Origin of the sequence: Stenotrophomonas sp. GD03654 (assembly GCF_029845105.1) — a bacterium.
Taxonomy (GTDB): Bacteria; Pseudomonadota; Gammaproteobacteria; order Xanthomonadales; family Xanthomonadaceae; genus Stenotrophomonas; species Stenotrophomonas africana.
Genome location: NZ_JAOCLC010000015.1, coordinates 1 through 55,250, shown reverse-complemented (window position 1 = coordinate 55,250; position 55,250 = coordinate 1). Strand labels below are relative to the sequence as shown.

Genomic DNA, 55,250 nt, shown 5'->3' with positions numbered 1-55,250 from the left:
GGCGCAAGGGATTGCCGAATTTCACTACATTTGGCGTTGACGGACCCCTTTACCCCCACTATCTTGTGGCCGTCGGTCGCAGCAACCCCAATTCCAGGGGTTGCCCGGGGTTCCCATCCGCGGTCGTCAACGGCAGTGGCAGGCGCAGGGTCTCATCCCCTGCGACGCCGTCCTGCCATCCTGGGCCGTCATGTCCCGGGCTGCGTCACCCCGATGCATCGAGCACCCCCAAATCACGCCAAGAGGACATACGCCGTGAGCACCGAATCCAGCGCCACCATCGAGAAGGAAAGCGAATTCCTGTTGACGTCGCCGCCGACGGCCAACGCGATGAGTGTGACCAAGCGCAACGGGACCACCGAACTGGTTGACCTGAACAAGATCGTGCGCGCGGTGCAGCGTTCCTCCGAAGGCCTGCACGCCGTCGATCCGATGCGCGTGGCCACCCGCACCATTTCCGGCCTGTACAACGGCGCCACCACCCGCGAGCTGGACGAACTGTCCATCCGCACCGCCGCCCTGCTGATCGGTGAAGAGCCCGAGTACGGCCGCCTCGCCGCGCGCCTGCTGGCCAACTACATCGCCAAGGAAGTCTCCGGCCAGGAAATCTATGCCTTCTCGCAGTCGGTCAGCCGTGGCCATGAGGTCGGCCTGATCAACGACCGCCTGCTGAACTTCGTGCAGACCAACGCACGCAAGCTCAACGATGCCATCGACATCTCGCTGGACCTGAACTTCGATTACTTCGGCCTGCGTACCCTGTACGACCGCTACCTGCTGCGCCACCCGCACACCCGCAAGGTGATCGAGACCCCGCAGCAGTTCTTCCTGCGCATCGCCAGCGCGCTGAGCGAGGACGTGTCCGAGACCCTGGCGCTGTACAAGCGCATGGGCAACCTGGACTACCTGCCGTCCAGCCCGACCCTGTTCAACTCCGGCACCACCCACGAGCAGCTGTCCTCGTGCTTCCTGCTGGATTCGCCGCAGGATTCGCTGGAGTCGATCTATTCCAAGTACGGCGACATCGCCCAGCTGTCGAAGTTCTCCGGCGGTATCGGCGTCAGCTACACCCGCGTGCGTTCGCGTGGCTCGCTCATCAAGTCGACCAACGGCCACTCCAACGGCATCGTGCCGTGGCTGAAGACCATGGATTCGTCCGTGGCCGCGGTGAACCAGGGCGGCAAGCGCAAGGGCGCGGCCTGCGTGTACCTGGAAACCTGGCACGCCGACATCGAGGACTTCCTCGAGCTGCGCGACAACACTGGTGACGAAGCCCGCCGTGCGCACAACCTGAACCTGGCCAACTGGGTGCCGGACCTGTTCATGAAGCGTGTCGAGGCCGACCAGGAATGGTCGCTGTTCGATCCGCGCGTCGTGCCGGAGTTCACCGACCTGTTCGGCGAAGCCTTCGAGGCCGCCTACCTGCAGGCCGAAGCCCAGGGCAAGGCCAACCGCACCATCTCCGCCCGCAAGCTTTACGCCCGCATGATGCGTACGCTGGCCGAGACCGGCAACGGCTGGATGACCTTCAAGGACAAGTGCAACCGCGCCAGCAACCAGACCCTGCGTCCGGGCAACGTGATCCACCTGTCCAACCTGTGCACGGAAATCCTGGAAGTCACCTCCAACGATGAAACCGCGGTGTGCAACCTGGGTTCGATCAACCTGGGCAACCACTTCGACGAGCACAACGAGTTCGACTTCGACAAGTTGGCCGAGACCGTGCGCCTGGCCGTGCGCCAGCTCGACCGCGTCATCGACCTGAACTTCTACCCGATCGAAACCGCCCGCCGCGCCAACCTGCGCTGGCGTCCGGTCGGCCTGGGCTGCATGGGCCTGCAGGACGTGTTCTTCCGCAAGCGCCTGCCGTTCGACAGCGCCGAGGCCCGCGCCCTGTCGAAGAAGATCGCCGAAGCGATCTACTTCCACGCGCTGGAAACCTCCTGCGAGCTGGCCCAGGAACGCGGCAAGCACCCGTCGTTCAACGACACCCGTGCCGCCAGCGGTGAACTGCAGTTCGACGCCTGGAACGTGGTGCCGGAAGACACTGCACGCTGGGATGCCCTGCGCGCCCGCATCAAGGAACACGGCCTGCGCAACTCGCTGATGATCGCGATTGCACCGACCGCGACCATCGCCTCGATCGCCGGTTGCTACGAGTGCGTCGAGCCGCAGGTGTCCAACCTGTTCAAGCGCGAGACCCTGTCCGGTGACTTCCTGCAGGTCAACCGTTACCTGGTGAACGAGCTGAAGAAGCTGGGCCTGTGGACTGCCGACATGCGCGACGCCATCAAGCTGGCCGAAGGTTCCATCGCCGGCGTGGCGCAGATTCCGGAAACGCTGCGCGAGGTCTACCGCACCGCGTGGGAGCTGCCGATGCGTTCGCTGATCGACATGGCCGCCGAGCGCGGCGCCTTCATCGACCAGTCGGCCTCGCTCAACCTGTTCATGGAAAGCCCGAACATCGGCGCGATGTCCTCCATGTACATGTACGCCTGGAAGCAGGGCATCAAGACCACCTACTACCTGCGTTCGCGCCCGGCCACCAAGATCGCCAAGACCACGGTGAGCGCTGCCGCGCCGGCCAAGGTGTTCAGCCCGGACGAAGCCATCGCCTGCTCGCTGGAAAACCCGGAAGCCTGCGAGGCCTGCCAGTAAGACACCGCGCGGTGGGTGCCGACCGTTGGTCGGCACTCGAACACCTCGCACCTGTAGAGCCGAGCCATGCTCGGCTGCGGAAAAACACCCACGGTAGCGCCGGGCCATGCCCGGCGGCTCACCCAGGAATTCAAGGAAACACCCATGGCCGACAAGCCCAAGCAGATGCTGCTCGATCCCGGTTTTGAACTGACCCTGCGCCCGATGCGCTACCCGCAGTTCTATGACATGTACCGGAACGCGATCAAGAACACCTGGACGGTGGAAGAGATCAACTTCCAGATCGACATCACCGACCTGCACAGCAAGATGTCGCCGGGTGAGCGTCACCTGATCCACCGCCTGGTCGCGTTCTTCGCCACCGGCGACTCGATCGTGTCCAACAACCTGGTGCTGAACCTGTACCAGCACTTGAACGCGCCCGAAGCGCGCATGTACCTGTCGCGCCAGCTGTATGAAGAAGCGCTGCACGTGCAGTTCTACCTGACCCTGCTCGACAACTACCTGCCGGATCCGGAAGAGCGCGTCAAAGCCTTCGCCGCGGTAGAGAACATCGACTCGATCAAGAAGAAGGCCGATTTCTGCTTCAAGTGGATCGACTCGATCCAGGACCTGAAGCGCATCGAGACCCGTGCCGAGCGTCGCCAGTTCCTGCTCAACCAGATCTGCTTTGCCGCCTGCATCGAAGGCCTGTTCTTCTTCGCGGCGTTTGCCTACGTGTACTACTTCCGTTCGCGCGGCCTGCTGCCGGGCCTGGCCTCGGGCACCAACTGGGTGTTCCGCGACGAGAGCGCGCACATGGAGTTCGCGTTCGAATCGGTGCGCGTGGTGCGTGAGGAAGAGCCGGACCTGTTCGATGACGAGATGAAGCAGCAGGTCTACGACATGCTGGCCGAAGCCATCGAATGCGAAGTGCAGTTCGCCGAGGACGTTCTGTCCGGCGGCGTGGCCGGCATCTCGACCCGCGACATGCGCCAGTACCTGCAGCATTGCGCCGACCAGCACTTCGCCAAGCTGGGCATGGAAAAGAAGTACAACGTGCGCAACCCGCTGCCGTTCATGGAACTGCAGGACGTGCAGGAACTGACCAACTTCTTCGAACGCCGCGTCTCGGCCTATCAGGTCGGCGTGCAGGGCGAAGTCGCCTTCGACATGAACTTCTGATCGAACCGGTCAGGCCTGTCGCAACGAAAAACCCCGGCCAACGCCGGGGTTTTTTGTTGCTAGCGCCGGGTCATGCCCGGCGGAGCCTGCCTGGTGCTACCGGCCGTCATGCTGCACGCGGGCCTTTGTAGCGTCGAGCTTGCTCGACTGCCGTTCGCGCAAAGCAGTCGAGCAAGCTCGACGCTACGATCAGCGCCGCCCTTCCACCGCCATGCGCACTGCCAGCCCGGCCAGCACCGTGCCCATCAACCAGCGCTGCACCATCTGCCAGGTGGGGCGCACGGCCAGGAAGCCGGCGATGCTGCCGGCGGTCAGCGCGATCACGCCGTTCACGCTGACACTGACCAGAATCTGGGTGGAGCCCAGCACGATCGATTGCATCAGCACGCTGCCTTCGCTGTCCGGGTGCAGGAACTGCGGCAGCAGCGACAGGTACATCACCGCCACTTTCGGGTTCAGCAGATTGGTCAGGAAGCCCATGGTGAACAACTTGCGCGGGCTGTCCTGCGGCAGGTCACGCACTGCAAACGGCGAACGGCCGCCGGGCTTGAGTGCCTGCCAGGCCAGGTACAGCAGGTACAGCGCGCCACCGATGCGCAGCGCGTCGTAGGCGAACGGCACAGTCATCAGCAGGGCGGTGATGCCCAGTGCCGCACACAGCATGTAGAACACGAAGCCCAGCGCCACTCCGCCCAGCGAGATCAGGCCGGCCATCGGCCCCTGGCAGATCGAGCGCGAGATGACGTAGATCATGTTCGGCCCAGGGGTGAGCACCATGGCCAGCGAAACCAGCGCAAAGGCCAGCAGGTCGGAAGTGGCGGGCATGGGCGGTCCTGGCAGTGGGCGTGGCGCAGTGTAACGCCTGCCGCAGGCGCGGCCTGCGCGGGCACCGCTGCCGGGTGACCGTTGCACGTGCATTCCGATGGCCATCACGCCGGTCGCTTAGAATCCGCAGCACCCCACACCGAAGCACCCCCATGACCCCGATCGCCGAGACCGTGCCGCCCACCGAAGTGCGCATGGCCGAAATCGTCTTTCCCAATCACACCAACCACCTTGGCACCCTGTTCGGTGGCCAGGCGCTGGCCTGGATGGACAAGGCCGCCTTCCTGGCCGCCGCCCGTTACTCGCGCCGTACCGTGGTGACCGCGCGCAGCGACCAGGTCGACTTCAAGCTGCCGATCCGCATCGGCCAGATGGTGGAAACCATCGGCCGCATCGTCGAAGTCGGCCGCAGCTCGATGAAGGTCGAGGTGGAACTGATCGCCGAAGACCTGCACAGCGGCGAGCGCAAGCTGTGCACCCGCGGCCACTTCGTGATGATCGCGCTGGACGAGGAAGGCCACCCGATCGCGGTGCCGCCGCTGCCGGCGGCCTGATCCGCCGGCTGAACCTGCGCTTGCGGGGGCACGGCCGCGCCCCCATCTGGCAGCCATGACCCCGCCACTGACCGACTTCATCGACCGCGCCCAGCGCCTGTTCGTGCTGACCGGCGCCGGCTGCAGCACCGCCTCGGGCATTCCCGATTACCGCGATACCGACGGTCAGTGGAAACGCACGCCGCCGGTGACCTACCAGGCCTTCATGGGCGAGGCGGCCACCCGCCAGCGCTACTGGGCGCGCAGCCTGCTGGGCTGGCCGCGCTTCGGCCTGGCCCGGCCCAACGGCACCCACCAGGCCCTGGCCGCCCTGGAACGCCGCGGCAAGCTGCAGGTGCTGCTGACCCAGAATGTGGATGGCCTGCACCAGCGCGCCGGCAGCCACAACGTGATCGACCTGCATGGCCGCCTGGACCTGGTGCGCTGCATGGGCTGCGAGCGCCGCAGTGGTCGCGAGGAGTTCCAGCAGCGCCTGCTGGACGCCAATCCCGGCTGGGACGCGCTGCAGGCCGGCGTCGCCCCGGATGGCGACGCCGACCTGGAGACCGATTTCTCCACGTTCGTGGTGCCCGACTGCCCGCATTGCGGCGGCGTGCTGAAGCCGGACGTGGTGTTTTTCGGCGAGAACGTGCCGCGCGAACGCGTGGCGGCGGTGCATGAGCACCTGCAGCAGGCCGACGCCGTGCTGGTGGTGGGCTCGTCGCTGATGGTCTATTCCGGTTTCCGCTTCGTGCAGGCGGCCGCGAAGGCAGGGTTGCCGGTGGCGGCGCTGAATCGTGGCCGTACCCGTGCCGACGACCTGCTGCAGTTCAAGGACGAGCGGGACTGCGCCGAGGCGTTGGCCGGTTGGGTGGCGGGCTGAGCCGAGCGCGGGCTCGGCTCTACAAGGGGTTGTTGGTTTCTGTAGAGCCGAGCCCACGCTCGGCTTCAGCAGGCCGCGCGAAACAGCGATCCATCCAGACGGTTGATCCAGGAGCCGCGCAGCGGTGCAATACGCACCCCCTACGTCGTTCATCACCGCCGTGACCCAGCTGTTTTCGCCGATCTCGTTCGGCCCCCTGACCCTGTCCAACCGCATCGTCATCGCGCCGATGTGCCAGTACTCCGCCGAAGACGGCCGTGCCAGCGACTGGCACGCCATGCATCTGGGCAACCTGGCGCAGTCCGGTGCCGGCCTGCTGATCCTTGAAGCCACCGCCGTCGAACCGCGCGGCCGCATCAGCTGGGCCGACCTGGGCCTGTGGGACGACGGTACCGAAGCCGCACTGGCACAGGTGCTGGCCAGCGTCCGCCGCTGGTCGCCGATGCCGCTGGGCATCCAGCTGGGCCATGCCGGCCGCAAGGCCTCTGTGAACCGCCCGTGGGACGGTGGTGGCCAGCTGCCGGCCGATGACGCGCGTGGCTGGGCCACCGTGGCGCCGTCGCCGCTGCCGTTCCATGCCGCCGACCCGGCACCGCAGGAACTGGATGAGGCCGGCATCGCCGAGGTCATCGCCGCCTTCGCCGCCAGCGCGGTGCGCGCCGAGCGCCTGGGCTTCGAGCTGATCGAGCTGCATGCCGCGCACGGTTATCTGCTGCACCAGTTCCTGTCGCCGCTGAGCAACCACCGCACCGATGGCTACGGTGGCTCGCTGCCGAACCGCCTGCGCCTGCTGGTGGAAGTGTTCGATGCGGTGCGTGCGGCGGTGTCCGACAAGGTCGCGGTGGGCGTGCGTATTTCCGCCAGCGACTGGGTCGATGGCGGTTGGGATCTGGTGCAGAGCGAAGCGCTGGCCCAGGTGCTGGACGCGCGCGGCTGCAATTTCCTGCATGTCTCCAGCGGCGGCCTGGACGAGCGCCAGAAGATCACCGTCGGTCCGGGCTACCAGGTACCGTTCGCAGCAGCGATCAAGGCCAAGGTGCGCATGCCGGTCATCGCCGTGGGCATGATCACCGAGCCCGAGCAGGCCGAATCGATCCTGCGCCATCGCCACGCCGATGCTGTGGCCTTGGCGCGCGGCATTCTCTACGACCCGCGCTGGCCGTGGCATGCCGCCGCCGCGCTGCGCGACAGCGTGGAACCGGCGCCGCAGTACCTGCGCTGCGAGCCGCGCGATGCGCGCGGCGTGTTCAAGACGCGCTGAGGTTCACACCCGCCAGGCCGGCGCCATGCCGGCCTGCAGGTGCTCGAACAGCGCGCGGATCTTGGCGGTGAAATCGCGGCGGTCGCTGACGCAGAAATAGACCTCCATCGGCTCCGGGCGCCATCCAGTGTCGGCGCCGAACACCGCCTGCAGGCGACCATCGCGCAGGTACGGCTCGGCCACGAAGGCGGCCAGCCGGGTGATGCCGGCACCGGCCGCGGCCAGCGTTGCCAGTGCATCGATGTCATCGCAGACCATGCTCGGCGGCAGCGCGGCGTCCACGCGCTGTCCATCCTTCAGCAGGCCCCAGCGCAGCGGCCGGCCATCGGTGGGGAAGCGGTGCAGCAGCCCGCGATGACCGCTCAGCTCGGAGGGCTGCTTCGGCGTGCCGTGTGCCTTCAGGTAGGCCGGTGAGGCACAGAACACGAAGGGCACGCGTGCCAGCTGCCGTGCGACAACGCCGTCCTCCAGCTGCGCCCCGATGCGGATGCTGGCGTCCACCGCCTCAGGACCATGCTGCACGGCGCGGTCGGTCAGGCGCAGCTCCAGCTGCAGCTGCGGGTAGCGTTGCTGCAGCGAAGGCAGCAACGGTGCCAGCACGTGGCGACCGAAGGCGCTGCTGCCGGCGATGCGCAGCGGCCCCGCCGGTTCGATGTCACCGGAGGTGACCATCGCCTGCGCGCGCGCCAGGTCGGCTTCGATGTGGCGCACCTGCGCCAGGTACAGCGCGCCGGCCTCGCTGAGGGCCAGCTGCCGCGTACTTCGGTTCAGCAACCGTACGCCCAGGTGGGCCTCCAGACGGTTGATGTTCTGACCGACTGCGGTGGCGCTGATGCCAAGGATGCGGGCCGCGGCGGCAATGCTGCCGGTCTCTGCGGTGCGGGTGAAGCTGCGGATCAGTTGCAACAGGTTCATGACCGACCAGCTTGCCACGGGGAGTCCAAAGTATCGCTTGGGACTGAACCAAGCAGGTCGGTTGCATCCGTGATCATCCGGCCGCTGGGCAGGGCGCTGCCCTACACTGTGGCGATGCGCCCCGATTCCATTCTTACCCTGTCCTGCCCCGACCGCACCGGCATCGTCTACCGCGTGTCCGGCATGCTGTTCGACCACGGCTGCAACATCCTCGACGCCCAGCAGTTCGGTGATGAGGAAAGTGGCCGCTTCTTCCTGCGCGTGCACTTCGACCGCGATGCCGGCCTGCCGCTGGAGACCGTGCACGCGGCCATGGCCACGCTCGCCGAGGGCTTCGGCATGGATTGGCAGCTGCACGATGGCCGACGCCGCGCGCGCCTGCTGGTGCTGGTCAGCAAGCAGGGCCACTGCCTCAACGATCTGCTGTTCCGCGCCCACAGTGGCCAGCTGAAGGTGGACATCGCGGCGGTGGCGTCCAACCACGCCGACTTCGCGCCGCTGGCGGCGTCCTACCATGTGCCGTTCCACCACCTGCCGGTGACCGCCGATACACGCGCGGTGCAGGAGCAGCAGATCATCGACCTGGTCGAGCGCGAACGCATCGACCTGGTGGTGCTGGCGCGCTACATGCAGATCCTGTCACCCACGCTGTGCCGCGCGCTGGCTGGACGCGCGATCAACATCCACCACAGCTTCCTGCCCAGCTTCAAGGGCGCGCAGCCGTACCACCAGGCACACGCGCGCGGGGTCAAGATCATCGGCGCCACCGCGCACTACGTCACCGAAGACCTGGACGAAGGCCCGATCATCGAACAGGATGTGGCCCGCGTGGACCACGCGATGGCGCCGCGCGAGCTGGTGCGGCTGGGCAGCGATACCGAATCGCTGGTGCTGGCACGCGCGGTTCGCCGCCACGTGGAGCACCGCATTCTGCTCAACGGGCATCGCACCGTCGTATTCCGGTAGGTGCCTTTCTGTAGAGCCGAGCCATGCTCGGCTGCAGTTCGGCCCAATGCCGTGAATCTGACGGATGAGCCGAGCATGGCTCGGCTCTACAGGGCAACTCAGATGATCGCGATCCCCGCCTTGCCCAGCGCCTCGCGCACCATCGCGTCGTTGGCCTCGGTCACCGGCCGGGTCAGCTCCCACAGGAACTTCACCCGGAATCCGGACTTCACCGCGTCCTGCGCGCTCCACAGCACGCAGTAGTCACGGGCCAGGCCGCATACGTGCACTTCGCGAATGCGGCGTTCGTGCAGCCAGCCGGCCAGGCCGGTGGCCGGGCGCTCCCCGTCAGGGCCATGGTTCTCGCGGAAGGCGCTGTATGAATCCACCTGTTGGCGCGTGCCCTTGCGCAGGATCAGGTCGGCCACGGTCCAGTCCACGTCCGGATGCAGGGCGGCACCGGCGCTGCCCTGCACGCAGTGGTCCGGCCACAGGGTCTGCGGCTGCGCATGCAGCAGGATGGTCTCGAAGGGGCGTTGGCCGGGGTGCTGGCTGGCGAACGAGGCGTGGTCGGCCGGGTGCCAGTCCTGTGTTGCCACCACGGTGCGGTAGCGGCGCTGCGCCAGCAGATCGGCAATCGGTGCCACCAGCGCATCGCCCTGGTCGCAGGCCAGCGCACCGCCGGGCATGAAGTCCGGCTGCAGGTCGATCACCAGCAGGGCGACATCGGCGGGCAGGGCGGTCATGGCAGTTCCGGTACAACAGAAGGGGCGACCAGCGTGGCCGCCCCATGCCTGCACGTCAATCGCCCTGCGGCGTCTCAGCGTCCTGCCCGTAGTACAGCAGGCCGATCTTGATCCGTTCGCGCCCGTTCTCGCGGCGGTGGCGGTTGGCATCGCGCAGTGAATACACGCAGCCGCAGTACTCCTGCTGGTAGAACTGCTCGCGCTTGCTGATCTCGATCATGCGGCTGGCACCGCCGCCCTTGCGCCAGTTGTAGTCCCAATACTGCAGGCCTTCATAGCGCGAGGCGGCGCGGATGCCGCAATCGTTGATCTGCGCCATGTTCTTCCAGCGCGAGATGCCCAGCGAAGAACTGATGGTGTCGTAGCCGTGCTCGTGCGCGTACAGCGCAGTGCGCTCGAAACGCATGTCGAAGCACATCGTGCAGCGGATGCCGCGTTCGGGCTCGTTTTCCATGCCGCGGGCACGGCTGAACCAGTTGTCGGTGTCGTAGTCGCAGTCGATGAAGGGAATGCCATGCTGTTCGGCGAAGCGGATGTTTTCCTGCTTTCGCAGTTCGTATTCCTTCACCGGATGGATGTTGGGGTTGTAGAAGAAGATCGCGTAGTCGATCCCGGAGGCGGTGATCGCCTCCATTACTTCGCCCGAACAGGGCGCGCAGCACGAATGCAGCAGCAGGCGCTTGCCGTCGGCGGGCAGGGTCAGGGTGGGGCGTTGGAGCTCGGTCATCGTCAGGTACCGCATGGACCGCCGGCAACGGCGGTGGCCCATGCATCAGCGCGTGGGTGAACAGGTCTGGCCGGATACCGTGAACAGGACGCGCGCGGCCGCGCGGCCTGCACGCGCAGGACGACGACGGCCCCGGCAACCTCCCCGCGGAGATTCCAGGTCGAGTCAGGGAACGGTCGTGTCCCCCGGCCGGGGCCGGTATTCGGGCTGATGGACACGGGCCGCAGCCCACCTACTACCTGCCGCTTCCCAGGCGCGAGCCCAGTGCTGTTGGCAGGATTCGTTTCCATTCACCGCTGCGGGGCAGCTCCGGAATGGGCGCGCGAGGCGCCTTCACCGGATTCCCGTTTAAATCCCTCCCCGCGCCGGAGCGATGAGAGGGATACCTTCGGCGTGTGCAAAGTGGACCTGTTGGTGGCGCGGGTCAAGAGCGCAGGGGGCAGAGCCCGCTGCGCTGCAACGGGATCCGACCCCGGAAACACCTTCAATGCCCTGCGGCAGCCCGCGTGCGGATATCGTCCAGCCGCTGGTCGTGCAGCAGGCGGCCGTTCTCCCACACGGTCACCATTGCGTCTTCGAAGCCGTCCGGCAGGGTGTCGTCGCCGCTGGCCGGCAGTGGCACCGTATGCAGGCTGCCATCGTCCAGGCGGCGCAGCAGGCGCATGCGGCCGCGCTTGCTGGTCTTGCCAGCATCGGTGACCGGATCCTTGTAGACGTCGATCCACTCACCCTCGACCCTCGCCGCCGAGCACTTCAGTGCGAACTTCTGCGTATCGCGGTCCAGCCGCTGCAGCAGCGCACCGCCCATGCCGAAGGCTACGTTGTCGGCGGCGTAGCCGTCGTCGGTGATGCGTTGCAGGATGGCGCGGATGGTATCCGGGTTGATGCCATCGCCCTGGATCACCCGCACGTGGTTGAGCACGCGGTAGCCCTTGCTGTTGAGGGTGTGGCCGAAGGCTTCATCCAGCCGGCGCAGGCTTTCGGCAACCACCTCCACCGGGTCGCCCGAGTCGGGGCGGATGACCAGGGTGGCACCGGAGGCGATCACTTCATCGCGCAGGGTGGTACCCCAGTGCTCGCTGATGGCGCGGTAGATGTCATAGCTGTCCGACACCACCGCTACGATCGCACCGGGCTTGCCGAACTGGCGCAGCATGTTGCGGTAGGCGTCCACCTCGCGCTCGCGGCCCCAGCTGGTGATCGTGCTGTGCTCGGCGGCGGGAATCGAATAGCCGGCCATCGGCGCGTGATAGTGCGCGCGCGCCAGGCACAGCGCCGAGACCGTATCGGTGCCGAGGAAGTTGACCAGGTGCGCGGCACCGCCCAGCGCGGCCGATTCCAGGCTCGAGACACCGCGCGCGCCGAAGTCGTGCAGCTTGAACGGCAGCTGCCCCTGCGGATCGTCGCTGGTCTGCTGCAGGAACGCGGCAATGGTCTGCCGTGCATGCCAGCTGATGGTGGCCACGGTGACCGGGTACCACACGCGCAGCAGCAGCGTTTCCAGGTACGACGGCACCCAGAATGCGGCCGGATCGGTCGATTCGATGGTCATCAGTGCCTGGTGGGTGGGCACCACGCTGCCCTCGGGCACGGCGCGGATGCGTACCGGCAGATGGCCGCCGAGACGGTCGACGATATCGCGCCAGCCGGCCTCGTTGAACGGTTCGCCATGCGCGGCGAACACCGCAGCGGCATCGTCGATATCGGCGTGGGTGACCGGCCGTGCCAGCGCGTCCTTGAGGATCGCCTGCAGGCCGAAGAACACCGTGCGATCGTGCAGGCCGCCACGTGATTCGACGTAGAAAAACGTGGCATCGGTACCCGGCGGGTACTGCAGCCAGTGGCTGGCCTTGTAGCTGTCGGTGTTGAGGAGAAGATTATCGAGGTAGTGCATGACGGAAGCTCCTTCGCGTCGAGTGACACCAGCGGTCTATCCGCCAGTGGGGAGGCCGGGCCTGTCAGCCGCGGCCGAGGAAATACTCCAGGATGTGCAGGTGGTCTTCGAACAGCTGCGGGCCCATGTCCAGGGCTTCGCTTACCGGTATCCAGCGGGCCTTGTCGGCATCGTCGCCACCGCGCACCGGCGGCAGGTCACCGGCCGGGAATTCGAAGTGGAAACCGTGGGTGATGGTGCGGCCGCGCTGGCTGCGGTCGGGATGGTCGAAGACCTGCTGTCCCTTCAGCGAACCCTTCAGCACCGGCAGCGGAATCTTCAGCCGGGTTTCCTCGCGCAGTTCGCGCAGGCAGCTGTCGAGCAGGCTCTGTTCCTGACCGACGAAACCGCCGGGCAGCGCCCACAGCCCCTTGCCGGGTTCCGAACGGCGACGCACCAGCAGCACGTGGCCCGAATGCACCACCACCGCATCGGTGGTGACGAAGGTGGGCGCGTAGGGCGCATCCTTCCAGGCGGCCTTGTACTGTTCGATGAAGCGGTACTCGGCCACCAGCTGGCCATAGGCAGGCGCGCTCTTGCGGAACGCTTCGAGCATGTCGTACACCGGCGCCGGCACGTTGCCACGCAACATCAGCAGTGCGCCGTGGAAGTCGACGTCGCCGGCTTCGAACAGGTAGCGCCGCAGCTCGGTGGCCGACAGGGTGGCGGTGTGCTGCACGTCCACCAGCGGCCACTGCGGGAATTCGCGCAGGTAATAGCTGGAGGCATCCTTGTCCATGCCGATCAGGCCCACCTTTGCATCGGCGGCGGCACCGTCGTTGCGCAGGGCCTCGGCCACCTGGCGCTGCACGTTGGCGATCCACTGCGCTTCGTTGTAGAGGTGGTCGCGCAGCGGGCGGATCAGCAGGCGGTCGGTGTGGCCATCGAGGGCAGCCTGGATCATCACGGCGCGTTCGGCCACGGTCCAGGGATTGCGGAGGCTGCGGGGAGTATCGGCAGAACCGACCAGGAAGATCAGCTTGCGGGCCCGGCTCAGGGCCAAGCGGGCAACGGCGGCGTGGCCGTTGTGGAAGGGCTCGAATCGCCCGATGAAGACGAGATAGTCGAATTCCATGAGAATCCCTCATGTCGTTGTGGCAGCCGCGGGTCTGTCCCTTGGCTTGCTGCAGATGCTACGCCGATGGCGCGGCGGGTCAAGCCTGCAGGCATGCCATCGGCTGAACGCCGCAGATTCCTGTCCGGACTGCGGTGGTGTTCTCAGGCCCTGAGAAGCCTCTGCGCCATACTGGTACCCACGCGGCGGACGGCATGCTCGGGGTCAAGACAGTGGCGGACAAGTACTGCGATCTGGTCATGAAAGGCGGCATCACCAGCGGCATCGTGTACCCCAATGCGGTACTGGCGCTGGCGCGCGAGTATCGCTTCAAGAGCATCGGCGGCACTTCGGCCGGCGCCATCGCCGCGGCGGTGGCGGCTGCGGCAGCGTGTGGTGATCGCCGTCAGCAGGCCGGCGAGCACCTGCCCGGCGATGCCGGCTATGGCGGGTTGTCGGCGGTATCGGCGCAGCTGTCGCGGCGCGGCTTCATCTACAGCCTGTTCCAGCCGGCGCGCGGCGCGCGCGCGGCCTATCGGCTGCTGGTGGTGCTGACCGGCAATGCCAGCCTGCCGCACAAGCTGCTGTGCCTGGCGGTTGCCGTGTTCGAGATCGCGCCGCTGGAAGTGCTGGTGTCGTTGGCGCTGCTGCTCGGCCTGGGCTGGTGGGGCGGTGGTTGGAGCGGCGTGGCGGCCACGCTGCTGCCGTCGCTGCTGTGTGCATATGGTGCCGGCGTAGCCGGTGCCGCGCTGCGGGTCGCGCGTGTGGCGCGGCGCAACCTGCTGGGCCTGTGCAGTGGACTCGGCCGCGATGCACGCACGCCGGCACTGACCGAGTGGCTGCACGAATGCCTGCAGCAGTTGTCCGGCAAGCCGCTGGATGCACCGCTCACCTTCGCCGACCTGCACGACGCGCCGCGCTATGCCGGCGAGCCGGACAGCCCGCATGCGATCAGCCTGCAGATGATCACCACCTGCGTGTCGCACAACGAGCCGCGTACGCTGCCGCTGGGTGGCGCGCAGTTCTGGTTCCTGCGCGAGGAATTCGAGCAGCTGTTCCCGGCCAGCGTGGTGCAGTGGCTGGTGACGCAGGCCGGCCCGCCGTTGGAGGTGGAAGGGCGGCAGTACTACCACCTGCCGCCGGGCCCGCAGCTGCCGGTGCTGGTGGCCACGCGCATGAGCCTGAGCTTCCCGCTGTTGATCAGCGCAGTGCCGCTGCACGAGCCCTCGCGGCGCGAGCGTCGCTGCGAACCGACCGCGCCGGCGGCCGACCCCGAGCACAACGTGGCCGACAGCATGGAAGGACTGACCAGCGCCGGGCAGGCTTGCGGTCCGGTGATCACCGCCTTCCGCATCTGCTGGTTCTCCGATGGTGGCATCAGCAGCAACTTCCCGATCCATCTGTTCGATGCCGCGTTGCCACGCTGGCCGACCTTCGCCATCAATCTGGTCTACCCGCAGCACGCCGAAGAGGTGAACCACGGCAGCAGTGGCCGCCAGTCGCTGGAACACGCCGTGTTCCTGCCCACCGAAAACCGACACGGCTGGCAGCGCACCTACCAGTCGATCGCCACACCACTGGCAGCCGCCGAGCTGGGTCGCTTCCTGTTCGCGGTGGTGGCGACCATGCAGAACTGGCGCGATCTGCTGCAGGCGCGCGCGCCGGGCTACCGCGACCGCATCGTGCACGTCAGCCTGCAGGGCGACGAAGGTGGCATGAATCTGGACATGCCGCAGGAGGTGCTGACCCGCATCGCTGACAAGGGCAGCCTGGCCGGTGCGCGCTTCTGTTCGTTCTCGTTCGAGAACCACTACTGGATCCGCTGGCGCAACCTGGCGTCGGCCTATCAGCGTTACACGCTGGAAGTGGCGCGAACCGACGACCCGGCGCAGCAGGTGCTGGCCTACCGCGCGGCGTACGCGATGGTTGCCCGCGGTGAACCGTCTCCGCCCTCGTACAAGCTGGGCTCGGAAGACAAGCGGCTGGCCTCGCAGCAGCTGTGGGGGTTGATGGTCGAGCAGGGCCGCAGCTGGGAGGACCTCGGCCCCGACCTCACCGACGGTGCACCACGCCCGCTGCCGCAGATGAAGGTCACGCCGATCTACTGATCTCCGCCGCAGCCGATTGAACTGTTCTGGTGGGTGCCGACCTTGGTCGGCACGATCTGACCCCTGCGGTGCCTCATCGCCACGACGCCACCACCGCATCACCCTGCAAGGGTACATACAACGGCAGCGCCAGCTCCTGCTTCACCCAGCCCGGATTGAGCGCACGCAGGCCGGCCAGGTATTCGCGGGCCAGCTCGATATCCCCCTGCCGCATCGCCAGGCGCGCAGCGCGCGCCCAGGTGCGGTCCCAGCCATGGGCCAGCGACAACGAGGTCGCCAGTGCCGCACGCGCCCCTGCCACATCGCCTTTCTCCCAGCGCTGCTCGGCGCGGATGATCGCCTCGTTGGACAGGCGCATGTCGTACAGCTCGCGCAGCCTTGCGACCGCGCGTGGGTCAGCGTCCACGCGCAGGTCGGTGTCCTGCCAGTCGCCGCCGGGCGTACGCACCAGCAGCGCCGCCGACCACTGTCCGCTGCGTTGACCACCCGCTGCCTGACCCGCTTCCAACGCCGCCAGCAGGCGCGCGGCCAGCGGCCCACGTGAGGTGGCGAAGACGCGTTGCATCGATGCCAGCACCTCCCGCCCGGCCAGACCATTGCCCTGCACGCTCAGCATGCCCTCGCCCTGCGCACCGGCCCAATCCGCCTGCTGCGCGGTAGCGCCGGTGTACTGCGCATTGCCGCCGCGTGCGCTGACCAGCCCCACCTGGCGCTCGGCCAGCGTGGTGCCATCGAAGTTGCCATCTTCATCCAGCAGCTGCTTCAGCACCTGCGCAGGCGTGCGGCCTTTGGCCATCAACTCCAGACCCTTCGACCCATAGGTCGGGTTGGTTTCGAACTGGCTGGCGACCGCACCCACTTTCGCCTGCGCCCACGGCACGCCCACGCCGCCGACCGCCAGGTTATGCGTGGCCACCGCCACCCCACAGTCGCCGGCCTCGTTGCAGGCGGCAATGGAGAACGTCGCCCACGCCGGTGTGGCGGTGGCAGCGAGCAGCAGGGCCAGGCAAGAGCGCAACAGGGGCATGGGTGTCTCCATGGGCAGGCATTGCAATGGGATGCAGCCTACGCACGAAAGGTTTAGTAGATCCACGCGATGTGTGGATCAAGCGTGTCGACCAAGGTCGACACCCACCAAGAGCAGCGGGAAACTGTCGAAGGCGGGGTGGGTCCGGTTGCGGGGGTGTCCGCGGCATGGATGCCGCGGCCAAGCCCCCAAGGACGGGTTTACGGCGTCCCCCGCAACCGGATCCACCCTGCCATCCCACGGAAAGCCCGCTGTTGCTTTTGCTGTTGCCTTGGATTGAAGCAGGTGCAGGGCGCAGCCCTGCCGAACCAACCCTACTGCCCCGGCAACTGCGCGAACGCGCGCTGCATGCAATCCTCCCGCGGGCACACCCGGCACCCCGGCCCGATCGAAACCGAATTGCCCGGGCTCTGCACGTCCAGCCCCAGCGAATACACCAGCCGCTCGGCATGCTGCAGGTCGCAGCCCAGCGCTACCGCAAACGTCTTGCGTGGCTGGCCATGGCCGACCGGCCCGCTGCTGACCTGCCGTGCCAGCCAGAAATGTCGGCGGCCATCGGGCATGCGCGCGGTCTGGGTAAGGATGCGGCCGGGCTGGTTGAACGCCTCGTAGACGATCCACAGCGGGCACGAACCACCCACCTGCGAGAAATGGAAATCGGTGGCCGAATGGCGCTTGGACACGTTGCCGGCGCGATCCACGCGGATGAAAAAGAACGGCAGGCCGGGCGCACTGCGCCGCGCCAGCGTGCTCAGCCGATGGCAGACCGCTTCAAAGCCCACGCCGAACTGGTGAGCCAGCAGCTCGATGTCGTAGCTGCTGGCTTCGGCCGCCCGCAGGAAACGCATATACGGCATCACCAACGCACCGGCGAAATAGTTCGACAGGCCAATCCGCGCCTGCGCGATGCGTGCCTCATCGGTGAAGCCGGCACGTGCCACCACCGCATCGATCTGCGGCAGGTAGCCGTGCAGGGCCAGCTCGGCGGCCATCTGGAACGCCTGCTGGCCCGGCTCCAGGTAGTCCGGCAGCCACAACCGGCGCGTGCCCGCGTCGTACTGGCGTTTCTCGCGCCCGGCCTGCAGCGCGGCCACTTCCACCAGCACGCCATGGCGGTCGGCCAACAGCTGGCGCAGGCGCGGCGCCACGTGCCCGGGCGACAGCCCCCACTCGGCGAACAGGCGCTCGGCCAGCTCATCCAGCTCGGGAATGTGGTTGTGCATGCGGTTGAAGAACTCACGCACCTGGTCACCGGCGGGCAGGATGCTGCCGGCGCCGGGTTCACCCAGCTGGAACTCCAGGGCGGCGGCATGCTCACGCAGCGCCAGGTGGCGGCGGTGCAGGTCCAGCAACGCGCGGCTGACCTGCGGCAGGTTGCCGGCCAAGGCGCGCAGCTCGGTCGCGCTGACATCGGCCAGGCCGAGGTCGCGCAGAGTCTCGCCCAATGACTCCTGCAGCGCGGCGGGCTCATCTTCGTCGAACAGTGCGGAAACATCGCCCAATACCTCGCCCAGCTTCTTCTGCACGGCCGGGGTGAGCGGGCGCTTGTTGCGCTCGATCTGGTTCAGGTAGCTGGCCGATAGGCCCAAGGCGCGGGCCAGGTCCACCTGGCTGTAGCCACGCTGCTCGCGCAGCCGCAGCAGGCGCAGGCCAAGTTGCCGCTGTGTGGCTGAATAATTCACAGAATTAACATGAATCGTCTGGCGTGTTGGCCAGATTAAGCGGATTCAGCCCGGAAATCGAGGTGGGTGCTGTGAATAATGCCAAGCATCTTTCGCACCCCGTGGGATTTGTCGTCATGACTGTTGCAGCGCCCCGTATCCGCATGCTGATCGATGGCCAGTTCGTTGAATCGGCCACTTCCCACTGGCAGGACGTGATCAATCCGGCCACCCAGGACGTGCTGGCCAAGGTGCCGTTCGCCACCACCGGCGAAGTGGACGCCGCCGTCGCCGCCGCCAAGGAAGCCTTCAAGACCTGGCGCAAGACCCCCATCGGTACCCGCGCGCGCATCTTCCTGAAGTACCAGCAGCTGATCCGCGAGAACATGAGCGAGCTGGCCCACATCCTCACCGCCGAACAGGGCAAGACCCTGCCGGACGCCGAAGGCGATGTATTCCGCGGCCTGGAAGTGGTCGAGCACGCCGCCGCCATCGGCAACCTGCAGCTGGGCGAGCTGGCCAACAACGTGGCCAATGGCGTGGATACCTACACGATCATGCAGCCGCTGGGCGTGTGCGCCGGCATCACCCCCTTCAACTTCCCGGCGATGATCCCGCTGTGGATGTTCCCGATGGCCATTGCCACCGGCAACACCTTCATCCTCAAGCCGTCCGAGCAGGACCCGATGGTCACCATGCGCCTGGTCGAGCTGGCGCTGGAAGCGGGCATTCCGAAGGGCGTGCTGAACGTCGTCCACGGTGGCGAGGAAGTGGTCAACGCGATCTGCGACCACCCGGACATCAAGGCCGTGTCGTTCGTCGGTTCCACCCGCGTCGGCACCCATGTCTACAACCGCGCCTCGCTGGCCGGCAAGCGCGTGCAGTGCATGATGGGCGCCAAGAACCACGCCGTGGTGCTGCCGGACGCCAACAAGGAACAGACCCTCAACGCGATGGTCGGCGCCGCCTTCGGTGCGGCCGGCCAGCGCTGCATGGCCGCCTCCACCCTGGTGCTGGTCGGTGAAGCGCGCAACTGGGTGCAGGACCTGGTGACCAAGGCCCAGACCCTGAAGGTCAGCGCCGGCACCGTGTCCGGCACCGACGTCGGCCCGGTCATTTCCTGCAGCGCCCGCGAGCGCGTGGAAGGCCTGATCGCCTCGGGCGTGGAGCAGGGCGCCAAGCTGGTACTGGATGGCCGCAAGCCGCAGGTGGATGGCTTCGAGAAGGGCAACTTCGTCGGCCCGACCATCTTTGCCGGTGTCACCACCGACATGCGCATCTACCAGGAAGAAATCTTCGGGCCGGTGCTGGTCATCCTCGAAGCGGAAACGCTGGAAGACGCCATCGCGATGGTCAACAGCAACCCGAACGGCAATGGCACCGCCCTGTTCACCCAGTCCGGCGCGGCCGCACGCAAGTTCCAGGAAGACATCGACGTCGGCCAGGTCGGCATCAACGTGCCGATCCCGGTGCCGGTGCCGCTGTTCTCGTTCACCGGCTCGCGCGCGTCCAAGCTGGGTGACCTGGGTCCGTACGGCAAGCAGGTGGTGCTGTTCTACACCCAGACCAAGACGGTCACCGCGCGCTGGTTCGATGACGAAACGCTGAGCCATGGCGTCAACACCACGATCAGCCTGAAGTAACGGCAGGAGCAGCCATGAGCCACTCGATGACGACGGAACTGGAAGAAGCACAGCAGGCGTACCGCGAGGCGGCGCGCGACTTCGCACAGGCCGAACTGGCGCCGCACGCCGCGCGATGGGATGCGGAGGGCATCTTTCCGCGCGAGGCGATCGCCAAGGCCGGTGAACTGGGCTTCTGCGGTCTGTACATGGACCCGGAGGTGGGCGGCAGCGGTCTGAGCCGACTGGACGCCGCCGTCGTCATCGAGGAGCTCGCCAACGTCGATCCGTCGACCGCGGCCTACATCAGCATTCACAACATGGCCTCGTGGATGGTGTCCAAGTGGGGCCAGCCGGCGTTGCGCGATGCGTGGGGCACCGATCTGTCCTCGGGCAACAAGCTGGCCTCGTACTGCCTGACCGAACCGGGTGCCGGTTCCGACGCGGCGTCGCTGAAGACCACGGCCGTGCGCGATGGCGACTTCTATGTGCTGAACGGTTCCAAGGCCTTCATCTCCGGCGCCGGTGCCACCGAGCTGCTGGTGGTGATGGCGCGTACCGGCGGTGCCGGTGCCGGCGGTGTCAGCGCGATTGCGGTGCCGTCGGACCTGCCGGGCATCAGCTTCGGCCGCAAGGAAGAAAAGATGGGCTGGAACAGCCAGCCCACCCGCGGCATCACCTTCGAGAACGTCCGCGTGCCGGTCAGCCACCTTCTGGGAGAGGAAGGCGGCGGCTTCAAGCTGGCGATGAAGGGGCTCGATGGCGGCCGCATCAACATCGCCGCCTGCTCGCTGGGCGCCGCGCAGGGTGCGCTGGATGCCGCGCGCCGCTACATGGGCGAGCGCCGCCAGTTCGGCAAGGCGTTGGCCGAATTCCAGGCGCTGCAGTTCAAGCTGGCCGACATGGTCACCCAGCTGGTCGCCGCACGGCAGATGGTGCACACCGCCGCGCGCAAGCTCGATGCCGGTGCCAGCGACGCCAACGTGTGGTGCGCGATGGCCAAGCGCTTCGCCACTGATGCCGGTTTCAACGTCTGCAACGAGGCGCTGCAGATCCACGGTGGCTACGGCTACATCCGCGAATACCCGATCGAGCGCCTGCTGCGTGACTGCCGCGTGCATCAGATCCTGGAAGGCACCAACGAGATCATGCGGGTGATCGTTGCCCGTCACCTGCTCAACACCGAAGAGGAACTGCGATGAAGGATTGGCGTACCCAGGAGCACGTGGGCCTGAAGCTGGAGGTCGATGGCCACACCGCCGTGGTCACCCTGAACAACCCGCCGGCGCACACCTGGACCGTGCACAGTCTGTCGGCGCTGCGCGACCTGGTCGGCGCGCTCAATGCAGACCGCGACATCTACGCGCTGGTGATCACCGGTGACGGCGAGAAGTTCTTCTCCGCCGGTGCCGACCTCAACCAGTTCGCCTCCGGTGACAAGGCCGCTGCACGTGAAGCCGCGCGCCGTTTCGGTGAAGCCTTCGAAGCGCTGTCCGGTTTCCGTGGTGTGTCGATCGCCGCGATCAACGGCTACGCCATGGGCGGTGGCCTGGAATGTGCACTGGCCTGCGACCTGCGCATCATCGAAGACCACGCCCAGGTCGCGCTGCCGGAGGCCACCGTCGGCCTGTTGCCGTGCGCCGGTGGCACCCAGAACCTGCCGCGCCTGGTCGGCGAGGGCTGGGCCAAGCGCATGATCCTGCTGGGCGAGCGCATCAATGCCGAGACCGCACTGCGCATTGGCCTGGCCGAAGAAAAGGTCGGCAAGGGCGAATCCAAGGCACTGGCCCTGGAATGGGCGAAGAAGGCCGGCAAGCAGAGCCCGACCAGCATCGCCGCCTGCAAGACCCTGGTGCAGTCCACCCGCACCGGCACCCACGCCTCGGCGCTGGTGGCCGAGCGCGAAGCCTTCGTCGACCTGTTCGATACCGCTGATCAGGTCGAGGGCGTGACCGCCTTCCTGGAAAAGCGCGCCGCGCAGTGGAAGAACGCATGAGTATCGACACCGCTGCCGACGACGCACCGGTGTTGTTCGAAGAGCGCGTGGCCAACAACGGCACGCGCATCGGCATCGCCACGCTCAACGCGCCGCGCACGCTCAATGGTTTCTCGCTGCCGATGGCGCACCTGTTGCTGAAGCAGCTGAATGCCTGGGCCGATGACGACGGCATCGCCATGGTGGTGCTGCAGGGTGCCGGTGAGAAGGCGTTCTGCGCCGGCGGCGACCTGCACAGCCTGTACAAGAGCATGGTTGCCTTCCGCGAGGTCGGCCGCAGCGACATCCGCGAGAACGACTACGCCGCCGAGTTCTTCGACGTCGAGTACCGCGTCGATTACCTCATCCACACCTACGCCAAGCCGATCCTGTGCTGGGGCCATGGCATCGTGATGGGCGGTGGCATCGGCCTGATGTCCGGCGCCAGCCACCGCGTGGTCAGCGAGCGCTCCAAGCTGGCCTTCCCGGAAATCACTGTTGGCCTGTTCCCCGATGTCGGTGGCAGCTGGCTCCTGCCGCGCGTGCCGGGCAAGGGCGGCCTGTTCCTGGCCCTGACCGGCGCACTGCTCAATCCAGGCGATGCCATCTACGCCGGCTTGGCCGATGTGCACGTGGCTGAAGAACGCCGCAGCGCGGTGTTCGATGCGTTGCTGCAGGTGGCCTGGTCCAGTGATGCCGCACACAACCACGAACGCCTGACGCATCTGCTGCAGTCGCATGCCGGTGATGCTGCGACCGGTCCGCTGCTGGCCAATGCAGCGCAGGTCGAGGCGCTGTGCGAAGGCGATGATCTGCAGACCATCGTGGCGCGCATTGCCGGTCTGCAGACCGACGATGCCTGGTTGCAGGCGGCACGGAAGACCCTCGCCGCCGGTGCACCGGGTTCGGCACGGCTGTCGTACGAGCTGCAGCGCCGCAGTGCCGGCCAGGACCTGGCCGCGATCTATCGCCTGGAATACATCGTCGCCCTGCATTGCGCCGCCCACGGTGATTTCGCCGAAGGCATCCGCGCGCTGCTGATCGACAAGGACCGCAATCCGCAGTGGAACCCGGCCACCCTGGCCGAGGCCACCGCCGCGTGGGCCGACACCTTCTTCGCTTCCCCCTGGGCCGATGCCGCACACCCGCTGGCCGACCTGGGCACTCCCCTTGTTGAAAGGAGCCTTGCATGAGCCGCATTGCATTCATCGGGTTGGGCAACATGGGTGGCCCGATGGCCGCCAATCTGGTCAAGAACGGCCATACCGTGCGCGTGTTCGATCTTGTCCCGGCCGCGGTGCAGGCCGCCGTCGATGCCGGCGCGAGCGCAGCCGCATCGGCGCGCGAAACCCTGGTCGACGCCGAAGTGGTGATCTCGATGCTGCCGGCCAGCCGCCACGTCGAAGGCGTGTACCTGGGCGAGGACGGCATTCTTGCCGCGATTCCGGCCGGCGCACTGGTCATCGACTGCAGCACGATCGCGCCGGCCAGCGCCCGCAAGGTTTCGGAAGCCGCGGCCGCGCGTGGCCTGCAGATGATCGACGCGCCGGTATCGGGCGGTACCGCCGGTGCCCAGGCCGGCACCCTGACCTTCATCGTCGGTGGCGAAGAGGACGCGCTGGAACGCGCGCGCCCGGTGCTGCAGGCGATGGGCAAGAACATCTTCCACGTGGGCGCCAGCGGCGCCGGCCAGGTCGCCAAGCTGTGCAACAACATGGCGCTGGGCGTGATCATGGCGGTGACCGGTGAAGCCATCGCACTCGGCGTGGCGCACGGCTTGGACCCGAAGGTGCTGTCGCAGATGATGGCGGTCAGCACCGGCCGCAGCTGGGCCACCGAAGTGTGCAACCCGTGGCCGGGTGTGCTGGAAAACGCCCCGGCCTCGCGCGGCTACAGCGGCGGCTTCGGCAGCGATCTGATGCTGAAGGACATGGGCCTGGCGGTGGAAGCGGCGATGAGCGTCGGCGCCTCGATCCCGCTGGGCGAAGTGGCCCGCAACCTGTACTCGATGAACCACCAGGCCGGCCGCGGCAAGCTGGATTTCTCCAGCGTCGTGCAGCTCATCACGAGCGAGAAATAAGGCTTGGGTAGGTAGAGCCGAGCCCATGCTCGGCTGCTTTTCCGCCGGATGTTCCAGCGCCGGACGGATCAGCCGAGCATGGGCTCGGCTCTACAGAAGCAAATGCGTCCCCGGCGCGCGCCGGGGCCCACCCGAGGTGGGATGGGCGGATGCCCGGTTTCGACCGGCATCCGCCCATTTTTTTGCCCTGCACGCGGGTAGTGCCGGCCGCTGGCCGGCATCACCGCATCAGGCAACGATCAGCGTCACGTCGATGTTGCCGCGGGTGGCATTCGAGTACGGGCACACGATGTGCGCCTTCTGCACCAGCTCTTCGACCTGCTCGCGCGGCACGCCCGGCACGTTGATGGTCAGCTCGGCCTCGATGCCGAAGCCGGTCGGGATCTGGCCGATGCCGACCTTGCCGGTCACGGTGGTGTCGGCCGGCAGCGCGACTTTGGCCTGGCCGGCCACGAACTTCAGCGCGCCCAGGAAGCAGGCCGAGTAGCCGGCTGCGAACAGCTGTTCCGGGTTGGTGCCCGGGCCGCCGGCGCCGCCCAGCTCGCGCGGGGTCGACAGCTGGATGTCCAGCACGTTGTCGGAGGAGACGGAACGGCCTTCACGGCCGCCGGTGGAGGTGGCCTGGGCGGTGTACAGAACCTTTTCGATGGACATCGGGATGCTCCTGGTCGGTGGGTGGGTGTTTCGTTGGAGCCTACTTTGCCCGGTTTCCGCGTACGTTGGGTTGCAAGGCGTACGAAAAACTTGATCGATCGTCCTGCGGGCCTAGATCGTCCACTCGCGGTCGGTGGTGAACATGATGGTCAGCCAGCGGTCCGGCGAGGCCTCGCCCAGCGCATCGCCGATCTCGTCGCGCAGCTGGTCCCATTCCACCAGCGGCCGCGGCGGGTCGTCCTCGCGGACCACGAAGAACAGCTCGATCTGCTCGCCACGGCCCACCTGAGCCACGTAGCTGCGGTGCTCGACGAAGCCATGCTTGGCCACGATCGCGCGTGCCACGGCATCCACGTGCGCCTGCAGCTCCGGCGGGGTGACCAGCAGGATGCCGGCCAGCGCCCGGCGCACGGTGCCGAGCGGGGCAATCATCACCAGCACGCAGACGAAGGCGAGGATGGCCGGGTCGATGTACGGCCCGACCCATGCCCACGAGGTGCCCTGTACCAGCACGCCGCCGAGGAAGGCGACCATGTAGCAGGCCGACATGCTGGCTGCGATCACCCAGTTCTTGGCATCCAGCGCGATGAATTCCGAGCCGATACGGCGGTTGGCGCGCAGCACGAACCAGCCCAGCGTGCTCTCGGCCACCAGTGACAGGCCGGCGAAGATGATCGCCGGGCCCAGCGCGATGTGGCGGCCACCGGACATCAGCGCATCCACCGCATTGACCAGCGCATACAGCGCCGCGCCGATCATCAGCGTGCCGCTCACGCCCAGCACGATCGGCTCCAGGTGCCAGAAGCCCATGGTGAAGCGCTGGTTGAGCCGCGACTGCAGCGCATCGGTCTGCGTGGACAGCGCGATCAACCGGGCCACCAGCAGCGACAGCCAGGTCATCACCACGTCGATCAGGCCGTAGATGCCATCGAAGATGATCAGCGAGGAATTGGCCAGCAGGCCAAACACCACCGCCGCAGCGGCCAGCAGCAGTGCGCCGGCGATCGACAGGCGCAGCACGCCCTGTTCGGTGGCGGGGTCGAAGAAATGCGGGTGGTCGGTGGCCATGGCCCGATTGTAGAGCGGCGCCATGCCTCGCTGCCTTCTGCTGTCCGGCATCGTCGCAGAACGTCGAGGACATCGCCGAGACGCCCAGCGAGCGTGACCGCGAATGCGTTGCCCAAGGCGTGGCCAACATGGTCATCGAATTTCTCGGCCGCATGCTGGATATGCAGCGCGACGATGCCGGTGACACGCAGGTCTACCGCGTGCGTGGGCAGGTGTTCTTTGCCTCGGCCGGCCATCAATCTGTACCTTCGGCGCCACGTGCTGGTAGTCGAAGTGCCGGGCAATGCCCGGCGGATGTAGCGGTCGCGGTCAGGCCTTACCGGCCTGCACGGTCAGATGCACCCCAAGCGCCGACAGCACACGTTGCACGGTATCGAAGCGTGGGTGTGCTCCGGGGCGCAGCGCCTTGTACAGGCTTTCGCGTCCCAGGCCGGAGACCTCGGCAACGCCGCCCATGCCGCGGGCGCGCGCCACTGTTCCGAGTGCCTCCTGGAAGTGGCCCGCGTCACCTGCTGCCAACGCCTCGCTTAGATAGGTGGCGATTGCGACGTCATCATCCAGATAGTCTGCGGGATCGAAGGGAATCGTCTTCAGCTTGCTCATGGGGAGAGTCCTGGGAACGGCGTGGAATCAAATGGTGGCTACAGCAGCTCCGCGAGCCTGACCGCTTTTTCGATATCGCGACGCTGGCTCGACTTGTCGCCACCGTGCAGGAGCACGACGATGGATCTCCCACGACGTGTGAAATACACGCGATATCCCGGCCCATGGTTGATTCGCAGTTCGCTTACGCCATGACCCACTGATCGGACATCTCCCTCGAGACCGCGGGCGACGCGCTGCAGGCGCTCCACGATCACGCCGCGGGCCCTGCTGTCGTTGAGTCCACGCAGCCATCGCGTGAATGTCTCTGTTGCCTGGAGAATCGCCATTCATCCATCGTATCCATAAGGATACATGGTTCAATCGGCATCCGCGACGCTCATCGACGCACCGTGCTCGACCCCACGGGTCTGCCTCAGGCCGACCAGTGGGGCGGGCGCGAATGACGACAGCAGGCCCATGGGCCTGCATTCCTCACGCCATCATGGCCCGCGGGCCGTGCTGCTGGGTCTGCTGGTCGATCTTCTGCTGCTCGCGCTGCTGATCGCTCACCTGCAACGCCCGCTCGCTGTTCTCCTGCACGCTCTGGCGCATCGCGTCAGCGGTAGATACCGGCGCGGTATTGCGGTTCAACGCGCTTTCGTCGTGCAGCGCATTGGCCTGCACCGCGCGCGCCATCGAGCCATCCTGGTTCAGCTCAACGCGATCAACCCGGTACAGGCCGGCACGCGCAGCTTCCACGGTGAGGGCAGCGGCCAGCTTCTCGCTGTGCTCGCCGGAGGGCAGGCCACGCGCTTCCTCGGCGAACTTCACCTGCACCAGGGTCTCGGTGTACAGCCAGTTCTGCGGGCTGCGCGGGTCGGACATCGGGTACACCGTCTCGCGCGCAGGCTCGGCCGCTGCCTGCTGTTCCGGGGTGTTGCCCTGTGCCTGCGCACGCTGCTGCACTTCATTGGCCAGCGCCTGGCGGGTTTCCGCATCGGCAATGCCGGTCGCAGGCAGGCCATGCTGCTGCTGGAAAGCGTTGATCGCATGGCGGCTGCCACCGCCCAGATAGCCATCGCTGCCGATGGCCTGGCCCTTGGCGTCGGTCAGCCCCAGCGCGGCCAGGTTGCCCTGGAGTTCGCGCGCGTCGCGGTCGATCGCGGCCAGCGTGGCTGGCCCGGCCTTGCCGTCCACCGGGTCCAGATTGTGCGCGCGCTGGAAGTCTTCCACCGCCTTGCGTGTGGTGGCATCGAAGCGCCGGTCCGGATTCAGTGTCTGCTGGCCGTCAGCACTGGCATAGCCCAGCGTGACCAGGTTGCTTTCCAGCTTCAGCACGTCACGGCCGCTGGACCCTTCCTTCAACGTCTGCGAACCGGCCTGCTGGCGCGGTGCGCCGATCTGGTCCAGCGCCACCTTGATGTCCGCATCGTTGTGCTCACCGGCGGGCGAGTAGTCGCGGCTGCTGACCTTGGCGTGGGCACGGTCCATCGCCTCTTTGTTGCTGGCGTAGGCGTCTTCGTAGCGCACGGCGATGTCGCCGGCCTTGGGCGCGTCGAAGTACTGGTACGTCTCGCGGATCTGCCCGGCCTTCGCGCGCAGCGCCTCGTAGTCACCGCCTTCTTCCAGCACCTTCTGCAGCTTGGGCAGTTGGCTGGGCAACTGGTTGGCGGTCTTGGCGATCAGGCTGATCGCTTCGAACCGGTTCTCCTCAGCGATGTTGCTGCCGTGCGTGTCCACCATCGTCATGCCGATCCGGGTGGCGTTGCGCACCTGCGGGTAGTCGATGTTGGCGTGGATCCACTGCTTGCCCTCGGCCGAACCGGCCCAGGCATTGATGCTGTCGCGCGTGTGGGTGTCGATGAACTGGATCGAGCTGCGCCCGCTGAGCCCATTGCCGTGGCTGAGCAGGTCGCGGCGCAGGTCGGCATGGTCCTGGGTGAAGGGCAGGTTGTGCGCCTTGGCGTAGGCGCTGGCCTGATCGATCACCGCGTCGACATAGGTCGTCTCGCCCGGCTTCAGGGCATGGCCGTCGATGGCACCCAGCGCCCATTCGCCACGCTGGCCGAAGTCGACCTGGATCGCGCCCAGGCTGTAACCGCTGTTCTGCGCGACCTTGTTCACCGTACCCCAGTGCGGTTCGGTCACGCCCTGGGTGATGCCGGCGATGGCCAGGTGGTAGGAGGCGGGGCCACCTTCGGTGCCTCGGCCGACGGCGAAATACACCGCGCCGGAGGTGGCGTCGAGATCGTGGGTATCGATGTTGGTTGGCATGTCTTACATCCTTGTTCAGTCAGAGGGTCCGCCCCTCCTGGTTCAGTCCAGCAGCTGGAGATACTTCTGCAGCTGGTCGGCACGCGCGCTCAGGCGCATCACATCGTTCAGCTCGCCCTGCAGGTTGCCCGGCTGCGAATCGTCGTACAGCGCGGTATCCAGTTCGCCATCGCGACTGCGCGACTGCAGCCACGCGCGCTGGGCATTGACCAGCTTGGTCTTCTTCGCGCCACTCAGCTTTGCCTGCAGCTGACGGTACGCCTGGTTCAGGCGCTGGTCCTGACGGGCGCTTTCCGAGGTCAGGCAGGCGGCCTGCTCGACAGCACCCTGCGCCTTGTCCCGGCAGGTGGTGAAGGTCGGGCTCAGCCCGCTGGCAGCCGGTGCTGCGGTTGCCGTGCCGACGGCCAGGGCGGCAATCGCCAGCGCGGCGGCGAGGGTCCTGCTCATGCGCTTGTGCTGCATCATCTGCTCCACACGTCCAATCCATTGCGAGCGCTGGACTATAGCGGCGTCACTATTTCGTCGTCGTCAACGATTCACGACAAATGTGACCGGTTGCCCTCTAGGCCGGACTTCAGCGGCGGCATCGGTGCAACATGAATCCAGTCAGGTACCGGGGCGGAAGGCTGCCTTAGGATGGCCCGCGTGATGGGGACCGATGGACGGCCCCGCTTGGGCCGGCACCCGCCGGCTGCACGCCAGGGAGACGCACGTGAGTGAAGCAATGGCACCCCGCAAGGGCAATGTAACGAAGCACGCTGGCCGCCGGCACTGGGTGGCGCTGGGTCTGTGTGCGGTACTGGCCGCCTGCCAGGCCCCTTCTTCCCCCGCATCGGCCGAATCCACCGCCGCTGCGTCAGCGCCGGCCGCGCTGGCGCCGGCAGGCGGCGCGCCCACCGGTTACCCCGACAGCTCCTACAGCGAAGGCCGCCTGCGGCCCGCTTACGGGTGGTGCGTGGATGGCGTGGAAGACGCAGGCAAGCTGCAGGCCTGCGGCGAGGATGAACTGGCCTACCAGCAGGCGCGCCTGCAGGAGGGCACCGCCAAGGCGGTGGCCGGACTCGACGCGGCTGCCACATCTGCATTCCGCGCCGGCGAGGCGGCCTGGCGCAGCGATACCGACCGTCATTGCGTCGCAGCGGCCGATGCCGGCGTGGATGCGCTGCAGAGGGCGCAGGAATGCCGCCTGTTCCGCGTTGCCAATCGTGCCGATGCGTTGCTGGTACAGAGCGCTCCTCCCGACACCTCCCATGCGAAGGCGCCGTTGCGCGATGAATACACCCGCTGCGTGCAGGACGCCCGCGGCATGGACGACCAGCTTGAAGCGTGCGACGCCGCCGAGTTTGCCTATCAGAAGCAGCAGCTGGAGGCGCAGGTAGCGCGTCTGATGGCGAGCCCGGACAGTCCGGCCAAGGACCGCTGGATGGACGAGCAGGCCAACTGGGTTGAAGACACCGACAAGCGCTGCGCGCCTGCCAGTGACCATGTGGGGGCGATGCTGGATGCACAGTCGTGCCGCATCAACCGGTACGCCAACCGCGCCATCGAACTGCAGGGGCGTGTGCTGGCCCGCTGAGCCAGCGCTGTCCGCGCCCGGTCACTCTCCAAGGACAAGGAACTGAGCCATGCCTACCCATATCGATACCCGCAATCTTGATGCCACCGCCGGTGCAGTGTTCTTTGCCGTCGGCCGTGGCACCGAAGGCGGTGGGTCGTCGTACCATCTTTCCATTGCCGGCATCACCAAGGGCCTGCATGAGCCGAAGTGGGGCACCGTCGGCGCGGTGGCCGAGAACAGCGGCTATTCGCTGGGCACCATCCAGGTCGACTTCGGCCAGCGCGGTACGTGGCCGCTGGGCGCGACAGAGCGCCGCACGCTGAAGCCGGGCGAGAAGACCTACGTCGATGCCGTGATCGACCAGGCCAGTGCCTATGCCAGCGCACACGGCTTGCCGTTCACCCACGATCGCGCCGATCTGCGTGCGGACCTGCTCAGCCATGGGGATGGACGGGAGAAACGGCCGTCCATCCGTTTCATCGATGCGCCCACCCGCGACAGCATCAATGCCTGGGCCGGCTCGCCGGAAGGCAAGCAGTGGATCCACACGCACATCGACTACCCGCAGGTTCGCAACGCCACGCACATTGCGATGAACATGCTGGAAAAGCATGGCAGCGGTATTGCCGAAGACAAGCGCTTCGAGGCCATCGCGTTGATTGCCAAGACGGCCAACCAGCTGCCAGGCCGGCTGGATGATCTGGAAGCTGTGCTCAAGCGCGGCGGTGATTACCAGGACCTGCGTGACCAGGCCGCCGCCATCCGCCACAGCAGGAAGTTCTATGCCGGGCTGACCGCTGCCGACGTCGCTGCCGGGTATGAAGACGCCTACGCCAGCAACAAAGAGGCGATGGACCGGGCGCATCTGAAGGTGGGGCGCCGCGATTTCGCACCTGCCACCGAAGGCAGTGACCCGGACATCCGGGTGGCGCTGCAACAGGCGCGAACGCATGGACACGGTGGCGGTGGTCCGCAGGTGCTGAAGGAAGGCTCCAGTGGCCGCGCGGTGGAAAAGCTGGAGCACAACCTGCACGCGCTGGGTTATGGCGGGACGGGGGCGCAGGCCATCCATCCCGACCGCCAGTTCGATGCCACCACCCGGCAGGCCGTCGAGGCCTTTCAGCGTGACCATGGCCTGACCCCGGTGGATGGCAAGGCCGGGCCGGCCACATTGAGCGCGATCGACCGCGAAGCACGCGCGCTGCAGGCTGACATGGCGGCACTGGGGCTGACCGATGCGCGGGGCAAGCTGATTACCCCCGACGGTTACCTGGGGGCGGGGAGCCAGCACGCCATCAATACCTTCCAGCAGCAGCACCATCTGCCGGCCACCGGCATGGCCGACGCATCCACGCGCCGCGCGATCGATGCCGAAGCCGCACAGCATCGCCCTGCAACGCCATCACCGGCTGCACCCGCTGCACCCGCTGCGCCCGCTGCGCCTGCTGCGCCTGCCGCACCCGCAGCGGCACCTGCGCCCGAGCGCCGCAGCGGACCTGCCGCCGCTGCACCCGGCGGCGAGCGCATCACGGTGGTGGAGCCCTACGGCAATGGCGGCAGCAACCGCACCCTGCGTCACGGCATCAGTGGTGAAGAGGCGTTCCGCGAACTGAAGATCCACCACCCCAACACCAACGCGGCCGCCGTGCGCGCGGGCGACGCCAGCAGGGTCGACCGTACCGCAGAAAAGGTCGAGGGCGAGCTGGAGGCGGTGCGCAGGCGCGAAGACCGCAACGGCATTCCGCTGGTGCAGAAGGACCTGATCCTGACCGATCGGTCAGGCGGGCGCAGCCTGATGGTTCCCAGTCCGGTGGCCGGCTACGTCAAGCTCAACGACGACGACACCAATTCCATCAGCATCTACAGCCATCCGGTCGGCGATGCGCGTCGCGAGCTGGTGGGCCAGGTGCTGCACGGCGCGCGCGGGTCCATTCCGTACAAGACCGGGGATTTCGTCGAGTACGGCGCACCTTTGGTGCGGCAGTCGGATGTTGGGTCGCCGGGCGCGATACACGCGCACATCGAAGTCGAGCCGGACCAGTATCGGCGCTATCTGGGGGACATTCTCAACGACCGCATCACTCTGGGCGGCAAGGTGCAGGCACAGGGCCCTGAAGCCGCGCAGGCCGCACGCGACGCGCAGCAGGCACCGATGGCCGATGGCATGCTGGTGAAGGGCGAGCGCGGTGACGAGGTCAAGGCCCTGCAGGGCAAGCTGGCGGCGCTGGGCTATACCGCCGCCGACGGCACCGCGCTGGGCACCGATGGCATCTTCGGCAAGGACACGCTGGCGGCGCTGAAGCAGTTCCAGGCCAACAACGGCCTGGACGATGACGGCAAGGCGGGCCGTCTCACCCTGGCCCGCCTGGCAGATCCGGCCGCGCTGAAGGCCGGTGCGCAGACCGCCGCCGTCCCGGCACACACCGAACCGGCCGCGCCGCCAGCACCTGCAGCACCGGCCAGCATGCGCGACCCCGGGCATGCCGAAAACCCGCGTTTCGCCCAGGCACTGGAGAAGCTGCAGGGGTTGGAACAGCAGCGCGTGCAGGCGGGGCTGTCCCCCTTGTTCGCCAACCCGCAGGAAGCCGAGCGTGCGGCCGGCCAGCTGGCCTACGAGAGCAAGGTGGCCGGCATGCGCCAGATCGACCATGTGGTGGCACGCCCGGATGGCACCGGCCTGTTCGCGGTGCAGGGCACGCCGGGTGATCCGGCGGCGCAGCGCATCTTCGTCGATCGCCAGCAGGCGGTCTCGCAGTCGGTCGAGGCCAGTACCCGGCAGAGCGCGGAACTGGAGACCCAGTTCAACGCGCAGGCGCAGGACGCGCAGCAGGAACAGGTGAAGGGGCGCGTGCAGTAGGGCGGGCCGCGGCGTTCCCCGCAGGGCGGGTGCACCGGCCCCCGGGGAGCGCCCGCCGCCATTCAGCCGGCCGGTGTAAACTATTGATCTCACTGGCAATGCCAGTCTCCACGATCAATACCCCGATGACGTCCGCCACCGCCCGTTACGCCGATTCCCTGCGCCTGTCCGTTGCCCCGATGATGGACTGGACGGATCGCCATTGCCGCGTGTTCCATCGCGTGCTGGCGCCGGGCGCACGCCTGTACACGGAAATGGTGCACGCCAATGCGGTCATCCATGGCGATCGCGAGCGCCTGCTCGGCTTCGATGCCAGCGAACAGCCGCTGGCGCTGCAGCTCGGTGGCAGCGATCCGGCGCTGCTGGCACAGGCCGCGCGCATCGCCGCCGAGTGGGGTTACGACGAGGTCAACCTCAACTGCGGCTGCCCGTCCGACCGCGTGCAGGCTGGCCGTTTCGGCGCCTGCCTGATGCGCGAGCCGGTGCTGGTGGCCGAGTGCGTGGCGGCCATGGTCGATGCGGTGGATATCCCGGTGACGGTGAAGTGCCGCCTGGGCGTGGACGAGGACAACGACTACGACGTGTTTGCCGCCTTCGTCGACCGCCAGGTTGTCGCCGGTGCGGCAATGGTGGTAGTGCACGCGCGCAACGCGTGGCTGAAGGGCCTTTCGCCGAAGGAGAACCGCGAGGTTCCGCCGCTGAAGTACGACTGGGCCTACCGCCTCAAGCAGGAGCGTCCGGCGCTGCCGGTGGTGATCAACGGTGGCCTGGCCAGCATCGAAGCGGTACAGGCGCAGGCTGCGCACGTCGATGGCGTGATGCTGGGCCGCGCGGCCTACCACGACCCCTACCTGCTGCATCAGCTGGAGGCGCTGCACACCGGCGCCCCGCTGCAGGCCCGTGGTGACCTGCTGCGCGCGCTGCGCCCCTACATCGAGGCGCGTCTGGGCGAAGGCCTGGCGCTGAAGCACATCACCCGCCACCTGCTCGGCCTGTTCCACGGCCAGCCCGGCGGCCGCGCATTCCGTCAGGTGCTGAGCGAGGGCGCACACCGCCCGGGCGCCGACTGGAGCCTGGTCGAACAGGCCCTGGCGGTCACCGAACGCGAAGCTGATCGCGCCGCAGCGTGACCGCAGTCACATTCCTGACTTGACAAGCAGCGGCGATTCGTCCCGAATGTTCACTTAGCTGAACAACCCGGACGTTGGACCGGAAAAGTTCAGACCGGATTCACTGCCCCAAACCAAGAATTTGCAAAGGATTTGTAAAACACCGGGCCCCGAACCCGGCACCCGGATTTACGACTTTTGAACGAATCGCCGTGCTCGGCTAGGATCGCATCGATGTCTTCCGCTCCCTTCCATTGCCGCATTGCCCTGGCCACCTGCGTGGTGCTGTCGGCTGTGCCGGTGTCATCGGCGCTGGCGCAACAGCCGCCGCGTGGCGATCAGGGGCGTGCAGAGATGATGGAGCGGGGCGAGCGCGGCAACCGCGGCGACGAACGTTCGCTGTCCGATGCCGTGCGCCGCGTGCAGCGCAGCACCGGTGGCCACATCCTCGGCGCCGAGCGCGTTCCGTTCGACGGTCGTGACATCAACCGGGTGAAGTACATGGACGATCGGGGCCGGGTCCGCTACATGGACGACCCCGCCCCGTCGCGTTCACAGCCGCGCACGCCGCGGTCGGATATGTCATCACTACGCGGCGATAACCCCTGAACAGGGATAGTCGCTGTTATCAACCCGTACCCCACAGGCCTCCGGGCCACACCCAGGACACTAGGGAGAGTTCATGCGTATCCTTCTGGTCGAAGACGAAGCCCCGCTGCGTGAGACCCTGGCAGCCCGGCTCAAGCGCGAAGGCTTTGCCGTCGATGCTGCGCAGGACGGCGAGGAAGGCCTCTACATGGGGCGCGAAGTCCCGTTCGATGTCGGCATCATCGACCTCGGCCTGCCCAAGATGTCGGGCATGGAGCTGATCAAGGCCCTGCGTGATGAAGGCAAGAAGTTCCCGGTGCTGATCCTGACCGCGCGTTCGAGCTGGCAGGACAAGGTCGAGGGCCTGAAGCAGGGCGCCGACGACTACCTGGTCAAGCCGTTCCACGTCGAAGAGCTGCTGGCCCGCGTCAACGCGCTGCTGCGCCGCGCCGCTGGCTGGAGCAAGCCGACGCTGGAATGCGGCCCGGTTGCCCTGGACCTGGCTGCGCAGACCGTCAGCGTCGCCGGCAGCAATGTCGACCTGACCAGCTACGAGTACAAGGTGCTGGAGTACCTGATGATGCATGCCGGTGAGCTGGTCTCCAAGGCCGACCTCACCGAGCACATCTACCAGCAGGACTTCGACCGCGACTCGAACGTGCTGGAGGTCTTCATCGGCCGCCTGCGCAAGAAGCTGGACCCGGATGGCGAGCTGAAGCCGATCGAGACCGTGCGCGGCCGCGGCTACCGTTTCGCGATCCCGCGCAACGAGGGCTGAGCCGGCTCACCCTGGCGATTACACGATGTCCGGCCGTCTGTGGTTCTTCCGACGCTGGCGGCCGCGCTCACTGCAGGCGCGCCAGATGTTCGCCGCGTCCGTGGGCCTGGTCGCGTTCCTGGCGCTGGCCGGTTACGCGCTCGACGCCGCCTTCGCCGATACGGCGAAGGCGAACCTGCGTGAGCGCCTGAAGAACTACGCCACCGCCTACGCGGCCGGCATCGACTTCACCCGCGACCGCTCGCTGTACATCCGCGAGCAGCCGCCGGATTCGCGCTTCGACGTGCCGGGCAGTGGCCTGTACCTGCAGGTAGTGATGCCGCACGGCAAGGGCAATTCGATGTCCGCCGAAGGCCCGATGCTGCCCACCGTCGGCGGCGGCCTGCTGGCACCGCGCCAGGAAGTGTTCGAAGGTCCGCTGCCGATGATCCAGATCGATGGCAGCCAGGGCTCGGTGTATCGCTATGGCCTGGGCCTGGTGTGGGATGCCGACGCCGATCCCGCCACCGAATTCCCGTACACCATCTATGTGATGGAAGACTCGCGCGCGCTGGGTGCGCAGCTGCGGGTGTTCCGCAGCCGGGTCTGGTTCTACCTGGGTGGCATCGGCCTGATCCTGCTGCTGCTGCAGACCGTCATCCTGCAGTGGAGCCTGCGGCCGCTGCGTCGCGTGATCACCGAGCTGACCAAGGTGCAGCGCGGCGAAACCGAGCGCATGAGCGAGCGCCACCCGCGCGAGCTGGAGCCGCTGACCGACAGCATCAACGCCTTCATTGAAAGCGAGCGCGAGAACCTCGAGCGCCAGCGCAATACCCTGGCCGACCTGGCGCACAGCCTGAAGACGCCCATCGCCGTGCTGCGCACGCAGATGGACAGCGGTGCCGGCGATGGCGCCCTGCGCGAGGAGCTGGACGTGCAGCTGCAGCGCATGAACAACCTGGTCTCCTACCAGCTGGCACGTGCTGCGTCGTCGGGCCACAAGCTGTTCTCCGCGCCGCTGCCGATCGAATCCAACGCCGAGGAGATCGTGCGCGGCCTGGAAAAGGTCTATGCCTCCAAGGGCGTGCTGTGCGAATTCGACATCGACCCGGCCGCGCGCTTCCACGGCGAACCGGGCGACCTGCAGGAACTGCTCGGCAACCTGCTGGAAAACGCCTTCAAGTGGGCCAACCGCCGCGTGTTGCTGACCGCGCAGCCGCTGCCGGCACCGAACGCGCGTCGTGCCGGCCTGCTGCTGGCGGTGGACGACGATGGCCCGGGCATTGCCCCGGACGACATCGGCAAGGTGCTGCAGCGTGGCGTGCGTGGCGACGAGCGCGTGCAGGGCCACGGCATCGGCCTGTCGATCGTGCAGGACCTGATCAAGGACTACCGCGGCGAACTGACCGTCGGCCGTTCCAGCGAACTGGGCGGGGCCCGCTTCGAAGTGCGTTTGCCGCCGGGGCCGTAGCCTTGTGTAGAGTCGAGCCATGCTCGACTGCTCCGTAAAAAGCAGCCGAGCATGGCTCGGCTCTACATAAGCTGCGGTAGTGAATCAGCCGATTATCGCCGGCGGCTCGCCATAGAACCGCCGCAGCTGCGCGGCCACTTCCGGCAACGCCTGCTGCAGCAGATCCGGCGCCGAGAAGTGATACTCGCTGGCCACCGCGAAGAACTCTTCCGGTGCTTCGGCCGCATACGGATCGATCAACGTTTCCTCGCCTGCGTCCACCTGTGCACAGAAGGCGTCGTAGGCGCGCTGGAAAATGCCCGCCCATTCGCGCTGCCATTCGCGCGGCAGTGGTGGCGTGCCGTCCATCGCACCATCCAGCGCATCCAGCTTGTGCACCATCTCGTGCACCGCCACGCAGTAGCCCTCGTGCGGCGTCGCCAGGTCGGCCTGCACATCGGCCCAGGACAGGATCAACGGACCGCTGTCCCACGACTCGCCAATCAGTTCGTCATCCCATTCGTGCAGTACGCCGGCTGCATCCATGTGGCTGCGGTGCACGCGGAACGCATCGGGGTAGACGATCAGCTGCGACCAGCCTTCCAGGCCCACTTCGCCGAACTCCAGCAGCGGCAGGCAGCACAGCGCCGCCAGCAGCACGCCATCGCCGGCCTGCAGCTGCAGCTCGCCGATCGGCGTGATGGTCTTCTCGTGCAGGAAGCGCGTGGCCAGCACGCGCAGGCGTGCGCGGCGTTCGTCGTCCAGACCGCGCAGCCAAGCCGCGCGGCGGCAGGCGTCTTCCCAAAGTGCATCGTCAATCGGCCGCGGCGCAGGCCGCAGCCACCGCAGCAACGACTTGATCAGCGGAACATTCCCGGCAGGTAGCTGTGCCACTTCGGCGCGCGGATGCGCTGCAGCACGTCGTCGTCGCTGCCGCCGCCGCCGGTGCTGGTGGCACTGCTGGCGGCCGGGCGAACCGCAGCCGGCTTGGTGGTGGCCGCCGAGGCGGTCGCGGTCGGTGCGCGCTGTGAGGCGGCATCACCGTTGGACGACACGCAGGCGCCGCGGCTGTCGTCCAGCGCTGCTGTCGCAGACGCCGCGAAGGGCATCATCAGCAGGATCAGGCAATGGGCATAACGGCGCATTGACGACATCCACGTTAAGGGAAGGTGAGTTCCCGATTCTAGCCCGAACTCGCCGCCCCGTTGGAAGCCCCTGCGGAACCCAGCGTGGCGGGCGTCGCTGGCGGCTTTCCCGCATAATTCCTTTCTGACTTCGTGGAAGCTGCCGTGGACGATCGCCAATTGCTGGCCAAACTCGCTGCCGGTCGCCTGTCCGGCGACGCCCTGGCCCGTGAGCTGGGTCAGACCCGGGCGGCCATTTGGAAGCGTATTCAAGGACTTAGGGCCGCTGGTGTGGACATCGAGGGCCGCGCCGGCGAGGGGTATGGCCTGACCCGCCCGGTCGATCTGCTGGACCCGGACGCGATCCGCGGCGGCCTGCCTGCCGACGTCCAGGCCCTGCTGCACGACCTGCAGGTGGCTTGGACGGTGGACTCGACCAACGCCGAATTGCTGCGTTGCAGCGCGCCCCAGCGCGGGGTCAGCGTCCTGCTGGCCGAGCGCCAGACCGGCGGCCGCGGCCGCCGCGGCCGTACGTGGGCGTCGCCGCTGGCCGCGCATATCTACCTGTCGGTGCTGCGCCTGTTCTCCGGTGGCCTCGGCCGCCTGGCCGGGCTGAGCCTGGTGGCCGGCATCGCCGTGGCCGAAGCGCTGCACGACCTGGGCTACACCCAGGCGCAGCTGAAGTGGCCGAATGACCTGATTGTCGATGGCAAGCGCAAGCTGGTCGGCCTGCTCGCAGAAGGCGGTGGCGAATACGCCGGCCCGGCGCGCGCGGTGATCGGCATCGGCATCAACACGCACATGCCGCCGTCTTTCGCCGAACAGATCACCCAGCCGTGGGTGGACCTGGACACGCTGGCCGGCAAACCGGTGGACCGCAACGTGGTGGTCGCCGCCGTGCTGACGCGCCTGCTGCCGGCGCTGGAAGAATTCGATCGCGAAGGCCTGGCGCCGTTCCTGCCGCGCTATGCCGCGTTCGACATGCTGGCCGGTCGCGAAGTACGGGTGGAACTGGAAGGGCAGTGGCAGCATGGCACCGCGCTCGGCCTGGCCGATGACGGCGCCTTGCGCGTGCGCATTGATGGCCAGGAACGCCTGCTGCACGCCGGCGAAGTCAGCGTGAGGGCGGCATGAGCGATTGGTTGTTCGACCTCGGCAACTCGCGCTTCAAGTTCGCGCCGTTGCAGGGTGATCGTGCCGGTGACGTGCAGGCTTGGGCGCATGGCGCCGAAGGCATGGCCGGGCAGCCGCCGCACAGCCTGCCCAGCGGCACCACCGCGTTCGTGGCCAGCGTGGCGGCACCGTCGCTGACCAGCGCCATGCTGGACCAGCTGCAGCGCCGCTTCGAAAACGTGCACGTGGTGCGTACCAGCGCCGAATGCGCCGGCGTCCGCATCGCCTATGCCAAGCCGGAAAAGTTCGGCGTCGACCGCTTCCTGGCCCTGCTGGCTGCCGCAAAGGCACAGCGCCCGGTGCTGGTGGTGGGCGTGGGTACCGCATTGACGATCGATCTGCTCGACGCCGACGGCCAGCACCACGGTGGCCGCATTTCAGCATCGCCCACCACCATGCGCGAAGCGTTGCACGCCCGTGCCGTGCAGCTGCCGGCCACGGGTGGTGACTACAGTGAGTTCGCCAACGACACCGCCGACGCGCTGGCCTCCGGCTGCGATGGTGCGGCCGTGGCGCTGATCGAATGCAGCGCGCAGCAGGCGCATGCGCTGCTCGGCGTGGCACCGTCGCTGCTGGTGCACGGTGGTGGCGCACCGGCGCTGATGCCGTTGCTGCCCGGCGCCGACTACCACCCTTCGCTGGTGCTGGATGGCCTCGCCCGCTGGGCGGTGCACCAGCCCGCAGGCTAGTATCCGCGCATGCTGACCCGTGCCCTGATCGTCGTGCTGGCCATCCTCAATCTTGGCGTCGCCTGCTGGTGGCTGCTGCGCGATGCGCCGCACAAGCCTGCGCCGCCGCCGCAACCCGCCGGCGTTGCCGAGCTGCGCTGGGTGCCCGGTGGCGTGGATGCCAATGCGGCCGCCGAAGCCACGGCCGCCGCGCCGACCGCGCCGTTGGTGGAGCGCGAGCTGGCGGAGAAGACAGCCGTGGCTGCAACGCCGGCGCCGGCTGTGCCGGCCAAGCCGGAAATTCCCAAGCCGCAGGTAGCTGAGGCTACGCCGGTTGCGGCCGCTGCCAAGCCGGTAGCACCGTCTGCACCCGTTCCGGCACCGGAGAAGCCCGCAACCCCGCCCGCGGCCGCCGAGCCGCCGCGCTGCGTCGCGCTGGGCCCGTTCGCAGACCGTGCCGCCGCGACCAGCGCGCAGGGCAAGGCCGGCGCTGTGCTCAGCCAGGTGCGCCTGCGCGAACAGCCCGCTGCCAGCGGCAGCGCCCGCTACCGGGTGATGCTGCCGGCCGCCGCCAACCGTGACGAAGCGCAGGCCACCGTGAAGCGCATCGTCGCCGCCGGCCTGAGCGACTACTACATCATCAGCCAGGGCGAGGAGGCCAACGCCGTGGCGCTGGGCCAGTACCGCAACCGCGAAGGCGCCGAGCGGCGCATGGCGGCGGTGCAGGCCGCCGGCTTCCAGCCGCGCCTGATCGCCAGCGGCGACGCCGGCCAGTGGTGGCTGGAAGGGCAGCTGGCGGCAGGCACGCAGCCGGCCCAGGCCCAGCAGCGCAGCGGCGCGGCACAGAGCCGGTCGCTGGAATGCGCAAGGTTGCGCTAGAATTCCCAGACCGCGGCGCTGCCGCCGGTGAACCACCCATGCCGCTTTAGCTCAGTTGGTAGAGCAACTGTCTTGTAACTCGGACGCGGTTGTTGTGGTGACCGGCCGGAAGGCTAAGCGCGGCAAGGCTTTAGGCTCGCCAGCGCGTAAACTGCGGGGCAAGCCGAACACGGTTTGAGCAAGAGAAGTACGACATCGCCGCTTTAGCTCAGTCGGTAGAGCAACTGATTTGTAATCAGTAGGTCGTCCGTTCGATTCGGACAAGCGGCACCATCTCTCGTAGTCAGCGCCGCTTTGCGCTGCTCTTTCTGGACTTCGGCTGCAGCCTGGCCGCGCGCTGCTCCAGGTACTCGCCCAGCAGCCCGAGCGGCCTTACGCCGAGCGCTTCGGCGAACTCCACCAGCTCCACGGCGTCGATGCGCCGCTCCCCGCGCTCGCACTTGGACACGAAGGTCTGCGTGTTCCCCAGCCGTTCGGCCAGATCAACCTGCGACACGCCAGCCCGCTTGCGGGCCGCCTTCAGGACGGTCAGCAGTAGCTGGTAGTCGGAGTTGTGGGTCGATTGGGCCATCGCGCGGTGACAGGCGGGTCACCGCACGCTAGAGTCCGTATTGGAATAGTCCAAAATAGACTATTTACTAGCGTTTGCTCAGGGGGAGTGCATGAAGCGGATAGGGATTCTTCTGGTCGTTCTAGTGGCCCTAGCCTGGATTGGGTCGAAGCTGGTGCCACGCAGCGAGCCCGTGCCTGCCGCTGCACCGGCAACTGCGGCAGCGGCACTGCCTAAGCAGGCGCAGGAGCCTGCGGCACCGCAGCCCGAGCCGGAGCGCCCCATGTCGGCGGCCGAGAAGAAGGCGCAGCAGGAGAAGTGGTTCGGCGCGGAGACCATTGTCGCGGCCGAGCGCGCCGTCAGGCGCGAGCTGAAGGACCCGGACTCCGCGCAGTTCAAGGACGTGCGCGCCAACTACACCGAGGAGTTCGGCGTGGTCGCCTGCGGCCGGGTCAACGCCAAGAACGACTTCGGTGGGTACACGGGCTTCCGGCGCTTCGTGTTCGGCGACGGAAGGGTCATCCTCGAGGGGCGGGACAACGTCGCCGACGCTTGGTCGGGCGCCTGCCTGTAGGTTTAGGGGGAGCAACTGGACAGTGGCAGTTGACAGGGCCTAGGATCATCAGCAAGTAGGGGAAGAAGGTTGCAATGGGGAGACGGGCAAGCCGCCGATGGATCGAATGGGCTTGGGGCGCGTGGTTATTCGTCCTTGGCCCCGTTTTCGTTGGCCGCCTCTGACCTCTCGCCGTTGCGCGCCCAGTTTCAACTCCCCGATGATCGTGTCGATTACACCGCCTCCAAGTTGGAGGTGGACCGAATCATCGACCCGTCCACCGACACCGCGGCCGTGCGCCGGCAACTCGACCAATGGGAACGCGCTGTGCGCGGCAACGTGCCCGCCAACCCGACGGCGCGCCAGGTTCTCGACGCCTTGCTCAAGACGCTCTACGTGCCGGGCGAGTGGAACCAAGGCAAGCCTTTCACCTACGACCTGTCGGACCCGCTGGGCAAGAACCCGAAGAACAAGCAGTTGGCCACCTACTTGGCCTCGCGCAAGGGCAACTGCGTTTCAATGCCCATTCTCTTTGCAATCCTGGGCCAGAGGCTGGGCTTGCCTATCGCGTTGGCCACCGCGCCCAACCATGTGCTCGTGAAGTTCGCCGACGACGAGCAGCAGGCGTGGGTGAACGTGGAGGCCACCGCCGGAGGCTTCAAATGGGATTCCAGCTACGAACGCGAAACAGGCATCACCGAGCAGGCGATGGATAACGGGCTTTACCTGCGTCCGCTGCTGCCCCACGAGGCCATGGGCGTCATCGCCAGTTCGTTGATGGAGCACTACGGCGCCAAAAAAGATGCCGAATCATTGATGGCGGTGGCCGACTTGGCGCTGGCAGCAAACCCTAAAGACTCGGTGGCGATGATTTGGAAGGCGAACGCCTACTATCTCCAGATTCAGCAGCGCTACAAAGCGAAGTATCCCAACCCGGCGGACGTGCCTCCTGAGCTTCACGAGGATTACCGCCGCTTGAGCAACGAGAACCTGGCGTGGTTCGCCAAGGCCGAATCCCTCGGCTGGACGCAAAAAACGCCGGAGCAGGAAGCCAGCTACCTACAATCCATCCAGCGTGAACGCGCGAAAAGGGAGCAGTGATGCGCATTACCATTCCAGGACTGTTGACCGTGGCGCTGTGCGCCATCGCCTTCAACGCGTCGGCGCGGTTCGTTTCAACAGACCCCGTCCAGGCCGACCCGAATACGGGCGCCAACTACAACCGCTACTGGTATGGGAACAACAATCCCTACCGCTTCACCGACCCAGACGGACGCTTGTCGCGCGGCACCGGCTGGACGGACAAGCAGTGGAAGCAGTTCGACCGCGCCCAGCAGAGCGCCGCCGGCAGCTTGGAGAAGGCGGCGGGCAAGATCAACGGCGCACTGACCGAAGGGGGCAAGGCACTTCAGCGCGCCGAGAAGTCGTTTGAACGCAACTTCGGCGCCGGTACTGCCACACCGGAGAATATGGCCAAGGCCGCAGCCGACATGGGCTCGATGGCCGCAGCCCTCCGCGACACTGGCTCCGGTGCAATTCCTGCGAATGCGATGACTGGCCAGGCTCTGGCTGCGGCTTACCCTAGCGTCGGTGCTGACACTTTGGCTGGTGTGCCGACATCCGGACCCGCGCAGGTGTTGGTGAACATTTCTCACCCCGGCTTCAACAGCCCGTCCACGCTTGCTTGGGGCGCTGGTCACGAAACCGGACATGCGGTGCTGGGCTACAAGGATCAGCGGATGAACGGTATTCCGGCCTACAAGTTCGGTACGCCGCAGCAGCAGGAAATCTTCAAGACGCTGCCAGGGCAGCAGCGATTGATTAACCCCGATCAGTTGATGGATCAGGCGCGGTGAATCGCGGCCTGTCTCTGCTGACATTGGCGGCGCTCACCGCTTGCGCGTCGTCGGCATCCATCCGCTGGGCGCCGCCTACCGACTTCGCCTTGGAGATAGCGGACAACCCAACCCAGCAACACTTCGTCCTCACCCTGACTTCTAAGGCGGCCGAACCGCTGTGTCTGTCCAAGGAAGCCTGGCCGGCCGAAGCCGGTCTGCCACTGGGTTTCGACGGCGCAACACTCAACACATCTACCGGTCCCCAGGAACTGCTAGCCACGGGTAGTGCGTATTGCCCTGGTGGATGCGGCGAAGTGCGTGTGGAGTCAGGCCAATCCGTGCGCGGCGTCCTGCCTTACGCAGCCTTCGGCGACGCTGCGGCCATTGCTGCTGATTCCACGCGCTCGCTGTCATTTGAGATTCACCCGTACATCTGTAGCAGGTAGCTGCAACGAGCTCACCGGTGGCCCGCATCGAGTCCGGGGCTGCGCGACTTGATACTGAGCAGCCCGGACCGAATCGAGCCGCACGGGTTCACCGGGGAGCCCGGACACAATGTTGGTTCCGGCGCGAGAACCGTCGGGTTATGGAATGCCTCTTCTGCATTGCCCGTAGCAGCGCTAATCCCTGACCCTACACGGCGTTCATTGACACTGCTAGTTATTGGCGGGCCTACCGCTTCCTGTGCGCATTCCTGACGATGGGATACTCCCGCACGCGATGTTGGAAAGTGTAGCCTGTAGGCTACACTCAACGAAGCTGAAGGGAAATTTTCTGGTCGGAGGCGACAAGGGTTCACAGCAGCGCGATATAGAGAAGGCGAGGGAAATGGCGCGCGCCCTGTGAGCATCGAACTGGCTGTCCGCGAAACGACTCAATACCGAAGTTCCGGAGGTGTCCCATCATGGCCATCAAGAGAAAAGTCGAACTCAAAGCATTTGATGTGGCCGAGCACCTTCGAACGCCGAAGGAAATGGCCGCCTATCTCGAAGCCTGCATCGAAGAAAGCGACGGCGATTCTGCATTCATCGGCAAGGCGCTCGGCGATATTGCCCGCACTCAGGGCATGAGCAAGGTTGCGCGTGCGGCGGGCTTGTCGCGCGAGAGTCTGTATCGCGCACTGTCGGGCGAGCGCAGCCCGGATTTCGCGACCATCCTGAAGGTGACCCGTGCCCTGGGTGTGCGCCTGCATGCCAGCGCTGCGTGAGCGTACGTGCGGACCTTGATGCGTTGGCACGTCGCTGGATGTAAAGCGCACGGAAAAGCATGAAAAAACCGCCTTTCGGCGGTTTTTTCGTCCCAAGCCGGTGAGTCAACTCAATGACGCGGCAAAGGAGGAGTCGTTTGGCCATTCTGGCTCGATGCAGCTTGTGTGCCACGCGGCGCATTGATGCATCACGCGTCTGCCGTTGCCAGATCAAGGCATTCGGCGCGAACAGGTTCAATCAAACCGGATGATGCGGATCAACCCCTTTGTCGATGATCCGTCTCCGAAGGCGGCCACCCTGCCACAGGGGAATACCTCTTTCGCACCGTCGTGGTTGATGAATGAGATCGTGCAGTGTGCCCGCGTTCCTGGCGTGATCCGGGTGATGCCGCGGTCATTCAAGACGAAGCCGTACCACATAAGTTCAGGGCTTATCGAAAGCGCCATGGGGCGCGCGGTGGAGGCGATCATCTCGGCAACGGCGCCGCCGCGCGAATCCACTTCGTCCAGCCGAAGCTCAACGAGAACAGGCTTCAGGTTTGGATAGGGTGTGCTCATTCCAGCTGCGGCTCTTCTTGATTCGATAGCCGGCGCAGTGACGTTGTGAAACTGTGCATTGGGGATCTCAATGTTCTGCACTATTGAGCCCCACCCACCTGCAACGCCACATACTCCGCCAGCCCCCGGCAGGCCAGCATCAGCCCCTCGCGCACACCGTCGCCGATATCGTCCTTCTCATCCCCATCCACACGCACGCGCTCGGCGGCGTGATACAGCTCCAGCAGCGACACCAGGCCAACCGCGGCGCGATCCCGGCGTGCGGCGGCCACGGCCTGACCGTGTGTGCTGTCGGGTCCCGTCCACGGCTGTCCATCGGCGGCGTCACCGGCCTGGATGCGCTGCAGGCAGCCGGGCAGGTTGATCGGCGCGGGCGCCTCGTTGGCGGCGGCGAAAGCGGCTTCCAACGGCTGCGCCAGTTCGGGTGGCAGGCGCAGCGCGGCCTCGCCAAGGGTGGCGGTCAGGTACGGGTGATGGGTCTTGGGCATGCGGGCGTCCTCGTCGGCAACAGAGGTGCCACCCGAAGAGGGTGGCGGGCGATGCGTGGCTTCCAAGACCGGGTCAACGAATCGGCGGGCACGAGGCCCCCACGCACCGCCCGCCGTCGATCGGCTAACGGATTGCCAGCCGGCGCCGCCCCTGAAAGGACGACGCCGGCTGGCAAGCGTATACATCGTTGACAACACGGGCTTGGAAGTCCCGACCACCTTTGCAGGTGGCGATTCATCATGCGCACGCGAAATCCCCGCCTGCCAGTCGTTTGTTTCGATGGCATCGGGTGATCTGAAAGGAAAAATGAATTATCGCGTTTGGCCCGTTTCGAGCATCGCAATGCCAGAAGCGACATATCGCGCAGCGCCGTCATCATCGGCCATCCGGGCCGCGCCACTGATGCCGCACGGCTTACAGTAGCGTGCGACGTAAAGCTGGCTTAACAGCCTCGGTAAGGCACCAAGGCAACGATACCAGACGTGAATCCCCACGCGCGCTATCCGGATCTTGATATTCCTCACGGACCGCCCGCAGCGCCCACCGCATACTGCCGCTACACGCCCACCTGGGCCCCTTCGGGATCCGCACATGCGTCGCCACGCCCTGTCGCTCACCGTCGCACTGGTATCCACCGCTTTCGTGGCCCCGGCCATGGCTGCGGTACCGTTCTTCAACGCCAGCTGCCCGGGCGGCATCGATGTTCACGCCGACGATGGCGGGCCGGTCTACGTGCAGGGCCGCGAGGCCACGCTGAAGCGCTTCAACGACCGCTATTTCGAAGCACGCGATGCCAACAGTGGTATCACGTTGTCGATCAGCCGCAGCGATGACGGCACGCCGCAGATCAGCTACACCGGCCGTGGCGGCGCCAATGGCATCTGCCAGGTCAGTAGCAGTGGTGCGCCTGCGCCCGCCGCAAACAGCGCCCGCCCTCGCGATGCTGCCGCCGGGGATGCCGCGCTACCGCGCGAAGTCACCTGCGAATCCACCGGCCAGCAGCAGGTGTCGTGCGATCTGAATACCCGTGGCAACGTGGAAATCGTGCGCCAGCTCAGCCGTACCCGCTGCGAGGAAGGAAAGAACTGGGGGCTGGCGCGGCATTCGGTGTGGGTCAACGGTGGCTGCCGCGCGGTGTTCCGCAATGTGTCCTCGGTGGTCACCCCCGCGCCGGCAGGCGATACCGCGCTGGGTTCCTGCAACATGCGCAAGGGCGCGCAGGGCACGCTGGTGACCCAGATGCCGGTGGGTAGCGACTACCAGGAACTGATCATCGATTACCCCGATGGCCGCTTCCTGTGCATGATGCGCAACAACGGCCAGGTGCAGAGCCTGACGCCGGTTCGTCGCCGCGGCGGTTGAGTTCGCGGGTAGGGACGCGGCGTCAGGCGCCTGTCTTCCGCAGCAACACCCACGCCAGCATCAGGGCGAACATGCCGACGACGGTCAGGCCGAACCACAGCGCGGCCACCTTCACGTTGCCGATCAATGCCTCCAGCATGCGGTGCAGTTCGCTTTTCAGGATCGGGTATTCAGCGTGTGCCTTGCGCAGGCGCTGCCACCCCAACCCGAGGAACAGCAGAAACGAGACTGGCGTCAGCAGCAGCATCGCCTGCATCAGCCAGTCGTTCGGCGACGCATCGATCGAGTTGCTCAAAAAAACCGCAAAAACGGCGATCGGCAGCGCTACGGTGAAAAAGCGTGGCCAGGCGGTATTGATGAAGGGCGACATCGCAATCTTCCATGAAGGGCGGTTGGGTCCGCGCGGCATCATGCCATGCCAATGCCCTGCTGCACCGCCGCGAGTGGTGTCACACAGCTCTGGCTAGACTGTGCTTCTTTTTCCGCGCAGGAGGCACCCATGGCCCATCCCATCTCCGTATCCCTGATTGGCGTTCCCACCGACGTGGGTGCAGGCCATCGCGGTGCCCGGCTGGGGCCGGAAGCGCTGCGCGTGGCTGGGCTGCCGGAGGCGCTGGAAGCACGTGGGGTGGACGTGCGCGACCTGGGCAACCTGGATGGTCCGCGCAACCCGTGGACCGCGCCGGTGGAAGGCTACCGCCACCTGGATGAAGTGGTGGCGTGGAACCATGCGCTGATGGAAGCCAGTTATGCCGAACTGCAGGCCGGCCGCATGCCGATCATGCTCGGTGGCGACCACTGCCTGGGCATCGGTTCGATCACCGCGGTGGCGCGCTGGTGCCGCGAGCAGGGCAAGACCCTGCGCGTGCTGTGGCTGGATGCGCATTCCGATTTCAACACCAGTGATGTCACCCCGTCCGGCAACATCCACGGCATGCCGGTGGCCTGCCTGTGCGGCCTCGGCCCGGACGCGTTGACCCAGCTGGGTGGCAGCGCACCGGCGATCACCCCGGCTCAGATGCACCAGATCGGCATCCGCTCGGTGGACCCGGAAGAGAAGCGCCTGATCAAGACTCACAAGGTGGATGTCTATGACATGCGCTACATCGACGAGAACGGCATGAAGCGCGCGGTGGAAGCGGCGCTGGCCGGTATCGATGAGAACACCCACCTGCATGTCAGCTTCGATGTCGACTTCCTGGACCCGAGCATCGCACCGGGCGTGGGCACCACCGTGCCGGGCGGGGTGAACTACCGCGAGGCGCAGCTGGTGATGGAGATGATTGCCGACACCGGGCGCATGGGGTCGCTGGACATCGTCGAGCTCAACCCCTTGCTGGACAAGCAGAATGCCACCGCCGAACTGGCCGTGGACCTGGTCGAAAGCCTGTTCGGCAAGTCCACCCTGATGCGCGATTGACGGCTCGGCCTGAACGGATCTGTGATCCGTTCACACCCGCTCCACGCCCCTGCCGCCAGATTGCACTTCACGCGGCGGCAGTGGGCATCGGTGCCCTCCCGCCGAGCGAAAGAATCCCATCCGCGAATGAAGCGGTGTAGCGGTGAACCCAAGGAGAAGCCCATGAAGCGCGTAGTTGCCCTGATGCTGTTGTCGATGTTCTCGGTGGCCCTGCTGGCCGGTTGCAACACCATTGCCGGTGCCGGCAAGGACGTGCAGAAGGCGGGCGAGAAGGTCGAGGACACCGCGAAGGGCCGTTGAGCCCTGCACGGAACGGAAAGAGAAAAAGGCCGGGGATTTCCCCGGCCTTTTTTTGCGCGCGTTTCACCGCATGACTGTCTAAGCGGAGTGAACCATTCAAGCAGGTGAGCGTCTATTTCATGGCCGGTTGACCGTTAGTCAACAGCCGTTGCGCGAAGCTGGAGCCACGGTAAGAACGCCGTTGCAACCAAGGACTCCCAGTAATGAACAAAGACATCATTTCCGGCAAGTGGTCGCAGCTGAAGGGCAAGGCCCAGGCCAAGTGGGGCGATCTGACCAACGACGACTTCGATGTGGCCGAAGGCAATGCCGAGTATCTGGCCGGTCGCCTGCAGGAACGTTATGGCTGGGCCAAGGACCGCGCTGAGAAGGAAGTCCGTGAGTTCCAGGATGCGGTGAGCAAGGACTACCCGGACTACAAGTAAGCGCTACGGTTTCCCCCACAGCACAACGCCCGCACCGAGAGGTTGCGGGCGTTGCGCTGTCTGGGCAGGCGATCAGCGCGCCGGCGGGTCCGGCACGTAGCGGTTCGGGAACGCCTGCGGTTCGCGCGGCAGGCGTGAGGGCGAATCCATCAGGATGCCGCGCGCGCGCAGGTTGCGGGCGCTGTCGTAGCGCAGCTGCAGGACCTGCGCCGGGCTGCGGCTGGCGCGTTCGAAGTCGGTATCGCGTACCGAAGACTGCTCGCGTGCGCCGTGGCCGGTGCCCAGCGCTGGCGCCTGCGACTTGCTGGCGTAGCCCTCGATGCGGCTGTTGCTGGCGCTGGCATCGGCCGCCGCTTCGGCCTGTGCGGCCGGTGCCGGCAGCGGCAGGCTACGGCGCAGGATCGGCTCCGGGCGCCAGCGCCGCGCTTCCTCGAACACCGCAACACCGACCACGCCGATGTTGTCCGGGCGGCCGGTGCGGCTGGCATAGCTGCCGCTGGGGCTGCTGAACACGAACTGCGCCACTTCGTCCTGGCTCTTGCGCCAGCCGGTGATGTCGGCGCGCTGGCCGGGGTTGAGCACGTAGCCGGTCTGCGAGGGATCGGCATCCTCGCCGGAGATGGCGTTGACGCCGTCCACCGACAGCACCACCAGCACCCGGCGCGGGCTGTCGTTGTACAGGCGCACGGCGTAGCGGTGGCCGCGCTCGCCGGCCACCCAGCGCTGGCCCTCGGCGGGGTAGCTGCGCAGTTCGGTACCGCGGTCGCGGTCGACCAGGGCCATGCGCACGGGGCCGCCCTCGTACACCGGCGGCGGCATCGGGGCGGGGCGGAAGCCGGCCAGGGGCAGGATCAGCAGCAGGGGCAGCAGGCGTTTCATCGGGCGTCTCCAGCGGGGTTGCGTGAATGAACGCGCCGCAGGCCCTGACGGGGTTGATGGCGTGCAAGGTAAACTGGCCCCGTTCATCGAAGGTTACCCCACGCAGTCATGACGACCCGAGTCCTTACCGGCATCACCCCCTCCGGCACGCCCCACCTGGGCAACTACGTTGGCGCCATCCGTCCGGCCATCGCTGCCAGCCGCGCGCCGGGGATCGAGAGCTTCTTCTTCCTGGCCGACCTGCACAGCCTGATCAAGTCGCAGGACCCGCAGCGCACCCAGCGCGCGACCCTGGAGATCGCGGCCAGCTGGCTGGCCTGCGGCCTGGACCCGGAACACGTGTGGTTCTACCGGCAGAGCGACATCCGCGAGACCACCGAGCTGATGTGGTTCCTGACCGCCATCGCCAGCAAGGGCATCCTCAACCGCGCGCACGCCTACAAGGCGGCGGTGGACAAGAACCGCGAGGAAGGCGTGGACGAGGACGCAGGCGTCAGCGCCGGCCTGTTCATGTACCCGGTGCTGATGGCCGCCGATATCCTGATCTTCAAGGCCAATCAGGTACCGGTGGGTCGTGACCAGATCCAGCACATCGAGATGGCGCGCGATTTCGCCCAGCGCTTCAACCACGTGTACGGCAAGGAGTACTTCCCGCTGCCGGACGTGGTGATCGACGAGCAGGTGGCGACGCTGGCGGGCCTGGATGGCCGCAAGATGAGCAAGAGCTACCACAACACCATTCCGCTGTTCGTGCCGCGCGAGGAGCTGAAGAAGCTGGTGTTCTCGATCCTGACCGACTCGCGCGCACCTGGCGAGCCGAAGGACACCGAGGGCTCGGCGCTGTTCCAGATGTACCAGGCCTTCGCCACCCCGGAACAGACCGCCGAATTCGCCAAGGCCTTCGCTGCCGGCATCAGCTGGGGTGATGCCAAGCAGCAGCTGTTCGAGCGCATCGACAGCGAGCTGTCGCCGCTGCGCGAGCGCTACAACGCGCTGATGGCCGAGCCGGAGAAGATCGAAGCGCTGCTCAAGCGCCGTGGCCAGCAGCTGCGCGAGCAGCTGGCAGTACCGCTGCTGGAAGAGCTGCGCCATGCCGTGGGCCTGCGTGACCTGTCCACCGCCGGCGACATCGCCAGCGAGGACGCCGGCGTTGCCCGCGTGGCACCGCCGCTGTTCAAGCAGTACCGCGAAAAGGACGGCCGCTTCTACTTCAAGCTGACCGCCGGTGACGGCACGCTGCTGATCCAGAGCGAAGGCTTCGATTCGCCGCGCGATGCGGGGCAGTTGATTGCCGTGATCAAGCAGGCCGAGCAGGGCGACCAGCTGCAGAGCGAGCTGTTCAAGCTGGAGGCCGAGGTGGACGCCGTGCTGACGGCCTTGGCCGCGCTGCGCGAAGGGACCTGATCGCAGGGTCTGCCTGCCCTTTGTAGAGTCGAGCCATGCTCGACTTTGCTACGCCTCTGTAGAGCCGAGCCCATGCTCGGCTGCTTTGCTACCCAGCCGAGCATAGGCTCGGCTCTACAGGGAAGCACCCCGCCGGCACGACCGCGGCACAGCGCCCATGGCATGATGTCCGCGCGCCTCCGGCGCGATGACATGGAGTCTGCAATGGCTTGGTTGTCGCTGCTGCTGTTCCTGCCCTGGTTCCTGCTGCTGGGCAGCCTGTACTGGCTGTTCCCGCGCCAGCCGCGCACCGCGCGGCGGCGCCTGTTCGATACCACCACCCTGGTGCTGGCCTTCGCCCTGAGCATCGTGTCGATGCTGTGGGGGTACCGCATCGGCGTGGTGCAGCCCGACGCCGGCCCGATCTGGCCACAGGTGCTGGCGGTGCTGTATGCCTACGGCGCGTTCCTGGCAGTGCTGGTGCTGGCATTGCTGTTGCGGCCGCGGTTCGCATTGCGCTGAACCTGGCCCTGGCGCACCCGATGGACCTGCGGTTGGTTGGCCTGCGCTTGCCTTGGTAGAGTCGACTGTTAGTCGACTGCTCTCTGGAAGCCCGCGCTGCGCGCGACAGTCGACTCTACCCGGCCAGCGGCCGGCACTACCCGACCAAAGCCGCATCGAACCCGGGCCACCTGCGCGCCTACCATGGGGGTCTGTTCCCGATCCTGCCAGGTGCGTGCCGATGACCGCCGACCCCAGCATCCACACCATCGATACCGGCTTCCAGCGTGCGGACTTCGACGCGGCCTATCTGATCGTTGAAAACGGCCGCGCGGCCTTCGTGGACTGCGGCACAGGCCTGTCAGTGCCGGCCATGCTGCAGGCGCTGGCGGACGCCGGCCTGGGTGTGGAGGCGGTGGACTGGCTGCTGCTGACCCACGTGCACCTGGACCACGCCGGCGGCGCCGGCCTGCTGATGCAGCAGCTGCCGAACGCAAAGGCGGTGCTGCACCCGCGCGGCGCGCCGCACATGATCGATCCGACCCGGCTGATTGCCGGTGCCACCGCCGTTTATGGTGCCGAGGAGATCGCGCGCAGCTATGGTCGCATCGAGGCGATTCCGGAGCAGCGTGTGGTGGTGGCCGAAGACGGCTACCGCATCGATCTGGCCGGCCGCGAGCTGGTCCTGCTGCACACGCCGGGCCACGCGCTGCACCACTACTGCGTGTGGGATGCGCGCAGCCGCAGCTGGTTCACCGGCGATACCTTCGGCATCTCCTACCGCGAGCTGGACAGTGCGCAGGGTGCTTTCATCTTCCCGACCTCGTCGCCGGTGCAGTTCGATCCGGAAGCGATGAAGGCCTCGATCCGGCGCATGCTGGGCTACGGCCCGCAGGCGATGTACCTGACCCACTACGGTCGTGTGGAACAGGTGGAGAAACTGGCCGACGACCTGTTCGAGCAGATCGATGCAATGGCTGCCATCGGCCGCCAGTGCGATGGCCGGCCGGACCGCCACCGCTGCCTGTTGGCCGCACTGCAGGCGCTGTACCTGGAACGCGCACAGCTGCATGGCTGTGCGCTGGACGATGCGGCGGTGACTGCGGTGCTGGCGATGGACATCGAGCTCAACGCACAGGGCCTGGCGTGCTGGCTGGACCGCATCAGCAGGTAGATCCACGCCATGCGTGGAGGACGTGGGCCCAGGCTGCGCCGTGATGTCACGACCACGTTACACTCTGGTGACTTCCAAGCTAGCCGTGGTACTGCCGTGAATCCGATGCGCGTGTTGCTGCTGTCGTCCTGCCTGTTTGTCGGGGGCCTGGCCCATGCGGCCAATGACCTGCCCGGCGGCGGCATCGATCCGCAGGCACTGTCGCGCCACGTGCGTGTGCTGGCGTCGGATGAATTCGAGGGCCGCGCGCCGGCGACCGAAGGCGAAGAACGCACGGTGCAGTACCTGATCGAGCAGTTCCGCAGCTATGGCCTGCAGCCGGGTGGCGTGGACGGCAGCTGGGTGCAGCAGGTGCCGCTGGTGCGCGCGCAGCTGGACGGACCGGCCAAGGCCAGCCTGTCGCTGAAGCGTGGCAAGCGTGCGCTGGCCAACGGCGTGGACGTGACCCTGCAGAGCCTGCAGCCGCGCGAGCGCGTGCAGATCAAGGATGCCCCGCTGGTGTTCGTCGGCTACGGCATCGACGCGCCGGAACGCCAGTGGAACGACTACAAGGACGTGGACCTGCACGGCAAGATCGCTGTCGTGCTGATCAACGACGCCGATTTCGAGGCTGATGCGCCGGGTGCGTTCGACGGCAAGGCGGTGACCTACTACGGCCGCTGGACCTACAAGTTCGAGGAAGCTGCGCGCCGTGGCGCCGAGGGCGTGCTGATCGTGCACGAGACCGCGCCGGCCGCGTATGGCTGGGCCACCGTGAAGAGCTCGGGTACCTCGCCGCTGTTTGACATCGAACGCGGCCAGGCCGAGGCGATGGCGCAGCACACGCCGCTGCGTGGCTGGATGCAGCGCGAGCTGGCCGAGGCGATCTTCGCCGACGCCGGCCTCGACTTCGATGCCGAGAAGCGCAAGGCGATGCGTGCAGACTTCCGCCCGGTGGCACTGGACAACGCGAAGCTGAGCGTGGATTTCGCGCTCAAGCGCGAGCAGGTGGTGACCCGCAACGTGGTGGCCAAGCTGCCCGGCGGCGAACATGGCGACGAGGCGGTGATCTTCTCCGCGCACTGGGATGCCTTCGGTATCGGCCAGGCCGACGCCAAGGGTGACCGCATCCGCCGCGGTGCGATCGACAACGCCACCGGCGTGGCCACGGTGCTGGAACTGGGCCGCGTGTTCGCCGCCGGCCCGCAGCCGCAGCGCACACTGTACTTCGTGGCACTGACCGCCGAAGAAAAGGGCCTGCTGGGCGCCAGCTACTACGCCGCGCATCCGCTGGCGCCGCTGGACAAGACCGCCGCGGTGCTGAACATCGAGATGTTCAGCCCGGATGGCCCGACCCGCGACATCGCTTCGTGGGGCAAGGGCCGGGTGTCGCTGGAAGGCGATCTGGAGCGCGTGGCCAAGGCCCGCGGCCGCAGCTACAGCCCGGACCCGAACCTGGAGGCCGGTTTCTTCTACCGCGCCGACCACTTCGCCTTCGCCCGCCTGGGCGTACCGGCGATCACCATCGGCCCAGGCCTGGACAAGCTGGACGGTGGAGTTGAAGCCGGCCGCGCGCTGCGCGAGAAGTACTTCGCCGACTGCTACCACCAGGCCTGCGATGCGTGGACCCCGAGCTGGGACCCGAGCGGCCACGCGGCCGACACCCTGCTGGTCTACGACCTGGGCGCCGAGCTGGCCAACAGCCGCCGCTGGCCGACGTGGGAGAAGGAATCGGAGTTCCGCGGCGCGCGTGACAAGAGCGAAGCGGCCC

Annotated in this window: 55 protein-coding genes, 1 tRNA gene and 1 riboswitch; of the genes, 35 read left to right on the top strand and 21 right to left on the bottom strand. The window is 66.8% G+C overall.

Features of this window, described 5'->3' with window-relative positions; all coding sequences use genetic code 11:
* Window positions 1–255: 255 nt before the first annotated feature.
* Both N5J73_RS08320 and N5J73_RS08315 read left to right on the top strand, forming a co-directional pair.
* On the top strand, window positions 256–2,658 hold the full coding sequence (locus N5J73_RS08320) for a ribonucleoside-diphosphate reductase subunit alpha (protein ID WP_049443643.1): 2,403 nt from the start codon (window positions 256–258) through the stop codon (window positions 2,656–2,658).
* A gap of 144 nt (window positions 2,659–2,802) precedes the next feature.
* Complete coding sequence (locus tag N5J73_RS08315; RefSeq protein ID WP_008264781.1) at window positions 2,803–3,822, top strand: ribonucleotide-diphosphate reductase subunit beta; 1,020 nt, start codon at window positions 2,803–2,805, stop codon at window positions 3,820–3,822.
* A gap of 189 nt (window positions 3,823–4,011) precedes the next feature.
* Here the strand turns inward: N5J73_RS08315 and N5J73_RS08310 are convergent, their stop codons facing one another.
* Window positions 4,012–4,647, bottom strand: coding sequence for a LysE family translocator (locus N5J73_RS08310; protein WP_049443642.1), 636 nt, complete (start codon window positions 4,645–4,647; stop codon window positions 4,012–4,014).
* Window positions 4,648–4,799: 152 nt separating this feature from the next.
* Here N5J73_RS08310 and N5J73_RS08305 point away from each other — a divergent pair, with 152 nt between their 5' ends.
* The 3 genes from N5J73_RS08305 to N5J73_RS08295 all read left to right on the top strand — a co-directional run bounded on the left by N5J73_RS08305 (window position 4,800) and on the right by N5J73_RS08295 (window position 7,324).
* Complete coding sequence (locus N5J73_RS08305; RefSeq protein ID WP_049443640.1) at window positions 4,800–5,201, top strand: acyl-CoA thioesterase; 402 nt, start codon at window positions 4,800–4,802, stop codon at window positions 5,199–5,201.
* Window positions 5,202–5,256: 55 nt separating this feature from the next.
* A complete protein-coding gene (locus N5J73_RS08300; RefSeq protein WP_049443639.1) occupies window positions 5,257–6,063 on the top strand; it encodes an NAD-dependent protein deacetylase in 807 nt (268 codons plus the stop codon).
* Between the two features lie 160 nt (window positions 6,064–6,223).
* Window positions 6,224–7,324 (top strand): NADH:flavin oxidoreductase/NADH oxidase, encoded by a 1,101-nt coding sequence (locus N5J73_RS08295; protein WP_080354786.1) that lies wholly within the window; start codon window positions 6,224–6,226, stop codon window positions 7,322–7,324.
* Window positions 7,325–7,327: 3 nt separating this feature from the next.
* Here N5J73_RS08295 and N5J73_RS08290 read toward each other — a convergent pair whose 3' ends face one another.
* On the bottom strand, window positions 7,328–8,239 hold the full coding sequence (locus N5J73_RS08290) for a LysR family transcriptional regulator (RefSeq protein ID WP_049443637.1): 912 nt from the start codon (window positions 8,237–8,239) through the stop codon (window positions 7,328–7,330).
* 114 nt (window positions 8,240–8,353) lie between these two features.
* Here N5J73_RS08290 and purU point away from each other — a divergent pair, with 114 nt between their 5' ends.
* The gene (purU, locus tag N5J73_RS08285; protein ID WP_049443651.1) at window positions 8,354–9,205 is read left to right on the top strand and encodes a formyltetrahydrofolate deformylase; all 852 of its coding nucleotides are present in this window, start codon (window positions 8,354–8,356) and stop codon (window positions 9,203–9,205) included.
* Between the two features lie 98 nt (window positions 9,206–9,303).
* Here the strand turns inward: purU and pncA are convergent, their stop codons facing one another.
* The 4 genes from pncA to N5J73_RS08265 all read right to left on the bottom strand — a co-directional run bounded on the left by pncA (window position 9,304) and on the right by N5J73_RS08265 (window position 13,671).
* Entirely contained in the window at window positions 9,304–9,930 is a 627-nt protein-coding gene (gene pncA, locus N5J73_RS08280) for a bifunctional nicotinamidase/pyrazinamidase (RefSeq protein WP_049443635.1), read from the bottom strand.
* A gap of 55 nt (window positions 9,931–9,985) precedes the next feature.
* Window positions 9,986–10,657 (bottom strand): epoxyqueuosine reductase QueH, encoded by a 672-nt coding sequence (locus N5J73_RS08275; RefSeq protein WP_049443633.1) that lies wholly within the window; start codon window positions 10,655–10,657, stop codon window positions 9,986–9,988.
* 175 nt (window positions 10,658–10,832) lie between these two features.
* Window positions 10,833–11,062, bottom strand: a riboswitch (cobalamin riboswitch).
* 79 nt (window positions 11,063–11,141) lie between these two features.
* Window positions 11,142–12,551: a nicotinate phosphoribosyltransferase gene (locus tag N5J73_RS08270; RefSeq protein ID WP_049443631.1), complete on the bottom strand. Its 1,410-nt coding sequence runs from the start codon at window positions 12,549–12,551 to the stop codon at window positions 11,142–11,144.
* A 64-nt stretch (window positions 12,552–12,615) separates the two neighbouring features.
* Complete coding sequence (locus N5J73_RS08265) at window positions 12,616–13,671, bottom strand: bifunctional nicotinamide-nucleotide adenylyltransferase/Nudix hydroxylase (protein ID WP_086016255.1); 1,056 nt, start codon at window positions 13,669–13,671, stop codon at window positions 12,616–12,618.
* A 188-nt stretch (window positions 13,672–13,859) separates the two neighbouring features.
* Here N5J73_RS08265 and N5J73_RS08260 point away from each other — a divergent pair, with 188 nt between their 5' ends.
* Window positions 13,860–15,752, top strand: a complete 1,893-nt coding sequence (locus N5J73_RS08260; RefSeq protein WP_049443629.1) for a patatin-like phospholipase family protein — start codon at window positions 13,860–13,862, stop codon at window positions 15,750–15,752.
* 73 nt (window positions 15,753–15,825) lie between these two features.
* Here N5J73_RS08260 and N5J73_RS08255 read toward each other — a convergent pair whose 3' ends face one another.
* Window positions 15,826–16,779, bottom strand: coding sequence for a DUF1028 domain-containing protein (locus N5J73_RS08255; RefSeq protein ID WP_049443627.1), 954 nt, complete (start codon window positions 16,777–16,779; stop codon window positions 15,826–15,828).
* Between the two features lie 314 nt (window positions 16,780–17,093).
* Window positions 17,094–18,461 (bottom strand): short-chain fatty acyl-CoA regulator family protein, encoded by a 1,368-nt coding sequence (locus N5J73_RS08250; protein WP_049448184.1) that lies wholly within the window; start codon window positions 18,459–18,461, stop codon window positions 17,094–17,096.
* Between the two features lie 116 nt (window positions 18,462–18,577).
* Here N5J73_RS08250 and N5J73_RS08245 point away from each other — a divergent pair, with 116 nt between their 5' ends.
* The 5 genes from N5J73_RS08245 to mmsB are packed head-to-tail and all read left to right on the top strand — an operon-like array spanning window position 18,578 to window position 24,117.
* Entirely contained in the window at window positions 18,578–20,083 is a 1,506-nt protein-coding gene (locus N5J73_RS08245; RefSeq protein WP_049448187.1) for a CoA-acylating methylmalonate-semialdehyde dehydrogenase, read from the top strand.
* Between the two features lie 14 nt (window positions 20,084–20,097).
* The gene (locus N5J73_RS08240; protein WP_049448188.1) at window positions 20,098–21,264 is read left to right on the top strand and encodes an acyl-CoA dehydrogenase family protein; all 1,167 of its coding nucleotides are present in this window, start codon (window positions 20,098–20,100) and stop codon (window positions 21,262–21,264) included.
* Window positions 21,261–22,058 carry an enoyl-CoA hydratase gene (locus tag N5J73_RS08235; protein WP_049448190.1) on the top strand — a complete coding sequence of 266 codons (798 nt, stop codon included), beginning with the start codon at window positions 21,261–21,263 and terminating at the stop codon, window positions 22,056–22,058. The genes N5J73_RS08240 and N5J73_RS08235 overlap by 4 nt, the downstream gene beginning before the upstream one ends.
* On the top strand, window positions 22,055–23,230 hold the full coding sequence (locus N5J73_RS08230) for an enoyl-CoA hydratase/isomerase family protein (RefSeq protein ID WP_049448192.1): 1,176 nt from the start codon (window positions 22,055–22,057) through the stop codon (window positions 23,228–23,230). The genes N5J73_RS08235 and N5J73_RS08230 overlap by 4 nt, the downstream gene beginning before the upstream one ends.
* Window positions 23,227–24,117, top strand: a complete 891-nt coding sequence (gene mmsB, locus N5J73_RS08225) for a 3-hydroxyisobutyrate dehydrogenase (protein ID WP_049448195.1) — start codon at window positions 23,227–23,229, stop codon at window positions 24,115–24,117. Before N5J73_RS08230 ends, mmsB begins: the two co-directional genes overlap by 4 nt.
* A gap of 228 nt (window positions 24,118–24,345) precedes the next feature.
* On the opposite strand, the gene N5J73_RS08220 is transcribed toward mmsB, so the two are convergent.
* From N5J73_RS08220 to N5J73_RS08195, 6 genes are all read right to left on the bottom strand, one after another.
* Window positions 24,346–24,771, bottom strand: a complete 426-nt coding sequence (locus N5J73_RS08220; protein ID WP_004153735.1) for an organic hydroperoxide resistance protein — start codon at window positions 24,769–24,771, stop codon at window positions 24,346–24,348.
* Between the two features lie 111 nt (window positions 24,772–24,882).
* Window positions 24,883–25,863 carry a cation transporter gene (locus N5J73_RS08215; protein ID WP_049448197.1) on the bottom strand — a complete coding sequence of 327 codons (981 nt, stop codon included), beginning with the start codon at window positions 25,861–25,863 and terminating at the stop codon, window positions 24,883–24,885.
* Window positions 25,864–26,148: 285 nt separating this feature from the next.
* Window positions 26,149–26,442 carry an addiction module antidote protein gene (locus N5J73_RS08210; RefSeq protein WP_049448199.1) on the bottom strand — a complete coding sequence of 98 codons (294 nt, stop codon included), beginning with the start codon at window positions 26,440–26,442 and terminating at the stop codon, window positions 26,149–26,151.
* Between the two features lie 38 nt (window positions 26,443–26,480).
* Window positions 26,481–26,771, bottom strand: coding sequence for a type II toxin-antitoxin system RelE/ParE family toxin (locus N5J73_RS08205; RefSeq protein ID WP_049431373.1), 291 nt, complete (start codon window positions 26,769–26,771; stop codon window positions 26,481–26,483).
* Between the two features lie 145 nt (window positions 26,772–26,916).
* Window positions 26,917–28,698, bottom strand: coding sequence for a peptidoglycan-binding protein (locus N5J73_RS08200; RefSeq protein ID WP_049448200.1), 1,782 nt, complete (start codon window positions 28,696–28,698; stop codon window positions 26,917–26,919).
* Window positions 28,699–28,740: 42 nt separating this feature from the next.
* Window positions 28,741–29,145, bottom strand: a complete 405-nt coding sequence (locus N5J73_RS08195; protein ID WP_226053678.1) for a lysozyme inhibitor LprI family protein — start codon at window positions 29,143–29,145, stop codon at window positions 28,741–28,743.
* Between the two features lie 265 nt (window positions 29,146–29,410).
* Between N5J73_RS08195 and N5J73_RS08190 the strand changes: the two genes are divergently transcribed.
* The 6 genes from N5J73_RS08190 (at window position 29,411) to N5J73_RS08165 (ending at window position 37,038) form a co-directional block, all read left to right on the top strand.
* Window positions 29,411–30,274, top strand: coding sequence for a lysozyme inhibitor LprI family protein (locus N5J73_RS08190; protein WP_157804554.1), 864 nt, complete (start codon window positions 29,411–29,413; stop codon window positions 30,272–30,274).
* A 49-nt stretch (window positions 30,275–30,323) separates the two neighbouring features.
* Entirely contained in the window at window positions 30,324–33,113 is a 2,790-nt protein-coding gene (locus N5J73_RS08185; RefSeq protein WP_164078538.1) for a peptidoglycan-binding protein, read from the top strand.
* Between the two features lie 98 nt (window positions 33,114–33,211).
* Window positions 33,212–34,243, top strand: coding sequence for a tRNA dihydrouridine(20/20a) synthase DusA (dusA, locus tag N5J73_RS08180; protein ID WP_049448205.1), 1,032 nt, complete (start codon window positions 33,212–33,214; stop codon window positions 34,241–34,243).
* A 213-nt stretch (window positions 34,244–34,456) separates the two neighbouring features.
* The gene (locus tag N5J73_RS08175; RefSeq protein WP_049448207.1) at window positions 34,457–34,831 is read left to right on the top strand and encodes a hypothetical protein; all 375 of its coding nucleotides are present in this window, start codon (window positions 34,457–34,459) and stop codon (window positions 34,829–34,831) included.
* A 73-nt stretch (window positions 34,832–34,904) separates the two neighbouring features.
* Window positions 34,905–35,588, top strand: a complete 684-nt coding sequence (locus N5J73_RS08170) for a response regulator transcription factor (RefSeq protein ID WP_004136763.1) — start codon at window positions 34,905–34,907, stop codon at window positions 35,586–35,588.
* Window positions 35,589–35,613: 25 nt separating this feature from the next.
* The gene (locus tag N5J73_RS08165) at window positions 35,614–37,038 is read left to right on the top strand and encodes a sensor histidine kinase (RefSeq protein WP_049448209.1); all 1,425 of its coding nucleotides are present in this window, start codon (window positions 35,614–35,616) and stop codon (window positions 37,036–37,038) included.
* Between the two features lie 84 nt (window positions 37,039–37,122).
* On the opposite strand, the gene N5J73_RS08160 is transcribed toward N5J73_RS08165, so the two are convergent.
* Both N5J73_RS08160 and N5J73_RS08155 read right to left on the bottom strand, forming a co-directional pair.
* Entirely contained in the window at window positions 37,123–37,869 is a 747-nt protein-coding gene (locus N5J73_RS08160) for a M90 family metallopeptidase (RefSeq protein WP_049448211.1), read from the bottom strand.
* An 8-nt stretch (window positions 37,870–37,877) separates the two neighbouring features.
* Complete coding sequence (locus N5J73_RS08155; RefSeq protein ID WP_014035646.1) at window positions 37,878–38,162, bottom strand: hypothetical protein; 285 nt, start codon at window positions 38,160–38,162, stop codon at window positions 37,878–37,880.
* Between the two features lie 144 nt (window positions 38,163–38,306).
* On the opposite strand from N5J73_RS08155, the gene birA reads away from it, so the two are divergent.
* The 4 genes from birA (at window position 38,307) to N5J73_RS08135 (ending at window position 41,134) form a co-directional block, all read left to right on the top strand.
* Complete coding sequence (birA, locus tag N5J73_RS08150) at window positions 38,307–39,275, top strand: bifunctional biotin--[acetyl-CoA-carboxylase] ligase/biotin operon repressor BirA (protein ID WP_049448214.1); 969 nt, start codon at window positions 38,307–38,309, stop codon at window positions 39,273–39,275.
* The gene (locus tag N5J73_RS08145) at window positions 39,272–40,003 is read left to right on the top strand and encodes a type III pantothenate kinase (RefSeq protein ID WP_049448216.1); all 732 of its coding nucleotides are present in this window, start codon (window positions 39,272–39,274) and stop codon (window positions 40,001–40,003) included. The genes birA and N5J73_RS08145 overlap by 4 nt, the downstream gene beginning before the upstream one ends.
* A gap of 9 nt (window positions 40,004–40,012) precedes the next feature.
* Window positions 40,013–40,861: an SPOR domain-containing protein gene (locus N5J73_RS08140; protein WP_049448218.1), complete on the top strand. Its 849-nt coding sequence runs from the start codon at window positions 40,013–40,015 to the stop codon at window positions 40,859–40,861.
* Window positions 40,862–41,058: 197 nt separating this feature from the next.
* Window positions 41,059–41,134 (top strand) — tRNA-Thr (locus N5J73_RS08135).
* 10 nt (window positions 41,135–41,144) lie between these two features.
* Here N5J73_RS08135 and N5J73_RS08130 read toward each other — a convergent pair.
* Window positions 41,145–41,432, bottom strand: coding sequence for a helix-turn-helix transcriptional regulator (locus tag N5J73_RS08130; protein ID WP_049448221.1), 288 nt, complete (start codon window positions 41,430–41,432; stop codon window positions 41,145–41,147).
* Window positions 41,433–41,694: 262 nt separating this feature from the next.
* On the opposite strand from N5J73_RS08130, the gene N5J73_RS08125 reads away from it, so the two are divergent.
* The 5 genes from N5J73_RS08125 (at window position 41,695) to N5J73_RS08105 (ending at window position 45,009) form a co-directional block, all read left to right on the top strand.
* Window positions 41,695–41,985, top strand: a complete 291-nt coding sequence (locus N5J73_RS08125) for a hypothetical protein (protein ID WP_053091883.1) — start codon at window positions 41,695–41,697, stop codon at window positions 41,983–41,985.
* Window positions 41,986–42,120: 135 nt separating this feature from the next.
* A complete protein-coding gene (locus N5J73_RS08120; RefSeq protein ID WP_049448223.1) occupies window positions 42,121–43,065 on the top strand; it encodes a transglutaminase family protein in 945 nt (314 codons plus the stop codon).
* The gene (locus tag N5J73_RS08115) at window positions 43,065–43,820 is read left to right on the top strand and encodes a hypothetical protein (protein ID WP_279940787.1); all 756 of its coding nucleotides are present in this window, start codon (window positions 43,065–43,067) and stop codon (window positions 43,818–43,820) included. The genes N5J73_RS08120 and N5J73_RS08115 overlap by 1 nt, the downstream gene beginning before the upstream one ends.
* Window positions 43,817–44,248 (top strand): hypothetical protein, encoded by a 432-nt coding sequence (locus N5J73_RS08110; protein WP_152906710.1) that lies wholly within the window; start codon window positions 43,817–43,819, stop codon window positions 44,246–44,248. Before N5J73_RS08115 ends, N5J73_RS08110 begins: the two co-directional genes overlap by 4 nt.
* A gap of 458 nt (window positions 44,249–44,706) precedes the next feature.
* Window positions 44,707–45,009, top strand: a complete 303-nt coding sequence (locus N5J73_RS08105) for an addiction module antidote protein (RefSeq protein ID WP_049448226.1) — start codon at window positions 44,707–44,709, stop codon at window positions 45,007–45,009.
* Window positions 45,010–45,243: 234 nt separating this feature from the next.
* Here N5J73_RS08105 and N5J73_RS08100 read toward each other — a convergent pair whose 3' ends face one another.
* On the bottom strand, window positions 45,244–45,567 hold the full coding sequence (locus tag N5J73_RS08100) for a hypothetical protein (protein WP_049448228.1): 324 nt from the start codon (window positions 45,565–45,567) through the stop codon (window positions 45,244–45,246).
* An 80-nt stretch (window positions 45,568–45,647) separates the two neighbouring features.
* Window positions 45,648–46,055: a hypothetical protein gene (locus N5J73_RS08095; RefSeq protein ID WP_049448230.1), complete on the bottom strand. Its 408-nt coding sequence runs from the start codon at window positions 46,053–46,055 to the stop codon at window positions 45,648–45,650.
* A gap of 592 nt (window positions 46,056–46,647) precedes the next feature.
* Here N5J73_RS08095 and N5J73_RS08090 point away from each other — a divergent pair.
* Complete coding sequence (locus N5J73_RS08090) at window positions 46,648–47,418, top strand: DUF3011 domain-containing protein (protein ID WP_049448232.1); 771 nt, start codon at window positions 46,648–46,650, stop codon at window positions 47,416–47,418.
* A 22-nt stretch (window positions 47,419–47,440) separates the two neighbouring features.
* Here the strand turns inward: N5J73_RS08090 and N5J73_RS08085 are convergent, their stop codons facing one another.
* Entirely contained in the window at window positions 47,441–47,788 is a 348-nt protein-coding gene (locus N5J73_RS08085) for a hypothetical protein (RefSeq protein WP_049448234.1), read from the bottom strand.
* Window positions 47,789–47,917: 129 nt separating this feature from the next.
* Between N5J73_RS08085 and rocF the strand changes: the two genes are divergently transcribed.
* The 3 genes from rocF (at window position 47,918) to N5J73_RS08070 (ending at window position 49,563) form a co-directional block, all read left to right on the top strand.
* Window positions 47,918–48,838 carry an arginase gene (rocF, locus tag N5J73_RS08080; RefSeq protein WP_049448235.1) on the top strand — a complete coding sequence of 307 codons (921 nt, stop codon included), beginning with the start codon at window positions 47,918–47,920 and terminating at the stop codon, window positions 48,836–48,838.
* Window positions 48,839–49,000: 162 nt separating this feature from the next.
* Entirely contained in the window at window positions 49,001–49,138 is a 138-nt protein-coding gene (locus tag N5J73_RS08075; protein WP_008266021.1) for an entericidin A/B family lipoprotein, read from the top strand.
* Window positions 49,139–49,341: 203 nt separating this feature from the next.
* Window positions 49,342–49,563, top strand: coding sequence for a CsbD family protein (locus N5J73_RS08070; RefSeq protein ID WP_004153772.1), 222 nt, complete (start codon window positions 49,342–49,344; stop codon window positions 49,561–49,563).
* Between the two features lie 72 nt (window positions 49,564–49,635).
* Here N5J73_RS08070 and N5J73_RS08065 read toward each other — a convergent pair whose 3' ends face one another.
* Entirely contained in the window at window positions 49,636–50,442 is an 807-nt protein-coding gene (locus tag N5J73_RS08065) for a hypothetical protein (protein ID WP_049448237.1), read from the bottom strand.
* Between the two features lie 108 nt (window positions 50,443–50,550).
* Here N5J73_RS08065 and N5J73_RS08060 point away from each other — a divergent pair, with 108 nt between their 5' ends.
* The 4 genes from N5J73_RS08060 to N5J73_RS08045 all read left to right on the top strand — a co-directional run.
* Window positions 50,551–51,846: a tryptophan--tRNA ligase gene (locus N5J73_RS08060; protein WP_049448239.1), complete on the top strand. Its 1,296-nt coding sequence runs from the start codon at window positions 50,551–50,553 to the stop codon at window positions 51,844–51,846.
* A gap of 204 nt (window positions 51,847–52,050) precedes the next feature.
* Complete coding sequence (locus N5J73_RS08055; RefSeq protein WP_049448240.1) at window positions 52,051–52,347, top strand: hypothetical protein; 297 nt, start codon at window positions 52,051–52,053, stop codon at window positions 52,345–52,347.
* A 220-nt stretch (window positions 52,348–52,567) separates the two neighbouring features.
* Complete coding sequence (locus N5J73_RS08050) at window positions 52,568–53,500, top strand: MBL fold metallo-hydrolase (RefSeq protein ID WP_049448241.1); 933 nt, start codon at window positions 52,568–52,570, stop codon at window positions 53,498–53,500.
* Window positions 53,501–53,605: 105 nt separating this feature from the next.
* Window positions 53,606–55,250: M28 family metallopeptidase (locus tag N5J73_RS08045; protein ID WP_279940801.1), on the top strand; the 1,645-nt coding region annotated here is incomplete at its 3' end.

What these genes read in the sequence shown, in the direction of transcription:
- N5J73_RS08315 (WP_008264781.1), top strand. Translation starts at nt 2,803, where the DNA reads ATGGCCGACAAGCCCAAGCAGATGCTGCTCGATCCCGGTTTTGAACTG.
- N5J73_RS08310 (WP_049443642.1), bottom strand. Translation starts at nt 4,647, where the DNA reads ATGCCCGCCACTTCCGACCTGCTGGCCTTTGCGCTGGTTTCGCTGGCC.
- N5J73_RS08305 (WP_049443640.1), top strand. Translation starts at nt 4,800, where the DNA reads ATGACCCCGATCGCCGAGACCGTGCCGCCCACCGAAGTGCGCATGGCC.
- N5J73_RS08300 (WP_049443639.1), top strand. Translation starts at nt 5,257, where the DNA reads ATGACCCCGCCACTGACCGACTTCATCGACCGCGCCCAGCGCCTGTTC.
- N5J73_RS08290 (WP_049443637.1), bottom strand. Translation starts at nt 8,239, where the DNA reads ATGAACCTGTTGCAACTGATCCGCAGCTTCACCCGCACCGCAGAGACC.
- purU (WP_049443651.1), top strand. Translation starts at nt 8,354, where the DNA reads ATGCGCCCCGATTCCATTCTTACCCTGTCCTGCCCCGACCGCACCGGC.
- pncA (WP_049443635.1), bottom strand. Translation starts at nt 9,930, where the DNA reads ATGACCGCCCTGCCCGCCGATGTCGCCCTGCTGGTGATCGACCTGCAG.
- N5J73_RS08275 (WP_049443633.1), bottom strand. Translation starts at nt 10,657, where the DNA reads ATGACCGAGCTCCAACGCCCCACCCTGACCCTGCCCGCCGACGGCAAG.
- N5J73_RS08270 (WP_049443631.1), bottom strand. Translation starts at nt 12,551, where the DNA reads ATGCACTACCTCGATAATCTTCTCCTCAACACCGACAGCTACAAGGCC.
- N5J73_RS08260 (WP_049443629.1), top strand. Translation starts at nt 13,860, where the DNA reads ATGCTCGGGGTCAAGACAGTGGCGGACAAGTACTGCGATCTGGTCATG.
- N5J73_RS08255 (WP_049443627.1), bottom strand. Translation starts at nt 16,779, where the DNA reads ATGCCCCTGTTGCGCTCTTGCCTGGCCCTGCTGCTCGCTGCCACCGCC.
- N5J73_RS08245 (WP_049448187.1), top strand. Translation starts at nt 18,578, where the DNA reads ATGACTGTTGCAGCGCCCCGTATCCGCATGCTGATCGATGGCCAGTTC.
- N5J73_RS08240 (WP_049448188.1), top strand. Translation starts at nt 20,098, where the DNA reads ATGAGCCACTCGATGACGACGGAACTGGAAGAAGCACAGCAGGCGTAC.
- N5J73_RS08235 (WP_049448190.1), top strand. Translation starts at nt 21,261, where the DNA reads ATGAAGGATTGGCGTACCCAGGAGCACGTGGGCCTGAAGCTGGAGGTC.
- N5J73_RS08230 (WP_049448192.1), top strand. Translation starts at nt 22,055, where the DNA reads ATGAGTATCGACACCGCTGCCGACGACGCACCGGTGTTGTTCGAAGAG.
- mmsB (WP_049448195.1), top strand. Translation starts at nt 23,227, where the DNA reads ATGAGCCGCATTGCATTCATCGGGTTGGGCAACATGGGTGGCCCGATG.
- N5J73_RS08220 (WP_004153735.1), bottom strand. Translation starts at nt 24,771, where the DNA reads ATGTCCATCGAAAAGGTTCTGTACACCGCCCAGGCCACCTCCACCGGC.
- N5J73_RS08215 (WP_049448197.1), bottom strand. Translation starts at nt 25,863, where the DNA reads ATGGCGCCGCTCTACAATCGGGCCATGGCCACCGACCACCCGCATTTC.
- N5J73_RS08210 (WP_049448199.1), bottom strand. Translation starts at nt 26,442, where the DNA reads ATGAGCAAGCTGAAGACGATTCCCTTCGATCCCGCAGACTATCTGGAT.
- N5J73_RS08205 (WP_049431373.1), bottom strand. Translation starts at nt 26,771, where the DNA reads ATGGCGATTCTCCAGGCAACAGAGACATTCACGCGATGGCTGCGTGGA.
- N5J73_RS08200 (WP_049448200.1), bottom strand. Translation starts at nt 28,698, where the DNA reads ATGCCAACCAACATCGATACCCACGATCTCGACGCCACCTCCGGCGCG.
- N5J73_RS08195 (WP_226053678.1), bottom strand. Translation starts at nt 29,145, where the DNA reads ATGAGCAGGACCCTCGCCGCCGCGCTGGCGATTGCCGCCCTGGCCGTC.
- N5J73_RS08185 (WP_164078538.1), top strand. Translation starts at nt 30,324, where the DNA reads ATGCCTACCCATATCGATACCCGCAATCTTGATGCCACCGCCGGTGCA.
- dusA (WP_049448205.1), top strand. Translation starts at nt 33,212, where the DNA reads ATGCCAGTCTCCACGATCAATACCCCGATGACGTCCGCCACCGCCCGT.
- N5J73_RS08175 (WP_049448207.1), top strand. Translation starts at nt 34,457, where the DNA reads ATGTCTTCCGCTCCCTTCCATTGCCGCATTGCCCTGGCCACCTGCGTG.
- N5J73_RS08170 (WP_004136763.1), top strand. Translation starts at nt 34,905, where the DNA reads ATGCGTATCCTTCTGGTCGAAGACGAAGCCCCGCTGCGTGAGACCCTG.
- N5J73_RS08165 (WP_049448209.1), top strand. Translation starts at nt 35,614, where the DNA reads ATGTCCGGCCGTCTGTGGTTCTTCCGACGCTGGCGGCCGCGCTCACTG.
- N5J73_RS08155 (WP_014035646.1), bottom strand. Translation starts at nt 38,162, where the DNA reads ATGCGCCGTTATGCCCATTGCCTGATCCTGCTGATGATGCCCTTCGCG.
- N5J73_RS08145 (WP_049448216.1), top strand. Translation starts at nt 39,272, where the DNA reads ATGAGCGATTGGTTGTTCGACCTCGGCAACTCGCGCTTCAAGTTCGCG.
- N5J73_RS08140 (WP_049448218.1), top strand. Translation starts at nt 40,013, where the DNA reads ATGCTGACCCGTGCCCTGATCGTCGTGCTGGCCATCCTCAATCTTGGC.
- N5J73_RS08130 (WP_049448221.1), bottom strand. Translation starts at nt 41,432, where the DNA reads ATGGCCCAATCGACCCACAACTCCGACTACCAGCTACTGCTGACCGTC.
- N5J73_RS08125 (WP_053091883.1), top strand. Translation starts at nt 41,695, where the DNA reads ATGTCGGCGGCCGAGAAGAAGGCGCAGCAGGAGAAGTGGTTCGGCGCG.
- N5J73_RS08115 (WP_279940787.1), top strand. Translation starts at nt 43,065, where the DNA reads ATGCGCATTACCATTCCAGGACTGTTGACCGTGGCGCTGTGCGCCATC.
- N5J73_RS08105 (WP_049448226.1), top strand. Translation starts at nt 44,707, where the DNA reads ATGGCCATCAAGAGAAAAGTCGAACTCAAAGCATTTGATGTGGCCGAG.
- N5J73_RS08100 (WP_049448228.1), bottom strand. Translation starts at nt 45,567, where the DNA reads ATGAGCACACCCTATCCAAACCTGAAGCCTGTTCTCGTTGAGCTTCGG.
- N5J73_RS08095 (WP_049448230.1), bottom strand. Translation starts at nt 46,055, where the DNA reads ATGCCCAAGACCCATCACCCGTACCTGACCGCCACCCTTGGCGAGGCC.
- N5J73_RS08090 (WP_049448232.1), top strand. Translation starts at nt 46,648, where the DNA reads ATGCGTCGCCACGCCCTGTCGCTCACCGTCGCACTGGTATCCACCGCT.
- N5J73_RS08085 (WP_049448234.1), bottom strand. Translation starts at nt 47,788, where the DNA reads ATGTCGCCCTTCATCAATACCGCCTGGCCACGCTTTTTCACCGTAGCG.
- rocF (WP_049448235.1), top strand. Translation starts at nt 47,918, where the DNA reads ATGGCCCATCCCATCTCCGTATCCCTGATTGGCGTTCCCACCGACGTG.
- N5J73_RS08075 (WP_008266021.1), top strand. Translation starts at nt 49,001, where the DNA reads ATGAAGCGCGTAGTTGCCCTGATGCTGTTGTCGATGTTCTCGGTGGCC.
- N5J73_RS08070 (WP_004153772.1), top strand. Translation starts at nt 49,342, where the DNA reads ATGAACAAAGACATCATTTCCGGCAAGTGGTCGCAGCTGAAGGGCAAG.
- N5J73_RS08065 (WP_049448237.1), bottom strand. Translation starts at nt 50,442, where the DNA reads ATGAAACGCCTGCTGCCCCTGCTGCTGATCCTGCCCCTGGCCGGCTTC.
- N5J73_RS08060 (WP_049448239.1), top strand. Translation starts at nt 50,551, where the DNA reads ATGACGACCCGAGTCCTTACCGGCATCACCCCCTCCGGCACGCCCCAC.
- N5J73_RS08055 (WP_049448240.1), top strand. Translation starts at nt 52,051, where the DNA reads ATGGCTTGGTTGTCGCTGCTGCTGTTCCTGCCCTGGTTCCTGCTGCTG.
- N5J73_RS08050 (WP_049448241.1), top strand. Translation starts at nt 52,568, where the DNA reads ATGACCGCCGACCCCAGCATCCACACCATCGATACCGGCTTCCAGCGT.